Origin of the sequence: Haemophilus sp. CCUG 60358 (genome assembly GCF_001679485.1) — a bacterium.
Lineage (GTDB): Bacteria > Pseudomonadota > Gammaproteobacteria > Enterobacterales > Pasteurellaceae > Haemophilus_D.
On record NZ_LZOZ01000007.1, the window covers coordinates 1 to 57,469 of the forward strand.

Below are 57,469 nucleotides of genomic sequence, written 5' to 3' on the forward strand. Positions count from 1 at the left end.
GGCTTCCTCCTGAAGTCTGAGCTTTCTCAACTCCTTTAGGTAAGCGACCTCCGCTTCAAGCTGTAAAATTCTCAGACGTAAGCGGTCTTCTTCTGTTTTAGGTGGAGGAGGCATTCTGGCATATTTAGGTTTCATTGGCGGTCGTCCTGATGGTTTATAAGGAATAAGTCCTTTTATGCCACTTTTTTCAAAGCGTTTCAACCAGGTTCCAACTAATGTGTCAGAGGGGATATTGTAAAAACGAGCGGCCTCTCTAATGCTCATTTTCCCTTTTAGGATAGGTTGAAGAACCTGTAATTTAAATTCTGTTGTGTAGTGTTTACCCATAAAAAAATCTGCACCTCAATTGTTGGTTGTTTAGTCCAACTTTTGGGGTGCAGATCAATTTGACCGCACTTTTTTTATTACCACTTCTCTAACGCTTCTTTATCGCTCTCTCTTGCTTCAATCCAACGTTCGCCTTGATTAGTTTGTTCTTTTTTCCAGAACGGAGCTTTGGATTTTAAAAAGTCCATAATAAATTCATTAGCGTGGTAGGCATCACCTCGGTGAGCTGAACTAATTCCAACTAAAACAATTTCATCTCCAGTATGTAAAATTCCCACACGATGAATCACAGACACTCGCCGGATATCCCAACGGGCTTTCGCCTGTTCTACAATTTCACGTAAGGCTTTTTCTGTCATGGCGGGATAATGTTCTAAGTATAAGCTGGACACTTCATCACCTAAATTAAGATCGCGAACTTTACCCACGAAAATAACCGTTGCGCCAACTGAATGTTGCTCAGAAAGCCATTGGTAAACGGCATTTTGATCGAAAGGCTGTTCTTGTAGTGAAATTTGAATATCCGTCATTTAGCCTCCTGTTACCGGTGGGAAAAACGCAATTTCATCCCCATTTTTGACCGCACTTTCTAATGGCATCAAAGTTTGATTGATAGCGACTAAAAGTTTCCCTTTTTCTAACGCTAACGCCCATCTATCACCTTTTTGAGCAAGATGTTCACGCACCGCTTCCGCTGTTGCAAAATCGCCTTCAAGCTGAATAGAATCGACGCCAATTAATTCACGAGTTTGAGCAAAAAATAAAATATTTAGCATCTTATTTTTCCTCCGCAATAAAATGACCAGATTTTCCACCGCTCTTTTCTAACAGGCGAACGTGCTCAATTACCATGTCTTTTTGTACGGCTTTACACATATCGTAAATGGTTAAGGCTGCTACGCTTGCTGCCGTTAATGCTTCCATTTCTACGCCGGTTTTTCCGGTTAATTTGCAAAGAGATTGAATACGAACTTGGTTTGTTTCAGGTAACGGTTCTAAATTCACTTCTACTTTAGAAAGTAACAATGGATGGCAAAGCGGGATAAGTTCCCAAGTACGTTTTGCTGCTTGAATCCCTGCAATACGTGCTGTAGCAAATACATCGCCTTTGTGATGTTTGCCTTCCACGATCATAGCAAGGGTTTCTTTTGACATAGTAACGATGGCTTCAGCACGAGCTTCACGAACGGTCTCTGCCTTTGCAGAAATATCCACCATATTGGCTTCGCCTTGAGAATTGATATGCGTAAATGTAGTCATAATATAAAGTGCGGTTAAAATATTGAATGTTTTACATGTGTGATGAAAGCAAAATAAGTGAACAGTAAAAGTCACCTATTCTCTTTTAGCCACCGATAGAAGCTAAATGATTTCTTACGCCACTATCACCGATATGCAAATAATGATGTTCACGTTTGCCTTGCAATGCAGAAAAAATACGTGCTTGCAAAATATCTTGCTGTTCATGGGATTGCAATAAATCACGTAATTCAATGCCTTCTTCGCCGAATAAACAGAGATGAAGTTTGCCCTTCGCTGATACTCTGAGACGATTACAGCTTGCACAGAAATTCTTCTCATAAGGCATAATTAAGCCAATTTCGCCTGCATAATCAGGATGTGTGAATACTTTAGCAGGACCATCAGTATGGGATTTGTGTTGTAATTGCCAACCGTTTTGCAGCAATTTATCCGCTAATACTTGTCCTGAAAGATGGAATTTATCAAAGAAACTATCCATTTCGCCCGTTTGCATGAGTTCGATAAAGCGCATTTGAATTGGGCGATCTTTCACCCAAACAAGGAATTGCTCAAACTCTTTGTCATTCAAATTTTTCATCAAAACTGAATTGACTTTAACTTTGTTGTAGCCCACTTCAAATGCACGATCGATACCACGCATCACGTCATCAAACTTATTGATACCTGTAATTTGATGGAACATTTTAGGATCTAAGCTATCAACACTGACGTTAATAGACGTAATCCCTGCCTTCTTCCAATCAGCCACATCTTTTGCCATACGATAGCCATTTGTCGTGACGGCTAATTGACGGATTCCATCAATATTAGCAATGCTTTCAGCAATAGAAATAAAATCTTTGCGTAAAGTCGGTTCGCCCCCCGTTAAACGGATTTTCTCTGTGCCCATTTCAGCAAACGCTTGAGCAAGATGGGTAATTTCTTTTAAAGTTAAGAAACTTGGTTTGTTAGCTTCGGGTTGATAACCATCAGGTAAACAATAGGTACAACGAAAATTACACTGATCGGTAATCGACAGTCGTAGATAGTAATATTGGCGTTGGAAAGGATCGACTAAGCGAGACTCTCCTACGTTCTTGATAGGAATGGATTGCATTTTACACCTTTCTAAACATGGAGAGGATAAACCGTTTCCAGCGTATCCCTGAATAACGTACCGCGTTATTGGCTTGCCACCGTATTTCTTGTGAAACTTAGGCTAAACAAGCTCGGAGTTATGCGTTAAAAATAAATTGTGTTGGTATTGTAATAAAAGCAAGCGGTTAATAGCAATAATTTGGTAGAATAACCCGACTATATTGATAAAAATAACAGAATTAACTTATATAAAAAAATATATAACATTATTTTTTATAATTATTTATAGGTAAAAAAGGAAGAAAAATGTCTGATTTATCTCGTCACAGCCGTCATGAAAATTTAGACGAAATCAAACATATTGTTGCCATTGGTGGTGGTCATGGATTAGGGCGTGTATTATCGGCGCTGAGTTTTATGAAAGAGAGTTTAACCGGTATTGTCACCACCACAGATAACGGCGGTTCAACTGGCCGAATTCGCCAAGAACAAGGTGGTATCGCGTGGGGCGATCTACGTAATTGCTTAAACCAAATCATCATTGAGCCAAGCACGGCATCTGCATTATTTGAATACCGCTTTACTGGTGAAGGTGAACTTTCTGGGCATAATTTAGGCAATTTAATGCTCAAAGCCTTAGAAGATATGCATATTCGCCCTATTGAAGCCATTAACTTAATTCGTGAATTACTCAAAGTAAAATCTCACATTATTCCCATGTCAGAAGAACCTGTTCATCTTGCCGCGAGTTTAGGTTCAGGCTCCAGTATTGTCGGTGAAGTGAGCATTGATAATTTAACGGAATTACCTCAATCACTTTTCTTAGTGCCCATGGTTAAAGCCGCACAAGAAGCCATCCAAGCATTAGAGCAAGCGGAAGTCATTTTACTTGGTCCAGGAAGTTTCATGACGAGCATTATGCCACCATTATTATTACCTGAATTAGCGACTGCCCTGCGTAATAGCAAAGCGAAAGTGATTTTTATTGATAATTTAGGGGTAGAAATTGGCGCGGCCTCTCAGCTTTCACTGGCTGATCGTATTCAGAAAATTAATGAAATCGTCGGCGAATCCGTTATTGATGGTGCTATAACCCCTTATCGTGAACAAAGTGCAGTCGATTTGTCTACCATTTCTTCCGTTAAAATCTTAGCTAAACGCTTGAATGCAGATGATATTAGCTATCGTCATGATCGGACATTACTTGCCAAAGCTATCGATGAATTAGTGGGTGAATTAGATTACGAATAAAAAAACCGCACGTTAAAGTGCGGTCATTTTTTGCTTATTTTTTCCCGAAAACTCTCACATTCGTGAAACCATTTTCTTTTAAATAAAGCGCTTGCAGTTTACTCATCACGCCTCGTTCACAGTAAAGCACATAGTTTTTACTTTGATCTAATGAACCGAATTGTGAAGATAATTTATAAAACGGCAATTGCATTACTTGATGCTCGTCTGATTCAAATGGATTTTCATCTGTCTCTTCAGGGCTGCGAATATCTAAAATAATATCGTTTTCACCAAGTACTGAAATGGTATCCACTTCTACCACTTCTTTCTCCGTTTCTTCTGCAATTTGGCGAATATCTAAATATTGTGCATTTTCAACCGCACTTTCCAACACGCCAAAATCAAAGTGATTTTCTTCTTCAAGAATTTTTTCACGTACCGCTTTAATCGTTGGATTTTTAGAAATCACTCCACAGAATTCCGGCATTGATTTAGCAATATCATCGGTACCGATCTCTTTCGCCATTGCGATAATTTGTTCTTTATCATGAGTAATAAGTGGACGTAATACTAATGCATCTGCAGCTTCATCAATTAAACGCAAATTGGTTAAGGTTTGGCTTGAAACTTGTCCGAGTGCTTCGCCGGTAACAATGGCTTGAATATCAAAACGTTGTGCAACTTTACTTGCAGCTCGCACCATCATTCGTTTTAACACGACGCCCATTTGGCCGTTATCGACTTTCTCTAAAATCTCGCCCACTACGCCTTCAAAAGGAATGGCAATAAAACGGACTTTATGGGATGAGCTATAGCGATTCCAAATATGGTAAGCCATTTGTTTCACGCCAATTTCATGGGCTGCGCCGCCCAAATTGAAGAAACAATAATGCACACGTGAACCACGGCGAATAAGCATATAACTGGATACGCCTGAGTCAAAGCCACCTGAAATCAATGAAAGCACATCTTCTTGTGTCCCAATTGGATAACCGCCAAGACCAACATGACGAGCTCTCACCAGCATCATTTTGTCATATTCAATATCAATACGCACCGTCACATCAGGATTTTTTAAGCGTACTTTTGCACTTTCAATATGCTGATTTAAACCACCACCGATGTAACGTTCTGCTTCAATGGAACTGAAATCATGTTTCCCTTTGCGTTTTACACGTACACAAAAGGTTTTGTTTTCAAGTTGTTCAGCGACATCTGCTAAGGTCAATTCAAAGATATGATGTAAATCGGTAAACGGTTTTTCTTCCACTTCTAAAAAATGATGAATACCTGGAATGCGTTGTAAAAGCGCAATTAACTCTTCACGATTGGCTTCATTTTTTGAGCGCACTTCGATGTAATCCCAATGACGAACAACCGCTGTTTCTTCATCATATTTCTGTAAAATATTGCGGATATTAGAGGTCAAAATTTTCGCGAAACGCTTACGCACAGTTTCGCTTTTAATCATAATTTCAGGAAAAAGTTTAACGATAAATTTCATAATAATCTGTGAATAATAAAAAATGGCCGTATTGTACGCTAAATTCCAGATCCCACAAAGTTCAAATTCTCACGAAAAACTGACCGCACTTTGAAATAAGTTTTTAACATCCCTATAAAAATCAAGTACAATACGGAGCAATTTATTCATCTGAAAAGGATAATTTAATGGCGCGTAAACCAGCAAATGCTGAACCTGATTTTGAAACAACACTTGCACAGTTAGAAACTATTGTGGCAAAACTTGAAAGCGGTGAATTACCATTGGAAGATGCGCTGAAAGAATTTGAGAACGGCATTAAATTGGCTCAACTTGGTCAAGAGCGCTTGCAACAAGCAGAACAACGTATTCAAATTTTGTTACAAAAAAGCGAAACCGCCCCATTAAGTAATTATCAAGGGGACGAGTAATCCATGAGTTATCAATTCGGCACTGAACTCAAACAAGTTCAAGATTGCATTAATCAGTTTTTAGCCAATCAATTTGAAGAAATTGACTCTTATAATGCCCCTTTGCGTGATGCCATGAAATATGGCTTATTACTAGGCGGCAAACGCGTTCGCCCTTTCCTTGTCTATGCAACGGGTAAAATGCTGGGTGCAGAAACAACAGCTTTAGATTACGCGGCAGCAGCCATTGAAGCTATTCATGCTTATTCTTTAATCCATGATGATTTGCCTGCCATGGACAACGATGAACTTCGTCGTGGTCAACCAACTTGTCATATCGCTTTTGATGAAGCCACGGCCATTTTAGCTGGCGATGCGTTACAAACTTTTGCCTTTGAAATTCTCCCTGAAGCCCCTTCTCTTTCTGCAGAACAAAAATTGCAATTAGTGAAAGTCTTAGCTCAAGCATCTGGCGTACAAGGCATGTGTTTAGGGCAAAGTTTAGATTTAATTTCTGAGCATAAACAAGTTAATTTAGACGAATTAGAGCTTATTCATCGCAACAAAACGGGCGCGTTGCTAACAGCTGCATTAAAACTGGGTTTTATCTGCTCTCCTCACTTTCAAAACAAAGAATTAGAGCAACAACTAGAACGTTATTCACAAGCTATTGGTTTAGCTTTCCAAGTACAAGATGACATTTTAGATATTGAAGGTGACAGTGCTGAAATCGGTAAACCGGTGGGGTCTGATTTAGGTTTAGATAAAAGCACTTATCCAAAGCTGTTAGGGTTAGAGGGCGCGAAACAAAAAGCACAAGAACTCTATCAAACCGCCTTACATGAATTAGACAATTTGCCTTTTGATACCACTGCATTGCGTGCATTAGCTGAATTTATTGTCAATCGTAAAAGTTAATGGTGACAGCACTTATCTTGATTTCTCAAAGTGCGGTCACTTTTTTCACATTTTAGGACTAACGAATATATGAACAACTACCCTCTTTTATCCTTAATTAATTCGCCGGAAGATTTGCGTCTTTTGAACAAAGATCAGCTTCCGCAACTTTGTCAGGAGTTACGGAGTTATCTGTTGGAATCCGTTAGTCAAACCAGCGGCCATTTAGCATCTGGCCTTGGTACCGTTGAATTGACGGTTGCACTACACTACATTTACAAAACCCCTTTTGATCAATTAATTTGGGATGTGGGCCATCAAGCTTACCCACACAAAATTTTGACGGGACGTCGTGATCAAATGTCCACCATTCGCCAAAAAGGCGGCATTCATCCTTTCCCTTGGCGTGAAGAAAGTGAGTTTGATGTATTAAGTGTTGGTCACTCTTCTACTTCAATCAGTGCAGGACTAGGGATTGCAGTGGCGGCAGAACGTGAAAATGCGGGTCGTAAAACCGTTTGTGTGATTGGTGATGGTGCAATCACTGCAGGGATGGCATTTGAAGCCTTAAACCATGCAGGTTCTTTACATACTGATATGTTGGTTATTTTAAATGACAATGAAATGTCCATTTCTGAAAATGTGGGGGCATTGAATAATCACCTTGCTCGCATTTTCTCTGGTTCATTATATTCAACGGTTCGTGATGGCAGTAAGAAAATTCTAGATAAAGTGCCAACTGTTAAAAACTTTATGAAGAAAACCGAAGAGCACATGAAAGGTGTGATGTTCTCGCCAGAAAGTACGCTTTTTGAAGAGCTCGGTTTTAACTATATCGGGCCAATTGACGGGCATAATATTGATGAATTAATTGCCACCTTAAGCAATATGCGCGATCTCAAAGGGCCGCAATTCTTACACATCAAAACTAAAAAAGGAAAAGGTTACGAGCCTGCAGAAAAAGACCCGATCGGTTTCCATGGCGTACCAAAATTTGACCCAACAAGCGGCCAACTTCCTAAATCAAATACCAAACCAACTTATTCAAAAATCTTTGGTGATTGGTTATGTGAAATGGCGGAACAAGACGATAAATTAGTCGGTATTACACCTGCAATGCGTGAAGGTTCTGGCATGGTAGAGTTTTCAGAACGATTCCCACAACAATATTTTGATGTTGCCATCGCTGAGCAACATGCTGTTACCTTTGCAGCCGGTCTTGCAATTGGCGGTTATAAACCTGTTGTGGCAATTTATTCTACCTTCTTACAGCGTGCTTATGATCAGCTTATTCACGATGTTGCTATTCAAAACTTACCTGTTCTCTTTGCCATCGATCGTGCAGGTATCGTAGGTGCTGATGGTCAGACTCACCAAGGTGCGTTTGATTTAAGCTTTATGCGCTGCATTCCGAATATAATCATTATGACACCAAGTGATGAAAATGAATGCCGCCAAATGCTTTATACGGGTTATAAATGTGGTAAACCGGCTGCGGTACGTTATCCGCGTGGAAATGCAATCGGCGTAGAATTAACCCCACTTGCTGAATTAGAAATTGGTCGTTCAAAAATGGTTCGTGAGGGTGAAAAAATCGCTATTCTGAATTTTGGTACACTCTTACCAGCTGCTTTATCTGTGGCAGAAAAACTCAATGCGACTGTTGTCGATATGCGCTTTGTGAAACCAATTGATGAAGCTCGTATTCTAGAAGTGGCAAATACCCATGATGTCATTGTGACATTAGAAGAAAATGCAATTCAAGGTGGTGCAGGTTCTGCTGTTTCAGAAGTGCTAAATTCTCATAGAAAAACAACCGCACTTTTACAACTAGGTTTACCTGATATCTTTATTCCGCAAGGCACACAACAAGAAGCGCTTGCTGAAATTAAATTAGATGAAAAAGGGATTGAAGAGCAAATTATTGCCTTTATAAAGGGCTAAATTCGTTCATTTTGGTTTAATTTTGATATTTTTTAAATATTTTTTCAAAAATATCGAACTATTTCAAAAACACACAGTCTGATACATTGCTAGTGCACTGCATATTGCAGTTATCTTTTTGAAGTTTCTTATAAATTAAGACCTCCCCGCTATTCAAGTTTTGAGTAGCGGTTTTTTCTTTTTGGAAGGTAATAAAAAAGGACGCTTTTCAGCGTCCTAATTTTTTGAATCTAAACTTTAAAAAATTAAAGTGCAGATTTTGCTTTCTCAACTAATGCAGCGAACGCCACTTTGTCGAATACAGCGATATCAGCAAGGATCTTACGGTCGATTTCAACAGACGCTTTTTTCAAGCCGTTGATGAATTTGCTGTAAGATAAACCATTTTGACGAGCCGCAGCGTTGATACGTGCAATCCATAATTGACGGAATTGACGTTTACGTTGACGACGGTCACGATATGCGTATTGACCAGCTTTGATCACCGCTTGGAAAGCAACGCGATACACGCGTGAACGTGCACCATAATAACCTTTAGCAGCCTTAAGAACTTTCTTATGGCGTGCTCTTGCAATAACACCACGTTTTACACGAGCCATTATTTAATCTCCTATGTAATATTTTTAACTAATTTAACTAATCGTACGTTTTGCTTAAATAACGGCTTATGCATATGGTAAGCAAGCTACTACTAAAACTTGGTCTGCTTTCGCAACCATTGATTTATGACGTAAATGACGTTTACGTTTAGTTGTCTTTTTAGTCAAAATATGACGTAAGTGAGATTGTTTACGTTTGAAACCGCCAGAAGCTGTTTTTTTGAAACGCTTAGCAGCACCACGTACTGTTTTAATTTTAGGCATTGTTAAAATAACTCCGCATTTTAAGTTAAACACATAATTAGGCGAATCCGAAGATTACTTGTAGGCACTAATTATTCCAATATGGCAAATTGAATTGCCCTTCTCCAAAAGCAATTAGGCTGCGTAGTTTGCCCAATGTGCAGTTGTATTCTCACCGAAGTGAAAATTCGATTATCTAGATCAAATCTAAATAAAAAATTATTTTTTCTTAGGTGCTAACACCATTACTGCTTGGCGACCTTCTAATTTACCCGGTGCAGATTCCACTACTGAAATGTCAGCCAAATCATTTTTAACGCGTTCTAACACGTCTAAACCGATATCTTGGTGAGCCATTTCACGACCACGGAAACGTACAGTAATTTTCGCTTTATCGCCATCTTCTAAGAAACGGATTAAGCTACGTAATTTAACTTGGTAGTCACCTTCATCAGTACCTGGACGGAATTTAATTTCCTTCACTTGTACAACTTTTTGCTTTTTCTTCTGTTCTTTTGCAGTTTTACTCTTTTCATAGAGGAACTTGCCGTAGTTCATAATACGACAAACCGGTGGTTCGGCATTCGGACTGATCTCAACTAAATCAAGCGCTGCTTGTTCTGCCATATCTAAGGCCTGTTGAATTGATACAATCCCCGCTTGTTCACCATCTTGGTCAATCAAACGAACTTCTTTTACTCGAATTTCATCGTTAATGCGATTCGGGCGGTTAGCTGCCGGAGCTTTTTTTACGGTTTTGATAATGTTATTCCTTCTATTTATTTAAGATAAAACCCACTGCATTTAAAACAGAAGATTTCTTCAATCATTTGCTATAAAAACAAACAAAAAACGGGCAAAATTTTATAGCATTTGCCACGTTTATGCAACAAGGATTTCTATTCCTTTAAATATCAGTGGTTAAAGCACTTATTTCAGCTGAAATACTCTCTCCAAATTGAAGCAATTTTTCTAATCTTGCGGTTTCAATACATACCATTGTTCTATACCCTTCTGGTTGCATCGCACTTGGTGTTTTTTCCCAAGGATTCCATAGCACAATTGAATCTGCATGATGGTGTGTAATTTGAATATGTCGATTAAATGCATTATCCACTAAGAATGTTTTATCTTCCTCTAATGTATAAATACAATCCACACCTTGTTCTATTCTGCGTGTTGAAGGAACGTCTGTATGTTTACCTTGTAATGAGTCATAGCAACGACTTGGTAAATTTTGGACTTCAATTTGTGAAATATCACCAATATTAAAATAACTGTGTAATGCCGCTTGAGCTGGTTCTTGCCCTAAATGCGTTAAAGTCATTGTGCATTTATCGGTAAATTCCATTTTCATTTTGGCTTCAATCACACCATATTCAGAAAAGAGCGAAAATTCTAACCGCACTTTATTAGCTTGGAGATCATAATCACTTAATTGCCACAAACGTAAACGCGCTGTACCGTGTGAAGGTTGTTTAAGGCCTCCAAACCAAGGGTAACAAATCGGCACACCGCCGCGAATTGCCACACCTTGTGTGAAAGGTTCAATCTCACTTAACCAAAAAATCTCCTGCTCTTCCCCTTTAGGTTGCCAATTTAATAGCTGCGCCCCTTGTAATGCAATTCGAGCTGAACCTACGGAGTGATTTAAGATTAAAACAGGAATTTCATTGATATGTTCTAACGTTAATTCTGGTGTTAATTGTTGAATTTGAGCTGTCATATTCGTCTCCTTGTGATAAGTCTATTATATAGAAGAAAGAGAGACTTGAGTTTATTTTTATACCGTGAATATAAAAAAACCGCACATCAAAGTGCGGTCATTTTTAATTAAGATTTTAAAGAATTAATTACTCTTCACCCAATAATTTCAACTCACGTTGTCTTACTTGGGATTTTAAGATTTCAGCAAATTCTTCAATCGTGAAAGTACCTAAATCAGCACCTTTACGGGTACGTACAGCCACTTTGCCTTCTGCGATTTCTTTATCACCGCAAACAAGCATATAAGGCACGCGACGTAAGGTATGTTCGCGGATCTTGAAGCCAACTTTTTCATTACGTAAATCAGCTTTAACTCGTAATCCCGCATCAGATAGTTGTTTCACCACTTTTTGCACGTAATCAGCTTGACTATCCGTAATATTCATCACAATCGCTTGGACCGGTGCTAACCATGCAGGGAAGAAACCCGCATATTCTTCAGTAATGATACCGATGAAACGCTCAATCGAACCTAAAATCGCACGGTGAATCATAACGGGTGTGCGACGATCGTTATCTTCTGCCACATAAGACGCATTTAGACGACCTGGTAATGCGAAGTCTAATTGGATAGTACCGCATTGCCATTCACGATCTAAGCAGTCACGTAATGCAAACTCAATTTTCGGACCGTAGAATGCGCCTTCACCTTCTTGAATTTCATATTCAAGACCGTTATGTGCTAATGCTGCTGCAAGACCTGCTTCTGCACGATCCCACATATCATCTGCACCGATACGTTTTTCAGGACGAGTAGATAATTTTACCTGAATATTTTGGAAACCGAACGTGCTGTAAATGTCGTAAACCATTTTGATACAGCTGGTTACTTCACTTTCAATTTGGTCTTCAGTACAGAAAATGTGTGCATCATCTTGAGTGAAGCCACGTACACGCATTAAACCGTGTAAAGAACCCGATGGTTCGTTACGGTGACAAGAACCAAATTCCGCCATACGGATTGGTAAATCACGGTAAGATTTCAAACCTTGATTGAAGATTTGGACGTGTCCTGGGCAGTTCATTGGTTTAATCGCATATTCACGGTTTTCTGATTGTGTAGTAAACATCAAATCGCCGTAGTTTTGCCAGTGACCTGTTTTTTCCCATAACACACGGTCCATCATGAACGGACCTTTCACTTCTTGATAATCGTATTCTTTTAATTTAGTACGTACGAAGGTTTCCAATTCACGGAAAATTGTCCAACCATCGTTATGCCAGAACACCATACCCGGTGCTTCTTCTTGCATATGATATAAATCTAACGCTTTACCGATTTTACGGTGGTCACGTTTTGCCGCTTCTTCTAAGCGAGTTAAGTATTCCGCTAATTGTTTTTTATCTGCCCAAGCCGTACCGTAGATACGTTGTAACATTTTATTTTTGCTATCACCACGCCAGTACGCACCTGCAACTTTCATTAATTTGAAGTGTTGGCAGAAACGCATATTTGGCACATGTGGTCCACGACACATATCAATGTATTCTTCGTGATGATAAAGCGCAGGCGTTGCGGTACGTTCGATATTTTCATCTAAGATAGCCATTTTGTATGGCTCACCGCGTTTTTCAAAAGTATCTCTTGCTTCTTGCCAGCTTACCGGAGTTTTGATGACGTCATAATTGGTTTTCGCCAATTCAAGCATACGTTTTTCGATAGCATCAATGTCTTCTTGCGTTAAAGAACGGTCTAAATCCACGTCATAATAGAAGCCATTTTCAATCGTTGGACCGATTGCCATTTTGACATCTGGGAATAATTGTTTGATTGCGTGACCGAGCAAGTGTGCGCAAGAGTGACGAATAATTTCTAAACCGTCTTCATCTTTTGCTGTAATAATTTCAAGGTTAGCATCTTCATTGATGATGTCACAGGCATCACGACGTTCGCCGTTTACACGGCCAGCGATGGTTGCTTTGGCAAGACCGGCTCCGATATCTTGAGCCACTTCTAACACAGAAACTGGACGATCAAATTCACGTTTAGAACCGTCCGGCAAAGTAATAATAGGCATAATTTTTCCTTATACAGTGGTCGCCCATACGAAAGGCAACATGCAAATAATGATTAAAAACAAACCGCACTTTCATTCACTCCCACTATCGAGCAAACCAAGTGCGGCGGAGAATTTTAGCACTTTCCACCACACTTGTTAATATCTCGCTGAATTCTTTCCAATGAGTAAACAATGATTTTCCTGATAGCTACTTTATCTATTCAAAATTTCCGATAAAATGACCGCACTTTTGACAAACACCAATTAAAGGAAACTCTATGAACGTATTAGTATTGAAATCAAGCATCCTTGCAGATCACTCTCAAAGTAATAAATTAGCCGATTATACCATTGAAAAATTAAAAGAACACAACATTGTGGTGCGTGATTTAGCAGCGCAACCCCTTCCCCATTTTGATGCAACAGCTGCAACAGCAGTACGTGGCGAACCTAAAACAGCAGAAGAAAATGCACTTTTAGCTTTATCTGATGAGTTAGTGGCTGAATTAAAAGCAGCAGATATTATCGTAATTGGTGCGCCAATGTATAACTTAGGCATCCCAACACAACTTAAATCTTACTTTGATTTTATCGCTCGCCCTCGTGTGACTTTCCAATACACCGCAAATGGTCCTGAAGGTTTACTTCAAGGTAAAAAAGCGATTGTATTAGCGAGCTTTGGTGGTATGTATGATGAAAACAACAATGTGACAAATTATTTAAAAGCGATTTTAGGTTTTGTTGGCATTACCGATGTTCAGTTTGCTTATGCAAAAGGTATCGGATTAGGTGCTGAAGCGATTGAAAACGCACAACGTTCAGCAAGAAATAAAATTGATGAGATCGTTGCTTCTCTCTAATCACTGAATCTACTTCTTCTATTAAGCCATTTTGAGATATACCTCTAAATGGCTTTTTTCTAATCAACTTCCTCTATTTTTAATATCTTTGGTTAAAAATTAAAAAAATATTGTAAAATCACGCCAATTTTTTGATTATTTTCTTGACTTATGCACCATGTACTAGTTTAATAGTGCAAAAGTTCAGAATACAGGATTGACTATGAAAAATACCCCTTTTATTGCGGTGACCTCTCAACCGGTTCCCTATCATGCCGACACCACCGCTATTTTTAATACGCTTTGCCAACAGAACTCAAATTCTCTTCTCCTCGACTCTGCAGAAATTGGTAACAAAAATAGCTTACAAAGTCTTATTCTAATTAATGCGGCCGTTAAAATTACTTGCTTAGGCAATCAAGTGACATTTAGAGCACTAAATGCGAACGGTAAACAAATGTTAAAAGAAATTCATCCAGTGTTAAGCCAACTCGGTACTGTAAGTACGGTCAATTTTGACAATGAATTTTCTGTACAATTTGCGCCGCTCGATAATCAATTAGATGAAGACAGTAAATTACAAGCTGCCACAATTTTTGATGGACTTCGTGTCATTTCTAACCATTATCAACATAGCAGTACGCCAGTCTTTTTAGGTGGTTTATTTGCTTATGATTTGGTGGCAAATTTTATTCCAATGCAAGGTGTTGAATTAAAAGATGATGGTATTCACTGCCCGGACTACAGTTTCTATCTTGCGGAAAACTTAATCACCATCGATCACCAAAGCCAACAAGCCACCTTAAAAAGCTTTTGCTTTAGCCAAGAAGAACAAGTGGAAGTCGCAAAAACGGCACTTTCTATTGCACAAAAATTAAGAAATATTGATGGCGTACTTTCCATTAAAGCGGCAAGTGATGAGGTCAGTACCAACTTTGAAGATCCTGAATTTATCGGCATTGTAAAAGCATTAAAACATCATATTAATATTGGTGATGTGTTCCAAATTGTACCATCTCGCCGTTTTTCATTAGCTTGCCCGAATACCCTTGCGAGCTACGCACAATTAAAACTTAACAATCCAAGTCCTTACATGTTCTACATGAACGATGAGGATTTCATTTTATTCGGTGCATCACCAGAAAGTGCGTTGAAATATGCGCCGGACAATCGCCAATTAGAAATTTATCCAATTGCAGGTTCTCGTCCACGTGGGTTTGATGCCCATGGTAATATTGACCCAGAATTAGATGCACGTTTGGAATTAGAATTGCGTCTTGATCATAAAGAACAAGCTGAACATTTAATGTTGGTAGATTTAGCCCGTAATGACATTGCTCGCGTGTGCCAAAGCGGTACACGTAAAGTCGCCGAATTAATGCAAGTGGATCGCTATTCGCACATCATGCATTTGGTTTCTCGCGTGGTAGGTAAACTTCGTCCTGAACTTGATGCCTTACACGCTTATCAAGCTTGTATGAATATGGGCACTTTAACTGGTGCGCCTAAAATTAAAGCGATGCAGTTAATCTATCAATTTGAACAGCAAAAACGCCACAGCTACGGTGGTGCGGTCGGCTATCTTACATCTGATGGTCGTTTTGATACCTGTATCGTGATTCGTTCTGCTTTTGTACAAAATGGCATTGCCCATATTCAAGCCGGCTGTGGCGAAGTATTGGATTCAGATCCACAAATGGAAGCGGATGAAACTCGCCATAAAGCAGCTGCAGTGCTTAAAGCTATCAAACAAATTAATACCCAAGCAAAATAAGGACGATAAATTATGGCTAATATTCTCTTTTTAGATAATTTCGATTCATTCACTTATAACTTAGTGGATCAATTCCGTGTGCTTGGGCATAACGTAAAAATTTATCGTAATGACACCAATTTAGAACAAGTGGTACAAGAGGCATTAAATACACCGAATACGATTCTTGCGCTCTCACCAGGGCCTGGTACTCCGGCAGAAGCTGGGATCTTGCTCCCGCTCATTGAACGTTTAAAAAATGATGTGCCAATTATTGGGATTTGCTTAGGCCATCAAGCGCTTATTCAAGCCTTTGGTGGAGAGGTTGTACATGCAGGCGAAGTATTACATGGTAAAGTATCGCGCATTCAACACGATAACCAAGCCATGTTCAAAGATATTGCCAACCCAATGCCTGTGGCACGTTATCACTCTTTAATGGGTAAAAATCTGCCTGACGAATTTATTGTCAATGCCGATTACAATGGTATCGTGATGGCAATTCGTCATAAAACCTTGCCAATCTGTGCTTTCCAATTCCATCCAGAAAGCATCCTTACTGTGCAAGGTTCGAAATTATTACAACAATCTGTGGAATGGTTATTAAACAGAGATTAAGGAAGAAAAATGATTACCGTATATGGATTAAAAGAAGTGCTTGCGCCTCGTCGTCAAGATATTGCAGAAGTAATTTATAACTGTTTAAACCTTGGTTTAGACATTCCTCGTGGAAAGCATGCGATTCGTTTCTTATGTTTAGATAAAGAAGATTTTCTTTATCCTATCGATCGTAATGATGATTATACTGTTATTGAGATTAACCTCATGCAAGGTCGTATGGAAGGTACAAAAAAACGTTTAATCAAAATGCTCTTCAGCGAACTCGAATACAAAATTGGTATTAAATCTCACAACGTTGAAATTACGATTAAAGAACAACCTGCGCACTGCTGGGGCTTCCGTGGCATGACTGGCGATGAAGCGCGCGATTTAGATTACGATATTTACGTATAAGGGATGATATTATGCAAACGGCTCAATTATTAGAACAACTTTACAACGGAAAAACACTTAATAAAGAAGAGAGTGCGGTCATTTTTAACGCTATTATGCAAGGCGAACTGAATAACGAACAAATCGCTGCCATGCTGATTGCGTTAAAAGTACGTGGAGCTACTATCGATGAATTAAGTGGTGCGGTATCGGCCTCCTTGCAAAATGCCAAATCATTCCCTCGCCCTGACTACCCTTTTGCGGATATTGTAGGTACTGGTGGTGATGGTCAAAACACGATTAATATTTCTACGGCGAGTGCTATTGTTGCAGCCTCTATGGGAACCAAAGTAGCCAAACACGGTAACCGTAGCGTATCAAGTAAATCAGGTGCCAGTGATGTATTAACTGCTCTCGGGGTGAATGTCAACGTCACGCCAGAACAAGCTCGTCAAGCACTTGATGATATTGGGGTATGTTTCTTATTTGCTCAACAATATCACAGTGGGTTTAAACATGTTGCCCCTGTTCGTGCGGCATTAAAAACACGTACGCTTTTTAATATTTTAGGTCCATTAATCAATCCAGCTCGCCCAACTTATCATTTGCTTGGCGTGTATGCCCCTGAATTAGTAAAAACCTATGCAGAAACTGCTGTTGCATTAGGTCATCAACATACTTTTGTTGTGCATGGTGCAGGTCTTGATGAAGTCGCTGTACACGGTGAAACTCAAGTGGCTGAAATTAAAAACGGCAAAATTGACTACTTCACCTTAACACCTGAAGATTTTGGTTTAAAAACACAATCTTTAGAAAGTTTACGTGGTGGCGAACCGCAAGAAAATGCCCAATATCTGACCGCACTTTTGCAAGGTAAAGGTAAAGCTGAACACGCTAATGCGGTAGCGGCGAATGTGGCATTATTGTTGAAATTATTTGGTCATGATGACTTAAAACAAAATGTTCAAAATGTATTGGCTCATCTTGCATCAGGCAAAGCGTTTTATACATTACAACATTTAACAAGATATTAAGATAAAGGCTGATTTGATAAGCCACAATAAGAAGAAATATTATGATCATGCAAGATTTCACCAAACCAATTGACTCTGCGACGGTACTGCAAAAAATCGTCTTAGACAAAGCACAATGGGTTAAAGCAAAGGAAGCTGAATTTCCGCTTTCACAATTTAAAGAAAACATTCAAAAATCTGACCGCTCTTTCTATGATGCGTTGGCTAAAGGCACACATCAAAAGCCCGCTTATATTTTGGAATGTAAGAAAGCGTCCCCTTCTAAAGGATTAATTCGTAATGAATTTAATTTAGATGAAATCGCCAATGTGTATAAGCATTACGCATCAGCTGTTTCAGTGCTAACGGATGAGAAATACTTCCAAGGTAAATTTGACTATTTGCCGCAAGTACGTGACGTTGTCTCACAACCTGTATTGTGCAAAGATTTTATGATCAGCGAATATCAGGTTTATCTCGCGCGCCACTATCAAGCTGATGCTATTTTATTGATGCTTTCAGTGGTGAATGATGAAACCTATCGCATACTGGCTGATCTGGCGCATTCTCTTGGCATGGGCGTATTGACGGAAACCAGCAACGAAGAAGAGTTTGAGCGTGCCCTTGCATTAGGTGCAAAAATTATCGGAGTTAACAATCGTAATCTTCACGATCTCACTGTTGATTTAAACCGCGTAGTAGAACTTACACAAAAATATGCCGATCGTATCCCCGCTGATGCACGTATTATCAGCGAATCAGGGATTTATAATCACAGTCAAATTCGTGATTTGCAAAAAGTGGCACATGGCTTTTTAATCGGCAGCAGCCTAATGGGTAGTGCAGATTTAAATAATGCGGTACGTGAAGTTATTTTTGGCGAAAATAAAGTATGCGGTTTAACTCGCACGCAAGATGTCAAAGAGGTTTACGCAAACGGGGCATTATACGGTGGTTTAATTTTCGTCGAACATTCAAAACGCTGTGTGAGCCTACGTCAAGCCCAAGAATTAGTGACAGCATCACCACTTCGTTTTGTTGGCGTATTCCAGAATCAAGAGATTGATTTTATTGTAAAAATCGCTAAACAATTGCAGCTTTATGCTGTTCAGCTACACGGTTCAGAAACTGCTGAATTTATTACCGCACTTCGTCACCAACTGCCTGAGGAAACTCAAATTTGGAAAGCCATTTCAGTCGATACTGAGGCAGAAAGTGCGGTTGATTTTACGGATGATTTAAATATCGCACGCTATATTTTCGATAGCCAATCTGCTAATCAACAGGGTGGCACAGGAAAAACCTTTAATTGGTCACTCATTCCTGAAAACTTGAAACACAAAATTATTTTGGCTGGTGGCATTTCACCCGACAATATTGAACAAGCTATTAAGCAAGGTTGCCTAGGGGTTGATCTCAATTCTGGTGTAGAAACTGCCGCTGGCGTAAAAGATAGTGAAAAAGTGCGGTCAGTTTTTAAGACGATTTTGTCAAATTAATCTGATTGCTAAGGGGAAGCATTATGCAAAGAACAGCGTTAGTAACCGGCGCAACTGCCGGATTTGGTGCGGCTATTTGTCGCACACTCATTGAAAATGGCTATCGTGTAATTGGCACGGGGCGTCGTGTAGCTCGTTTAGAACAATTACAGCAAGAATTAGGTGAAAACTTCCACTTTCTTGCCTTTGATATTTCAGATCGCCAAGCAACAGAAGATGCTTTCCATTCCCTTCCCGCTAATTGGCAACCCATTGATTTATTGGTGAATAATGCAGGTTTAGGATTAGGCTTAGAAAGTGCAGATAAAGCGAGTTTAGACGATTGGATGCAAATGATTGATACCAATATTAAAGGACTCGTCACCATCACTCGTCTTGTATTACCACAAATGGTTGAACGCAATTCAGGTCATATTATTAATTTAGGCTCAATTGCAGGTACTTATCCTTACCCAGGTGGCAACGTATACGGTGGCACTAAAGCTTTTATTAAACAATTTAGTTTAAATCTTCGAGCCGATCTTGCTGGTACACAAATTCGCGTGTCCAATGTTGAGCCCGGTCTTTGTGGTGGAACTGAATTTTCGAATGTCCGCTTTAAAGGTGATGATGCCCGAGCTAAAAAACTCTATGAAAATGTAGAATATGTCAGTCCACAAGATATTGCTAATATTGTTCTATGGCTCAATCAACAACCTGAACATGTCAATATTAATCGCATTGAAGTGATGCCTACTGCACAAACCTTTGCACCACTTAATGTCGCAAGAATTCAAAAATAACAAGGAAATATTATGTCAGAAACCCTTTTAAATCCTTATTTTGGTGAATTTGGTGGAATGTACGTACCGGAGATTCTCGTACCGGTACTACAACAGCTAGAAAAAGCCTTTGTTGAAGCAAAAGACGATCCTGAATTCCAACGTGAATTTCAAGATTTACTTAAAAATTATGCAGGCAGACCGACCGCTCTTACCCTTTGTCGTAATTTAACCAAAGGGACAAAAGCAAAAATTTATTTAAAACGTGAAGATTTACTTCACGGTGGTGCCCATAAAACCAACCAAGTATTAGGTCAAATTTTATTGGCAAAACGCATGGGTAAAACACGCATTATCGCCGAAACCGGTGCGGGCCAACATGGTGTTGCGACAGCTCTTGCTTGTGCAATGTTAGATATGCCTTGCCGTGTTTACATGGGGGCTAAAGACGTGGAACGCCAATCACCAAACGTCTTCCGTATGCGTTTGATGGGGGCAGAAGTAATTCCTGTACAAAAAGGTTCTTGCTCATTAAAAGATGCGTGTTGTGAAGCCATGCGTGATTGGTCAGCTAATTATGAAAATACCCATTATTTATTGGGTACAGCGGCAGGCCCTCATCCATTCCCAACCATTGTACGTGAATTCCAAAAAATGATTGGTGAAGAAACCAAACGTCAAATCTTAGAAAAAGAAGGGCGCCTACCGGATGCTGTCATCGCGGCAGTTGGTGGTGGTTCCAATGCGATTGGTATGTTTACTGATTTTATTGATGAAAAAGGCGTACGCTTAATCGGTGTGGAACCTGCAGGTCATGGCATCGAAAGTGGTGAACATGGTGCACCATTAGGCCATGCAAGAGTCGGTATTTATTTCGGCATGAAATCACCTTTAATGCAAACTGAAGATGGCCAAGTAGAAGAATCCTACTCTATTTCTGCGGGATTAGACTTCCCTTCTGTAGGTCCGCAACATGCTTACTTACAAAGCATTGGTCGTGCAGAATACCCAAGTATCACTGATGATGAAGCCTTAAATGCTTTCCAAGCATTAGCAAAACATGAAGGAATTATTCCTGCATTGGAAAGCTCCCACGCATTAGCGCATGCGTTAAAAATGATTCATCAAGAACCAAATAAAGAACAAATTTTAGTGGTGAATCTTTCTGGTCGTGGTGATAAAGATATTTTCACCGTTGATAAAGTTTTAAAAGAAAAAGGAATGCAATAATGAGCCGTTTTGAAACTAAATTTGCAGAACTTGCAGCGAAAAAAGAAGGGGCTTTTGTACCTTTCGTGACATTATGCGATCCAACATTTGATCGCTCTTTTGAGATTATTTGCACGTTAGTCGAAAATGGCGCAGATGCGTTGGAATTAGGTTTTCCATTTTCTGATCCACTATTAGACGGTCCCGTTATCCAGGCAGCTAATAACCGTGCACTCAATGCTGGCCATAGCACTAAAGACAGCTTTAAATTACTCGCTAAAGTGCGGTTAAAATATCCAGAAATTCCGATTAGCTTACTCCTTTGTGCGAATTTAATTTTTGCGAAAGGATTAGATAATTTCTATCAACGTTGTGCAGAAGTCGGCGTAGATGCGGTTTTAGTGGCAGATATTCCACTATTGGCAAAAGAAGACTATGTTCAAGCTGCTAAAAAGCATGGCATTCAACCTGTCTTTATTTGCCCACCAAATGCTGATGCCAAAACGGTACAAGGTGTTGCTGAAAACAGCGAAGGCTATACCTATTTAGTTTCTCGTGCTGGTGTAACAAGTGCAGAGAATCAAGCTCATGCTGCAAACTTAGATACACTTGTAGAACAACTTAAAGCCCATAAGGCGCCACCAATTCTACAAGGTTTTGGTATTGCTCAACCTGCTCAAGTGAAAGAAGCCCTTCAGCTTGGTGCAGCAGGCGCAATTTCAGGATCCGCGACAGTAAAAATCATTGAGCGAAACTTAAATAATCAGGCTCAATGCTTATCTGAACTTGCCGAGTTTGTTCGCAATATGAAAACTGCAACCAAATAATAAATAAAAAAGTGCGGTTAAAATTAACCGCACTTTTGTTTTTCTTTTATTAATCCACAATTCGTAAATGAGATGCTGATTTCTGTGGTTTCTTTTCAGCTTTAGGTTTATCTACCGCTTCTGCAAAGCTTAATGGCTGTTCTGATGTCGGCTCACGATTGAGTTCATCGTAAATTTCTTCTGGCTCAAACATCACGCCATCACCATTTTCACGTGCATAAATAGCTAAAGCGGCACCCATCGGAATATATAACTCACGAGCCACACCTTTGAAACGTGCATTAAACTGAATAAAATCATTCGTTAATTGCAAATTCCCGGTTGCTCCCGCAGAAAGATTTAAGACGATTTGCCCATCTTTCACGTATTCTACAGGTACATTGGTACCATAATAATTAGCATCCACCACTAAATATGGGGTGAAATCGTTATCCACTAGCCAATCATAATAGGCTCTTAGTAAATAAGGGCGCTTTGGAGAAGGTGTGTGGGTCATTATTTATCATCCATTAAATTTTTAGGTGCAGCCTCACCTACAGATTGTAAGAATGAATCACGGCTAAATACACGATCCATATAGCCTTTGATTGCTTTGCTTCCTGTACCGCTAAATTCAACACCCATATTGCGTAATTTCCATAATAATGGTGCAACGTAGCAATCGACTAAGCCAAACTCTTCACTCATAAAATAAGGGGTTTGTTGGAAGACAACGGATACGGCTAGCAATTCTTCTTTCAACTGTTTTAATGCTTCTTCACGCTCAACTTCCGTGCCTTTTTCAGCAATTTCTAATGTTGGATACCAATCTTGTTCGATACGTAACATTAAAAGACGGCTTTTCGCACGAGAAACCGGATAAACTGGCATAAGTGGAGGATGTGGAAAACGCTCATCAAGATATTCCATAATGATGCGTGAGCTGAATAACACTAAATCACGATCCACCAAGGTTGGTAATGTGCCATAAGGATTTAATTCCATTAAATCTTCTGATAATGCTTGCAGATCAACTTCTTCGTTTTCGTAAGCAACACCTTTTTCAGCTAAAACAATTTTTACCTGATGGCAGTAAATGTCATTTTTATTTGAAAAAAGAGTCATTACTGAACGTTTACTTGATGCATTGGACATTTATTCCTCCGAAGATCCAAACTAACTTATATACTTCTACTAAAATGGGCGGTTATTTTAACATAACCGACAGGCAAATTGCTAACAATTTCTTATTTTTCCTTTAAAATCAATTGATTATAAGTAATCAATGAAAAATCAAAAAACGGTGATTTTTAAGTAATTTATTTTTTACAGACATAAAAAAAGCAGAGATTGCTCTCTGCTTTCTTGAAACGATAATAAAAAATTAACGTTTGGAGTATTGTGGACGACGACGTGCTTTGTGTAAACCAACTTTTTTACGTTCAACGCGACGTGCGTCACGAGTAACGAAGCCAGCTGCACGAAGAGCAGGACGTAAAGTCTCATCATATTCCATCAATGCACGAGTGATACCGTGACGGATTGCACCCGCTTGACCAGAAATACCACCACCTTTAACAGTGATGTATAGGTCTAATTTATCAGTTAATTCCACTAATTCTAACGGTTGACGTACGATCATACGAGCTGTTTCGCGACCGAAATATACGTCTAATTCACGTTGGTTGATAGTGATTTTACCACTGCCCGGTTTGATAAATACACGAGCTGAAGAGCTTTTGCGGCGACCAGTGCCGTAGTTTTGATTCTCTGCCATTTCCTAAACCTCGTGATTAAATGTCTAATACTTGTGGTTGTTGTGCTGCGTGTTGGTGTTCTGCACCTGCATACACTTTTAATTTACGGAACATTGCACGGCCTAATGGACCTTTTGGCAACATACCTTTAACCGCAATTTCAATCACCGCTTCAGGACGGCGAGCGATCATTTCTTTGAAAGTCGCTTGTTTGATACCACCTACATAGCCAGTGTGCCAGTAGTAAAGTTTATCTGTTTCTTTACGACCAGTTACTGCCACTTTGTCTGCGTTGATAACGATGATGTAATCACCAGTATCTACGTGTGGAGTGTACTCAGCCTTGTGTTTACCACGAAGACGGCGTGCTAATTCAGTAGCTAAACGACCTAAAGTTTTACCTGTCGCATCTACCACATACCAGTCACGTTTTACTGTTTCCGGTTTTGCTACAAAAGTTTTCATTAATTAATTACCAAAATATAAGTTTGATACCCAGTGTTCCATATTGTTTGAAACACAACCATTAATCTTAATCTCCACCCCTTCGAGTGTGATCTCGATAAAATAATGCACGGTGGGAATCCGTGCATTTACAGGGTCGGCACATTATACCTATTTTTAGAAAAAATGCTAACTTTTTGTGCAAATAAATTGATTTTCTTTTAAAATACAACGCACAATAAACAATCATTAATTTCATTCATTATTTTGATGAAATCATTGAAATTGACGCATATTAGTTCTTATCTTATGATAAGTGTATTCTAATAAAAAACGTAAGAAGGCATGCTATGAGCTACGCAAACGAAATTAACACATTAAATCAACATCTTGCTGATACTAACAAAAAAATTAATGTCTCCTTTGAATTCTTTCCGCCTAAAAATGAAAAAATGGAAAGCATGCTTTGGGATTCCATCCATCGCTTAAAAGTATTAAATCCTAAATTTGTTTCCGTCACCTATGGTGCAAACTCCGGCGAACGTGATCGTACGCATAGCATCGTGAAAGCCATTAAAGCAGAAACAGGCATAGAAGCTGCACCACATTTAACAGGTATTGATGCGACACCTGAAGAATTAAAAGAAATTGCAAAAGATTATTGGGATAGCGGAATTCGTCACATCGTCGCATTACGTGGTGATGAACCAAAAGGTTATGCGAAGAAACCATTCTATGCGGCTGACTTAGTTGAACTACTCCGCTCCGTGGCTGATTTTGATATTTCAGTTGCGGCATACCCTGAAGTTCACCCTGAAGCAAAATCGGCACAAGCAGATTTAATCAATTTGAAGCGTAAAATTGATGCAGGTGCGAATCATGTCATTACTCAATTCTTCTTTGATATTGACAGTTATCTTCGCTTCCGTGATCGCTGTGCATCCATTGGTATTGAGGCTGAAATTGTTCCAGGTATTCTGCCTGTTACTAATTTCAAACAACTGCAAAAAATGGCATCATTTACGAATGTAAAAATTCCAGCATGGTTGGCTAAAGCATATGAAGGATTAGATGATGATCCTACTACTCGCAATCTCGTCGCGGCGAGTGTGGCAATGGATATGGTAAAAATCCTTTCTCGTGAAGGTGTGAATGACTTCCACTTCTACACGTTAAATCGTAGCGAACTCACGTATGCGATTTGTCATACATTAGGCATTCGCCCTACAGCAAATCCATAAAAGAAAAGTGCGGTTAAAATTAACCGCACTTTTTTATTTCCACTATACTCGTCTCACTTGCCAAAAAGCTTTTTTCCAATAAGGGCTATTCATCGAAGAATAAATCACACCACCTTTGGTTGAAGCGTGTAAAAATTTATCTTCTTTCACATAAATCCCAACATGATAACCATTTGGTCCGCGTCCCGTTTTAAAGAAAATTAAATCGCCTGTTTGGATATCTTCTTTACGAACAAGTTTTCCGTAACCCGCTTGATCTTTCGTAGTTCGAGGAAGATTGATATTAAAACGATCAATAAAGGTCTGTTGCACAAAACCCGAACAATCGATACCACCACGAGATTGCCCACCTAAAACATATGGTGTACCCGCCCATTCATATTGTTGTTCACTTAACATGGCAATGGCCATAATAGGATCACCAATCTGACCTTTATAGTTCATTGCATAATCTTCACGAACACTACTTGAACAAGCAAAAAGTAAAAAACTTCCTGCGACTAAAAAAGCACATTTAATCTTATTCATGTTCAATCCTGACAAAAGTGCGGTCAAAAACGACCGCACTTTTCTTACTATTGTTTTGGCTTGGTGTTTTCCACACGAGCACGTAATTTTTGCCCTGGCTTGAATGCCACTACTCGGCGAGCAGAAACAGGAATGCTTTCACCTGTTTTTGGATTACGCCCTGGACGGGAAGCTTTATTACGAAGTTCAAAATTACCAAAACCTGATAATTTCACTTCACCACCAGATTCTAACGATAAACGAATTTCCTCAAAAAAGTCTTCCACTAATGCTTTAGCTTCAGCTTTTTGTAATTGATACTTATCTAATAAGTATTCAGTAATATCAATTTTTGTAATCGTTGCCATGTTAGTCTCCTGTTTAGTCTCTAAGCTCCGCATTAAAGCGTTGTTTAACTTCGTTTAATACAGCAGAGATTACCGCATTAATCTCATCATCTTCAAGCGTTTTTTCATTATCTTGAATGGTTAAACTGATTGCTAAGCTTTTATGTCCGCTAGCAACGCCAATGCCTTGATATACGTCGAATAAATTGACTTGTGTTAATTTTTCTCCGCCAGCTTGCTTACATGCTTCGATAATATCGCCTGCTGGCACATTATCAGCAACGACTAAAGCTAAGTCACGACGGTTTGCTGGGAATTTTGAAATATCTTTAGCTTGAACCACTCGACGATTTGCAATGGCATCCCATAAAATTTCAAAAACAACTGCTTTGCCATTTAATCCTAGTTTTTGAGCGATAAGTGGATGAATAGTTCCAATAAAACCAATTTCTTTTCCATCTAATTCAATTGAAGCAGATTGCCCTGGGTGCAATGCACTGTGTGCTTTTGCCACAAATTTAACACGACTACCTACTTCTGTGAGAGAAAGAATACTTTCTAAATCACCTTTAAGGTCAAAGAAATCAACCGTTTCTGCTTTACCTGTCCAACATTCTGATTTTGCTGTACCGGTAATCACACCTGCAAGAACAAATTCTTGGCGCACACCAAATTCTGCATTGGCATCAGGAACAAAACGTAATCCCGTTTCAAATAAACGCACACGGTTTTGTTGACGATTTTGGTTGTATAGTACTGCACCGAGTAATCCACTTAACAATGAAACGCGCATTGCTGACATTTCAACTGAAATTGGATTTGGTAATACAAGTGCTTCAATTTCTGGATGAAGTAAAGTTTGTACTTTTGGATCAACGAAGCTATAAGTAATCGCCTCTTGATAATCTGCGTCAACAAGTGCGGTCTTAATTCGGCTTAAATCTAAATCAGACTCTTTATGTTCACGCATACGAAGATGTGCTAATGGTGCATTATTTGGAATGCTGTTATAGCCATAAATACGTGCTACTTCTTCAATGAGATCTTCTTCGATTTCAATATCAAAACGCCAGCTTGCTGAGGTCACGGTCCAAACATCATTAGTATATTTCACGGCAAAACCTAAACGCTCAAAAATCTCGGTCACGGTTTCAGTTTCAATATGATGACCTAATAAGCTATCTAATTTTTCACGACGTAAAGTGACTTCATTGACTTTTGGTAAATATTGCTCGCTCACGACTTCACAAATTTCACCTGCTTCGCCACCACAAATGTCAAGTAACAATGCTGTTGCTCTTTCCATTGCGTGACGTTGTAGCGTAAAATCAACACCACGTTCAAAGCGATGTGAAGAATCGGTGTGTAAACCGTATTGTCTTGCACGTCCCGCAATCGCTAATGGTGCAAAGAATGCAGCCTCTAAAATCACATCTTTTGTTGTTTCAGCATCAACACCACTAGCTTGACCACCAAAGATACCTGCCATTGCTAATGGACCAGTTTGATCTGCAATCACTAAAGTATTCGGTTGTAATTTTGCGGTTGTACCATCTAATAAAACAAGTTCTTCACCGTTATTGGCTAAACGTACTTGAACAGGTTGAGACACTTTTGATGCATCAAAAGCATGCATTGGTTGACCTAATTCAAGTAAAACATAGTTGGTAATATCTACAATTGGATCGATAGAACGAATACCGCAACGACGTAATTTTTCTTGTAACCAAATTGGTGATTGCGCTTTAACATTCACATTTTTCACCACGCGCAATAAATAACGTGGACATGCTTCTGTCGCGTTTAATTCAATTTGAACTTTATCTGAAATCATTGCTGGTACAGCATCAAAGTGCGGTTGATTAACAACTTGTTTATTAACCACGCCAACTTCACGTGCAACACCTGCAATGCTTAAACAATCTGCACGGTTTGGCGTTAAACTAATTTCAATGGCTTTATCATCTAAATCTAAATATTCACGTAGATTTGTGCCTACTGGTGCATCTAACGGTAATTCAATAATACCATCTGCATCCACATCAATGCCTAATTCAGAGAATGAGCAAAGCATCCCTTCTGAAGGTTGACCACGTAATTTAGTCTTCTTAATTTTAAAATCACCAGGTAATACAGCGCCTTCAGTTGCACATGCTACTTTTAAACCTTGACGGCAATTTGGTGCACCACAAACGATATCTAATAAACGGTCGCCACCAACATTTACTTTAGTGACACGTAATTTGTCTGCATCTGGGTGTTGCGCACATTCAACAACTTCACCCACAACAACACCTGTAAAGTCGCCAGCTACTTTTTCAACACCATCAACTTCTAAACCAAGCATCGTGATTTGATCACATAACTGCTCTGTTGAAATTGATGGATTAACCCATTCTCTCACCCAATTTTCGCTAAATTTCATTATCTCTGTATCCTTTATTGATGAACGTGTTACGTTCTAAATTAATCATTATCGTCAATTTAACCCAACGGTTAATTACTTAAATTGTTTTAAAAAACGTAAGTCGTTTTCAAAGAATGAACGTAAATCTGTGACGTTGTAGCGTAACATGGTTAAACGCTCAACCCCCATACCTACTGCAAATCCAGAATATTCATTTGGATCAATACCTACGTTACGTAACACATTAGGATGCACCATACCACAACCTAATACTTCTAACCATTTACCATTTTTACCCATTACATCGACTTCTGCTGAAGGCTCGGTAAATGGGAAATAAGAAGGACGGAAACGAACTTGTAAATCCTCTTCAAAAAATGCACGTAAGAAATCGTGTAATAAGCCTTTTAACTCGGTAAAGTTTGCTTTTTTATCTACATAAAGCAATTCAATTTGATGGAACATTGGTGTGTGTGTTTGATCGTAGTCGTTACGATATACACGACCAGGTGCCATAATACGAATAGGCGGTTGCATTTTTTCCATGGTACGAATTTGCACACCTGAGGTTTGTGTACGGAGTAATAATTCAGGATTAAACCAAAAAGTATCATGATCAGCACGTGCTGGGTGATGTTTAGGGATATTTAATGCATCGAAATTATAATAATCACTTTCAATTTCGGGACCGGTTTCCACAGAAAAACCTAACTCTGAAAAGAATTTTGTTACGCGATTGATGGTAATGGTCACTGGGTGTAAACCACCCGTTTCTGTTTTACGACCAGGAAGGCTTACATCAATACGTTCTTTTTCTAATTTTGCATTGAGTTCGGCTTGTTCCCACTCTGCTTTTTTAGCATTTAAAAAATCTAATGCCGCTTGTTTGGCCTCATTGATTTTAGCTCCCATTGCTGGACGCTCTTCTACCGCAACATTACGCAATTCCTGCATAAGTTGGGTGAAATGCCCTTTTTTACCAAAATATTCCACACGAATTTCATCTAATGTGGCTAAACTTTTATTTTCGATTTGTTCAATCGCTGATTTTGCTTTCTCAACAAGATCTTTCAGATGTTGCATAGTTTCCCCTGATTATCTTTTCTAACTAAAAATACACTTAATGATAATACTAACTCATTAAAAAATCACGCGTTTATTAGTGAATTGATGTTTCAGATGAAAAATGACAAAGATTTTTGCTATTTTTTGAGATATATCACAGTAATTTTTAACATTTTGGATAGAATGAGGATGAATCGAGCATGTCTAGGAGGCGTATTATGTGGAAATCAATTTCTCAAGTCTTAGCTGATCAATTTGGTGCTTACTATAACATCAAAGAAAAAAACAAAGTACCAGGAGGCGAAGTAAATGAAACTTGGCTTATTACGGATGGAATCCAACCCGTCTTTGTTAAAGTGAATGAACGGTCTTATCGTTCAATGTTTCGTGCTGAGGCTGATCAATTAAACCTACTAGACAAAACCAATACAATCAGACTTCCACAAGTGTATGGAGTAGGCTGTTCTCAAAATCATAGTTTCTTATTGTTAGAAGCGCTTACTATTACTCAACAAACTGATGCCACCGCACATTTTGGCGAAGAATTAGCAAAACTTCATCAAGTATCCGGTACTAAAAACTATGGTTTAGATTTTGATACTTGGCTTGGTCCTGAGTATCAACCTAACAAATGGAATGGGATCTGGGCGAAATTCTTTGCAGAACAACGCATTGGATGGCAATTACAGCTTTGCAAAGATAAAGGATTGGATTTTGGCGATCTTGATTTAATAACTGAGAAAGTAAAACAAAAGCTTGCAAAACATAATCCGAAGCCCTCTTTGTTACATGGTAACTTATGGATTGAAAATACTGCTGTTGTAGGTAACCAAACCTTTACTTATGACCCTGCTTGCTACTGGGGGGATAGAGAATGTGATTTAGCATTCAGTGAACTATTCCAACCTTTCTCGCCTGAATTCTATGAAATTTATGACCGCACTTTCCCGCTTGATAAAGAAGGTTTTGAAGAAAGAAAACACCTTTACCAGCTCTATTATTTACTCAATTTCAGCCATCGTTTTAATGGAAGTTATATCAACTTAACCACTAAATTGATTGAAGAACTTTTACTTGAATAATTTCTTAACATAAAATAAAAAAGAGCGTAATTTTTATTACGCTCTTTTTGTCTTCTCTATCTAATTATTTTTGATAAAGAGGTGCTGGACCTTGAGTTCCACCGTTAGTTTGACCACCTTCTTGTAATTTTAATACAGAACCAGAAGCAGTGATTTCTACACGACGGTTTGGACGTAAACAGTCTTTCTCAGCTTTACTTGCGTGTTTATAACCGTTACAAGCTTTAACTTGTGGCACTTTACCGTAACCAACAGCTGTAATTTCAGATGTTACACCATCTTCAATTAAACGAGCTTTAACACGGTTTGCACGACGTTGAGAAAGATCTAAGTTGTAAGCATCAGAACCTAAACGGTCAGTGTAACCTGCAACTTTAACTTCTTTAGCACCAGTTTCTTTTAATTGTGCTGCAACGTTATCAACAACTTCTTTACCATGTGGAGTTAAAGTATCTTTATCGAAGTCGAATAAGAAGTCACCACTTAAAGTAAATGCTGAGTTGCCGTTACAACCATTTGGATACCAGAAGAAGCTTTGAGCATTGTGGTTTTTGTCAAATAATACTTTGTATTGACAAATTTTGTGAACACCATTTTCACGATAGTTGAACACATAATCCCACTCTTCAACACCATATAAACCTTCAGAGAAGTGTGGACGACCGATTAGGTTATATAATTGGTCTTTGTTCATACCACGTTCGATCATACGAACGTTATCCCAGTTTGGCCATGAACCAAATTGGCTACCATCATGGTTGAAACCAGCTTTATCAATCTTAGGCCATACGAGTTGTGGTACTTGTTGACCATCAACTTCTTTATATTCTGGAGTACCAGCTTCTGTAACTTTGCTTAAGTTACCACAAGCAGCAACTGTCGCTACTGCTACTGCAGATAATAAAATACGAGATAATTTCATTTCTTTACCTTTTTACTGTTAAGGTGCAATCCTTGCAAGAAGAACCTACACAACTAAACTTTATAAATTTTACAAATAAAACTATAAAAAGTTTCATGACGTATGGTAGTCATAATTCTTTAACTTGTAAATAAAAAAACATTAAAAAATGATTTTTTATGGAACTTTTTTGTAAAGTTGTGTAAAGAGTTGTCAAATAAGTAAATTTTTTTCTTATTGAATAAAATTCTGCCCATTTTTTGTTAAATTTCGATGGATAATTCCCTCGATACTCTCTTCAGCTTGCTTACCTATTTTTTGTAAAAGTGGCTTTTTCACTTTATATTTCACTGAGATCACAGACTTATCTTTCATTTTTTCAAGAATAATATCATCACTGGTTGCTAACTCATCAACTAGCTGAAGCTCTAGCGCTTGCTGACCGAACCAATGCTCACCAGTTGCGACTTTATCCACATCTAAGTGCGGTCGATTTTGAGCCACAAATTGCTTAAATAATTGATGGGTTTCTTCAAGTTCGGCTTGGAATTTCTGTTTTCCTTTTTCAGTATTTTCACCTAATACTGTAACGGTGCGTTTAAATTCTCCGGCTGTCATCACATCAACATCGACATCATGTTTTTTTAATAAACGATGAATATTCGGAATTTGCGCAACCACACCAATAGAACCTATAATCGCAAAAGGTGCGGAAACAATTTTATCTGCCACACAAGCCATCATATACCCACCACTTGCAGCGACCTTATCTACTGCAACAGTTAATTTAATCCCTTTTTGTTTTAAACGAGCTAACTGTGAAGCAGCTAAGCCATAACCATGAACAACACCACCTGGGCTTTCTAGGCGTAGTAAGACCTCATCATCAACTTTTGCTACATTAATAATTGCCGAAATTTCCTCTCGAAGTGCGGTTGTTTCTGATGCCGAAATATCACCTTTAAAATCGAGCACATAAACACAAGGTTTAGGTGTTTCTTTCTCACCATTTTTTAATTTCGCTTTTAACGCCTTTGCTTCTTGCTTTTTCGCTTTTTTCTCCGCTTTTTCTGCTTGTTTAAGTTCTTCTTCTGAAAGCTGGAAATCGCGTAAGTGCTTTACTGTTTCCTTAAATTCTTCTGAAAGATCTGTCACGACCAACTCACCATGATGTGTTGCATTACGCTGTTTTGCCGAAATAATCATTGCTACAATAGCAACAATCACAAGCAAAATCGTTAAAATCTCCAAAATAAAAATGCCATAGCCGATCAAAATATCAGACCACATAGTTTTCTCCTAAAATAAAGTGAAGGCATTATTTTACTGTGCAAGCCTGATTTACACTAACTTTTTATGGAAAATTTTGCGATTTAAGGTAAACTAACACGGTTTTATTGCCTAATTTATAATGAATTACAGAGGTTTATATGTCTAAAGTTGCATCTATTGTTGATGTGTTACAAGGTAAAATCGCTATTGGCGAAAAAGTTACCGTACGCGGCTGGGTTCGTACCCGTCGTGATTCTAAAGCTGGTCTTTCTTTCCTCGCTGTTTATGACGGCTCTTGCTTTAATCCTGTTCAAGTCATCGTTAATAACGATATTGAAAATTATGAAAGTGAAGTATTGCGCTTAACAACGGGGTGCTCTGTGATCGTAACAGGTACCATTGTTGAGTCACCTGCTGAAGGTCAAGCTGTTGAACTTCAAGCTGAAAAAGTAGAAGTGACAGGGTTTGTAGAAGATCCTGATACTTATCCAATGGCTGCAAAACGTCACTCAATTGAGTACTTACGTGAAGTGGCACACTTACGTCCACGTACCAATATTATCGGTGCTGTGGCGCGTGTTCGTCACTGCTTAGCACAAGCAATTCATCGTTTCTTCCATGAACAAGGTTTTTACTGGGTCGCTACCCCATTAATTACCGCTTCAGACACTGAAGGTGCGGGTGAAATGTTCCGTGTTTCAACCCTTGATTTAGAAAACCTTCCTCGTGGTGAAGATGGTAAAGTCGATTTCAGCCAAGACTTCTTCGGGAAAGAATCATTTTTAACGGTTTCTGGCCAATTAAACGGTGAGACTTACGCGTGTGCATTAAGCAAAATCTATACTTTCGGTCCAACATTTCGTGCTGAAAATTCAAATACAACTCGTCACCTTGCAGAATTCTGGATGGTTGAACCTGAAGTTGCATTTGCAACACTTGCTGATAATGCGAAATTAGCAGAAGACATGTTGAAATACGTTTTCCGCGCCGTGCTTGCTGAACGTAAAGATGACTTGAAATTCTTTGAAAAACATGTAGATAAAGATGTTATTACTCGTTTAGAAAACTTTGTAAACTCTGATTTTGCTCAAATCGACTATACCGATGCGATCGACGTGTTATTAAAATCAGGTAAGAAATTCGAATTCCCTGTTTCTTGGGGGATCGATTTATCTTCTGAACATGAACGTTTCTTAGCAGAAGAATATTTCAAATCACCTGTTGTCGTGAAAAACTATCCGAAAGATATCAAAGCCTTCTATATGCGTTTAAATGACGATGGCAAAACTGTAGCGGCAATGGATGTTCTCGCACCTGGAATTGGTGAAATTATCGGTGGTTCACAACGTGAAGAACGTTTAGACGTATTAGATAAACGTATGGAAGAAATGGGCCTAAATCCTGAAGATTACTGGTGGTATCGTGATCTTCGTAAATATGGTACTGTACCACATTCAGGTTTCGGTCTTGGTTTTGAACGCTTAATTGTTTATGTAACTGGCGTACAAAATATTCGCGATGTGATTCCATTCCCTCGTGCACCAAGAAATGCAAATTTCTAAAAATATTGTTTAAATTGACCGCACTTTCTTTAAAGTGCGGTCATCATTTTAGGGGATAAATTTATCCCCTATTTTATTTATTGTGTTTGAATCAATCTTTCAAATACATCATATTAAGGAAAGTAGAAATGGACAAAATTAAACAACTCTTTGCAAACAACTATAGCTGGGCGCAAAGAATGAAAGAAGAAAATTCCACTTATTTTAAAGAACTTGCCGATCACCAAACACCTCATTATCTTTGGATTGGCTGCTCTGATAGCCGTGTTCCTGCTGAAAAACTCACAAATCTTGAACCGGGCGAATTATTTGTTCATCGTAATGTTGCTAACCAAGTTATTCATACGGATTTTAACTGCCTTTCAGTTGTACAATATGCCGTTGATGTACTCAAAATTGAACATATTATTATTTGCGGTCATACAAATTGTGGTGGTATTAAAGCAGCGATGCAAGATCACGATCTAGGGTTAATCAATAACTGGTTGCTCCATATTCGTGATATTTGGTTTAAACACGGGCATCTATTAGGCAATCTTTCAGCAGAAAAACGTTCAGATATGCTCACTAAATTAAATGTTGCAGAGCAAGTTTATAACCTAGGACGCACATCTATCGTAAAAAGCGCTTGGGAACGTGGACAAAAACTCTCCCTACATGGCTGGGTATATGATGTAAATGATGGATTCTTAGTAGATCAAGGTGTTATTGCAACCAGTCGGGAAACTCTTGAAATATCTTACCGTAATGCGATTGCTCGCCTATCTAGCCTCGCAGAAGAAGATATCCTGAAAAAAGAACTTCCAGAAAACGAAGAATAAAAAAAGTGCGGTTAAATCTAATGAAATTTAACCGCACTTTTTATTTCAAACTTACTATTTAACTAACTCTGTTTGCATATACATCAAACGATCAATATTCGTTAAATAATGTCCTAGCTCTTGGGATTCTGGTTTATGAATATAAGGGATCTTACCTAGCAAAGGCGCATCAATCTGAGCCTCTAAAATATCTACCACCTCTTTATAATGCCCTAAACAAGGATTAATTCGATTTGCAATCCAGCCTAATAAAGGAACACCAAGCTGTTTAATCACTTGAGCTGTCAGCAATGCATGATTAATACAGCCTTCTTTAATACCTACAACCAACACAACTGGCATTTTATGCTCAACAACCCAATCAGCAAAACTCTTACCTTCTGCCATTGGTGTGAGTAACCCAAATGAACCTTCCACGACAACAGATTGATATTTTTGAACTAATATCGTTAAGGCTTGATTAATCTTGCTTAATTTAATGCGTGATTTATCTCGAGTCAGCATCGGCAAGGAATGAGCAAAAGTATAGCTATTTACTTCTTGATAAGATACGGACTCATTCGTTGCATCCATTAAAGCTAACACGTCTGAATTATTTTCAGCATCATAATCTGTTTGGGATTCATTAGACTGATTTTCGACAGGATAAATCCCCTCTTCACAGCTACAAGCAATCGGCTTATAACCCACAATTCGCACGCCCTTTGCTTGTAATGCCTGAATAATGGCACGGCAGGCGGTGGTCTTGCCCACGTCGGTATCTGTACCTGCCACAAAGAAACTACTCATTTTCATTCTCCTTTTAAAAGTGCGGTGAATTTTAAATGAGTTTTTTGAAGAAAATATTGAGGTAAAGCAAGATTTGAAGATTTTTACGAAAAAATAATAAGGTTATTTGATCTCACTCAAACTATTAAATAACCCATCATCCTGTTTTGGTATCTGAAGGTAAAATCCCTGCTGAGTAATTTTCTCCATAATCTCATCTTTATCTGAATGAACAAGCGACTTACTCCCCTTCAAATTGAAAGGCATAAGAAACTGAGGCTTGCCAAAACTCTGCATTAATATATCTGGTACAGCTGAAAAATCATCTCGTTTGGAAATATAAAGATAGCAGCCTGGTTTACGTTTACTTTTATAAATTGCACATAACATTTCATATTGCTCCAAAAAGAAAAAACCTACCAGATAATCTCTGATAGGTTTTTATTTTACGAAAGTTTAATTATTTAGTCACAGCTTCTTTTACTTCAGCTGCTTTATCTGCCGCTGCATCTTTTGCTTTAGCCGCTTTATCAGCTGCCGCATCTTTTGTTTCTGAAGCTGAGTTTTTTACTGCTTCCATTTTAGAAGACATCGCATCTTTTGCTTCAGCCATTTTATTTGCTGCAGCATCTTTCATTTCAACTGCTTTATCTACTGCTGCATCTTTTGCTTCAGAAGCTGCATTTTTTACTTCTTCCATTTTAGAAGACACTGCATCTTTTGCCTCAGCCATTTTATTTGCAGCAGCATCTTTCATTTCAGAAGCTTTATCAGCTACTGCTTCTTTTGTTTCAGCCATTTTATTTGCAGCTGAATCTTTTGCGTCAATTGCCGCATTTTTAACATCAGTTGCAACTTCTTTTGCTGCATCTTTAATTTGTGTTGCTGCATTTGCTGTTGCATCTTTTGCTGCTTCAACTTTTTGAGCTGTTTCTTGTTTATCGAAACAACCTGTTACGGCTAAAGATGCACCTAATACTAATACGGCTAATACTGATTTTTTCATTTTCATTGTCATTCTCCATTTTATAATTAAGAATCAATCCAAAGCTATCTGCTTTGTGTGAGCTAGTTTACGTAAAAAAAACTTAAAATAAAACATCTTCCAAAAAAATTTACATTTCTAAAGATATAGTTTTTTTATAATATCCCTCTAAAACAACTATAGCCATATGATTTTAAAAGACTTGTAAAAAAGTTCATTATAAAAATTTTATTTTTGTAAAGATAAAAAATTACTTTTTTGTGTCTTTTTTGAACAACCCAACTCAGTTAATTTGAATAATCCTTAACCATTGCTTTTGCTTTTCAGTTACTTTTTTACTGCTGCAGATTGATCTTTTGTTTCAGAATCTACATTTTTTACTTCCTCTGCTTTAGAGCACACAGCATCTTTTGCAGCTTCAACTTTAGAAGACATTACATCTTTTGCCTCTGAAAGCGAATCTTTTACTTCAGCAACTTTATCTTCGACAGCTTCTTTTGCTTTTACAGCTTTATCTTCAGCTGCATCTTTTAGCTCAGATGCTTTATCTGCAGCTTCATCTTTTGCTTCTGAAACTGATTTTTTCACTTCTGATGCTTTATCTTCCACCGCATTTTTTGCTTCTGATGCTTTATCTTCAGCTTCATCTTTTAACTCAGCTGCTTTATCTGCTGCTTCATCTTTTGCTTCAAAAACTGCATTTTTTACTTCTGCAACTTTATCTGCAACTGTATCTTTTAATTTAACTACTTTGTCTACAAGTGTATCTTTTGCTTCAGAAACTGCTTCTTTTGCTTCTGATACTTTGTCTTCAGCCACATCTTTCACTTCAGCAACTTTGTCTTCAGCTGCATCTTTTAGCTCTGCTGCTTTATCTGCCGCTTCATCTGTAGCTTCTGAAACTGCTTTTTTCACTTCTGATGCTTTATCTTCGAGGGCTCTTTTTACTTCAAAAAATTTGTCATCGATTGCTTTTTTCATTTCAGTAGCTTTATCATCGATTGCTTCTTTTGCTTCAGAAACTGCTTTTCTTACTTCAGATACTTTATCTTCAGTTACATCTTTCACTTCAGTAGCTTTGTCTTCGACCACTTCTTTTGCCTCAGACGCTTTATGTGTCACTGCATCTTTAATGTAGTTAGCCGCTGCAAATAATGCATCTTTAACTTGTGTTGCTGCATTCACTGTCGTATCTTTTACTTCAGTTACTTTATCTTCAATGTTATTTTTCATAACTACTCTCCTTGTATCATTATAATGGCTAATTTAAGCTATTCAGTTATAGCTCACTTTTAGTCTATCAAAAAAATTTTAGAAAAACACCCAGAAATACATATTTCTAGGTATTTGTTATTTAGCGACTTTTGGAGTCAACTATAGTTATAGTTCAAAAAAGTAAATCACATCAAACTTTATTTTCATATTATCTTCAATCAACTTTAACCATTTTCTTTGGGATAATGGAAAGCTTCAATGGTGCCTTTTTCATCATTCCAGTCAATTTGAACTATCGTTGAAGGATAAAAACTAATTGGATTTCGCTTACCATAAAGCTCTGAAACAATACTGCCTACTAAAGGTAAATGAGAAACGAGTAAAACACTTTCAATACCTTCTTCTTGCAAGACAGATAGATAATCAGCTACCAATGTAGCATTACCGTAAGGTGTAATCCCACTCCAAATTTCAATATCATTAAGCGTGTTACCTAAGGCTAAATTTACAAGCTCAAACGTTTCTTGTGCTCTTACATAAGGACTGACAATCACTTTCTGAACTGAAAGTGCGGTTGAATTTAGATGGGTTTTAAGCCATTGACCTTGTGATATTGATTGTTTGCGTCCGTAGTCGTTTAAATGTCTCGACTCATCTGATGAAGCAATAACTTCTGCTTCTCCATGACGCATAATAAAAATTTTCATGTATTGGCTTTCCTAAAAATAATAAAAAATAAATTTTATGGATTAAAAATGGGGGCAAGCCCCCACTCAATTAATTTGCTTTCACTGCTTCTGCAATTTCTTCTGCACATTGTTTTGCAAGTACACCGTCTTCACATTCGACCATGACGCGAATAAGAGGCTCAGTACCAGACTTACGCAGTAAAATTCGACCTTTGCCTTCTAAACGTTTTTCCACATCTGTAGCTACCGCTTTTACCGTTTCACTTTCTAATGGATTATCACCACCAGCAAAACGAACGTTAATCAATACTTGAGGGAATAATTTCACCGCACTTGCAAGCTCGTTTAAAGATAAACGGTATTGAACCATTGCACTTAATACGGCTAATGAGGCAATAATACCATCACCTGTCGTGTTTTTATCAGCAATAATGATATGACCTGAGTTTTCTCCACCTAACGTCCAGTTATGTTCTACCATTTTTTCTAGCACATAACGGTCGCCAACGTTAGCTCGCACAAAAGGTACACCTAACATTTTTAACGCAATCTCTAAGCTCATATTACTCATTAATGTGCCTACTACGCCACCTTTTAGCTGACCTGAACGTAAAGCTTCACGAGCAATAATGAAAAGGATTTGGTCACCATCTACTTTATTACCTAAGTGATCCACCATCATAATACGGTCACCATCACCATCATAAGCGAGACCAACATCTGCTTTAGTTTCAAGCACTTTTTCCTGTAACGCTTTTACATCGGTTGCACCACATTTTTCATTGATATTGATTCCGTTTGGATCAGTACCAATTTCAATCACTTCCGCACCTAACTCACGTAATACATTTGGCGCAATATGATAGGTCGCACCATTTGCGCAATCTACCACAATTTTATAACCATCTAAACCTAAATGAGCAGGGAAAGTGCTTTTACAAAATTCAATATAACGTCCTGCGGCATCACTGATACGGCTTGCTTTACCTAAATCAGCAGACTCCACACAATCCATTGGCTGATCAAGCATGGTTTCAATCGCTTCTTCAATATCATCTGGTAATTTTGTGCCTTGTGAAGAGAAGAATTTAATCCCGTTATCATAATAAGGGTTATGTGATGCCGAAATGACAATTCCCGCTTCTAAACGGAAAGTGCGGGTTAAATACGCCACGGCAGGTGTTGGCATTGGACCGGTAAATGCAGCAGTTAAGCCCGCTGCTGCTAAGCCGGCTTCAAGTGCTGACTCCAACATATAACCAGAAATACGAGTATCTTTCCCAATTAATACCGTACGAGAACCTTGAGAGGCTAAAACCTTACCTGCTGCCCAACCTAATTTCAATGCGAAATCAGGTGTGATTGGATATGTACCTACTTTTCCACGTACACCATCAGTACCAAAATATTTACGATTTGCCATGTTTATTCCTTATTAAATTTGAATAATGATGTTGCAGAAATCATTAGTTCTACAACATATAAAATCTGTTAGTTTTTTACGCTTGTTGCGTTGCCTGCCATACCTTCAAGGCATCTGCCGTTGCAGCTACATCATGTACACGCAAAATTGTCGCACCATTTTGAGCCGCAATTAATGCCCCAGCTACACTTCCTACAACACGTTCAGTCACGGGCTTATCTAATACAGCACCAATCATCGATTTACGTGAAAGCCCTGCTAAAACAGGATATCCGCTTTCACAGAAGTGAGCCAACTGTTGTAAAAGCTTGTAGTTATGCTGTACTGTTTTACCAAAACCAAACCCCATATCCCAAATAATATTTTCTTTGGCAATGCCTGCTGTTAAACAAGCTTGAGTTCTATCAGTTAAAAACTGATAAACATCTTGAACCACATCATCGTAATGTGGATTAGTTTGCATTGTACGAGGTTGTCCTTGCATGTGCATAATACAAGTGGGTAAATTCAACTGTCCTGCTATTTCGAGTGCGCCAGGTTCACGTAGAGCACGAATATCATTGATTAAATCCATGCCGACCTTCGCCGCTTCTTGCATTACCACAGCTTTAGAAGTATCAACTGAAATCCAACAATCAAAACGCTTTTTTACCGCTTCAACTAAAGGTACCACTCGTTGCAATTCTTCAGCTTCAGACACTTCATCTGCCATCGGACGAGTCGATTCACCTCCGATATCAATAATCGTTGCACCTTCTTTCAGCATTTTTTCAACTTGAAATAATGCCTTGTCTAGACTGAAAAACTGCCCGCTATCAGAAAACGAATCAGGTGTGAAATTCAAAATCCCCATAATTTGAGGGAATGATAAATCTAGACATTTGTTATTAGCATAAAGTTTCATAAAGTGCGGTCAATTTTTAAATCAAATTTGAAAGGTTAGATTATAACGGAATATAGTAATGAAAAGAATGAAATAATAAATAAAAAGCCTTCCAAATTAGGAAGACTTTAATTTTATGCTTCAGGATCTTCTGAATGATTAACCGCACTTTCAGTGGTTTCTTCTTGCGGCTTAACTTTCGGGCTCGTGTCTTTGTTATCTTCCCAACCAGATGGCGGGGTAACAGGTTCACGATTCATTAGCTGCTTGATTTGTTCTTCTTCAATGGTTTCATATTTCACTAACGCATCTTTCATAGCATGAAGAATATCCATATTGTCGATCAAAATCTGTCTAGCTCTCGCATAGTTACGATTTACAATCGCACGAACTTCTTCATCAATCGCATGCGCCGTTTCGTCAGACATATGTTTTGCTTTCGCCATTGAGCGACCTAAGAACACTTCGCCTTCATCTTCGGTATAAAGAATCGGACCGAGTTTATCTGAGAAGCCCCATTGGGTCACCATATTACGTGCAATATTGGTTGCCACTTTAATATCGTTAGATGCACCGGTAGAAATATTTTCCTCACCGTAAATCAAATCTTCTGCTAAACGCCCTGCATAAAGTGTTGAAAGCTTACTTTCTAATTGTTTTTGGCTGATACTAATTTGATCACCTTCAGGCAAGAAGAAAGTCACACCTAATGCGCGGCCACGAGGGATAATCGTGACTTTATGTACAGGATCATGCTCAGGCACTAAGTAACCCACAATGGCGTGACCTGCTTCATGGTACGCTGTTGATTCTTTTTGTTTATCCGTCATGATCATGGTACGACGTTCTGGTCCCATATTGATCTTATCTTTTGCTTTTTCAAACTCAAGCATCGATACAGTGCGTTTATTGCTACGAGCAGCAAATAATGCCGCTTCATTAACCAAGTTCGCTAAATCCGCACCTGAATAACCTGGTGTACCTCGAGCAAGTGTCATCGCATCAACATCATCAGCCACAGGGACTTTACGCATGTGAACTTTTAAAATTTGCTCACGACCTTTCACATCAGGTAAACCCACAACAACTTGACGGTCAAAACGGCCTGGACGAGTTAATGCTGGGTCAAGTACATCTGGACGGTTCGTTGCTGCAATAACGATTACACCTTCGTTACCACCGAAACCATCCATTTCAACTAACATTTGGTTAAGGGTTTGTTCACGCTCATCGTGCCCACCACCTAAGCCTGCACCACGTTGGCGACCTACCGCATCAATTTCATCAATAAAGATTAAGCATGGTGCATTTTTCTTTGCTTGCTCGAACATATCACGTACACGAGAAGCACCAACACCCACAAACATCTCCACAAAGTCAGAACCTGAAATGGTAAAGAAAGGTACTTTTGCTTCACCTGCAATAGCCTTAGCTAATAAAGTTTTACCTGTACCTGGAGGACCAACCATCAAAATCCCTTTTGGAATTTTACCGCCAAGGTTTTGGAATTTTTTCGGTTCACGCAAGAAATCGACCACTTCACCCACTTCTTCTTTTGCTTCATCACAACCTGCGACATCTGCAAAAGTGACTTTGATTTGGTCTTGGTTCAGCATTTTAGCGCGGCTTTTACCAAAGCTCATGGCTTTGCCGCCACCACCTTGCATTTGGCGCATGAAGAAAACCCATACCCCAACAAGGAATAGCATCGGGAACCACGAAATCAAAATTTGTGATAGTAAACTACGTTTTTCAAAAGGCGTACCTTCGATTTTGACTTTTTTATTTAATAAGTCATCTAAGAGTTTTTTATCTTCCAACGGTGGCATAACGGTCATATATTTAGAACCGTCATTTTTGGTCACAGTGATTTCATTCGCATCAAAACGCGCTTCTTTCACTTGACTATTACTCACATCATACACAAAGGTTGTGTAATCTGTTGAGTCACTCACGCCATTGGAGTTAAAACTTTGGTAAGCCGTCATCATGACAACTGCAACCACAACCCATAGAACTAGATTTTTGACCATATCGTTCAAGGTTTAACCTGCCTTTCTTAAGTTAATTAAAATAAAAAGAGATACTATCTCATCCGTGACACAATGAAAAGCTATCAAAGCAATTATTCGCCTTTATAACCACTTGCTACAATATAAACTTCTCGCGAACGCCCACGAGAGGCTTCCGGCTTACGTACTTTTACCACACTAAAGAGTGAACGAATTTCACGTAAATATTCATCAAAGCCTTCCCCCTGGAATACTTTGACCACAAAACTGCCTTTTTTTGCCAAAACTTGCTTACACATATCTAAGGCTAGCTCTACCAAATACATTGCGCGAGGAATATCAACCGATGGCATACCGCTAAAATTGGGCGCCATATCAGACATGACTACATCAACTTTAGCTTCCCCAACACGTTCTAATAATGCATTTAGCACATTTTCATCACGGAAATCGCCTTGTAAAAAATCAACGCCGACAATTGGATTCATATCCAGAATATCACAAGCAATGACTCTTCCCTTTCCGCCGATTTGACTCACGACATATTGTGACCAGCCACCAGGCGCCGCACCGAGATCCACTACGGTCATTCCTGGTTTAAATAATTTATCCGTTTGTTGAATCTCATCTAATTTAAAGTAAGCACGAGAACGTAATTTTTGCTTATGTGCTTTCTGAACAAACGGATCTTTAAAATGTTCGTTTAACCAACGAGATGAACTCGCCGAACGTTTTTTCTTTCCCATAATCTCTATCTTTTGTACTATTTTTTGTAGTAGTTTCGTCTATATTTGGGTACAATCTGCCAAATTCAAGGCTAGACTTACCCAAAAGTGCTGAAAAACCACATTTTTCTGACCGCTCTTTTGGGTGATTCATTTTTATTTAAAGGATTCTTATGACAACCTTATCAACAAAACAAAAACAATTTTTAAAAGGGCTTGCTCATCACCTGAGCCCAGTCGTGATGCTTGGCGGTAACGGCTTAACTGAAGGTGTATTAGCTGAAATCGATAACGCATTAAATCATCACGAACTCATTAAAGTGAAAATTGCTGGCGCAGATCGCGAAACCAAACAACTGATCATTGATGCTATCGTGCGCGAAACCAAATCATCTAACGTTCAAACTATCGGTCATATTTTAGTTCTTTATCGACCAAGCGAAGAAGGCAAAATTCAGCTTCCTCGTAAATAATTATTATCCCCTCCATTGAGGGGATATTTTTTAGATGTAATTCACTTCAATAATTTCAAATTCAACCGTTCCACCTGGTGTAGTAATGTTCACGGTATCATCTAACTCTTTACCTATCAAACCACGGGCAATCGGTGAGTTCACAGAGATCAAACCTGATTTAATATCTGCTTCATCATCACCTACGATTTGGTAAGTCACTTCTTCATCGGTATTGGTATTCACTAATACAACTGTGGCACCAAAAATAACTTTACCGTTATTAGGTAATTTAGTGACATCAATAATCTGACAATTTGCAAGTTTGCCTTCAATTTCTTGAATACGTCCCTCGCAAAAACCTTGTTGCTCACGTGCAGCGTGATATTCTGCATTTTCTTTTAAATCGCCATGTTCACGTGCTTCAGCAATCGCCTTAATAATTTCAGGGCGACGCTCATTTTTTAAGAAATCTAATTCTTCTCGCAATAGCTCTGCACCGCGCACGGTCATTGGAATTTGTTTCATTCTTTTTCCTTGAAATTTGGTAAAAACAAAACCACAACAACGTCTTGCAACCTTGCCGCAGTCAATGAAAAATAAAAAATGATTTACTCTATTGAGTTCGGAGCTTATTATTATTCGTCTTGAGAAAAATAGCAACCATAACAGAACTAAAAATGACTAAAAAATCTTCTATTTCGACCGCACTTAAAGCGGCATTTATCACACTCGGCTTTTCTTTTTCCTCTATGGCTGAAGTTAATGTGGCTTCTATCACCCAATACTTACCGGAAGGTGCCTCTGCCAGTATCATTGCCAAAAACCTCAATAAAGATCAAATTATCGCCGATTACAATGGTTCAACCTTTATGTTGCCAGCCAGTACGCAAAAAGTCTTTACCGCTGTAGCGGCTAAATTGGTATTGGGCGATGCTTTCCAGTTTGAGACTTCACTTTTAAGTAACGGAAAAATTCAGAATAATACCTTAGAAGGCGATCTTGTTGTGCAATTTACTGGCGACCCCGATCTCACCAGTGGACAACTTTATACCCTACTCGCTAATTTAAAAAATCAAGGTATTCAGAAGATTAATGGCGATCTCGTGTTAGATACCTCTGTCTTTGCAAGCCATGACCGAGGATTGGGTTGGATTTGGAACGATCTCACTATGTGCTTTAACTCTCCTCCTGCAGCGGCAAATATCGATAATAACTGTTTCTATGCAGAGCTGGATGCAAATCAGCCAGTGGGTGAAACCGTAAAAATTAACGTTCCTGCACAATTCCCGATTCAAGTTTTCGGACAAGTATATATTGCAGATCAACAAGAAGCCGGTTATTGCCAGTTAGATGTGGTGGTTCATGACAATAATCGCTATCAAGTTAAAGGCTGTATTGCTCGTCAAACAAAACCTTTTGGTCTCAGTTTTGCAGTACAAGATCCAGATGCCTATGCGGCTGCTATTATTCAACGTCAACTAAAACGTCTTGGCATCGAATTTACAGGTAAAGTGAAACAGCCTCAAAAACCACAGCAAGGGCAAAAACTTGCACAACATTTATCTAAACCACTGCCTGAGTTATTGAAAAAAATGATGAAAAAATCAGATAACCAAATTGCAGATGCTTTATTTAGAGCGGTAGCCTACAATTACTATAAACGCCCGGCTTCATTCCAATTAGGTACATTGGCGGTTAAATCAGTATTACAAAAACAAGGCATTAAATTTGGCAACAGCATTTTAGCAGATGGTTCTGGCCTTTCTCGTCACAATTTAGTTGCGCCAAAAACTATGCTTTCTGTTTTAGAGTACATCGCTAAAAATGAAGATACACTGCATTTAATGGAAACTTTCCCGATTGCAGGTGTAGATGGAACCATCAGCGGACGCGGTGGCTTAATTAATCCACCATTGGTTAAAAATGTCATTGCGAAAACAGGCTCATTAAAAGGGGTTTATAACCTTGCCGGTTTTATGACCAATGCGCGAGGTGAAAAAGTGGCTTTTGTTCAATTTATCAATGGTTACTCCACTGGTGATTTAGAAAGTAAAACGAAACGCGCTCCACTTGTGCAGTTTGAAAGTACACTTTATAACGATTTTTATAAAGACTAAAACACATAAAAAAATAACCGCACTTCAAATATACTAAGTGCGGTTATTTTTTTCTTCATTTTAAATTAAAAAGAAAAAGCACCAAACTCTTCATCGAATTTGGCGCTTTATACTTTTAGACTGTTTTATCCTTCATTATGGATTTCGAGATTACTCGCATCTTTTTCACGTTTTTTCTTTGCTGAATCGTTACGTTGAGAAGCGATGTTATCGAGATATTCTGGCGTGATATCGCCTGTAATATATTCCCCAGTAAATACTGAGCAATCAAAACCTTTAATCGCAGGGTTTTCTTGACGAACGGATTCTGTTAACGCTTCAAGATCTTGGAAGATCAATTTGTCCACACCAATTAATTCTGCAATTTCTTCGACACTACGACCGCAGGCAATAAGCTCTTGTTTTGTTGGCATATCAATGCCATACACATTCGGATAACGAATTTCTGGTGCAGCTGACGCAAAGTAAATTTTCTTTGCGCCCGCAGCGCGAGCCATACATACAATTTGTTCTGATGTTGTTCCACGAACAATGGAATCATCAACCAACAATACATTTTTATCTTTAAATTCAGCTTTAATCGTATTGAGCTTACGGCGAACTGAGCTAATACGTTGTGCTTGCCCAGGCATAATAAACGTACGGCCAACATAGCGGTTTTTAACAAAGCCTTGACGATAAGGTTTGTCTAAAATTTTTGCAATCTGTAACGCTATATCCGTTGAAGTTTCAGGTACAGGAATCACTACATCAATGTTGTCTACTTCATCAGCCCATTCTTTTGCAATTTTTTTACCTAAATATTCGCCCATGTGAACACGTGCCGCATAAACAGACACACCATCTATCGTCGAATCTGGGCGAGCAAAATACACATATTCAAAAATACACGGATTTAAGACCGCACTTTCAGCACATTGCTCGGCATAGAGCTTGCCATCAAAGGTCACATAAATAGCTTCACCAGGCGCAACATCTCGTACAAATTCAAAACCAGCTACGTCTAACGCGACACTTTCAGAAGCAAACATATATTCCACAGAACCATTTTCTTCTCGTTTACCTAACACGAGTGGACGAATACCAAACGGATCGCGAAATGCTACCATGCCATGTCCAATAATCATGGCTAAGCATGCGTAAGCACCACGAATATCTTTGTGTGTCGCACGAATTGCATTAAAAATATCTTGCGGATCGAGGTGGTATTTATTCACTCTATCCAAATGATTAGCAAGAATATTGAGAAGAAGTTCTGAATCCGAATTGGTATTTATATGACGACGCGCTTCTTTAAATAATTTATCTTTTAATTCGGTTGAGTTGGTTAAGTTGCCATTGTGAACGAGGGTTAAACCACAAGGTGAGTTAACATAGAAAGGCTGAGCTTCAGATACACTTGAACTGCCGGCTGTTGGATAACGTACATGTCCGAGGCCTGCATGACCTTGTAAACGTAACATATGTTCTTGTCTGAATACATCGCTTACAAGACCATTAGCCTTACGCAAACGAAAGCGGTTTTCATCATCTATTGTGACAATCCCCGCCGCATCTTGACCTCGATGCTGTAATAACGTTAATGCTGCATAAATGGATTCATTAACCGGATTTTGGCTAACGATACCGACAATTCCACACATACTGATTGACTACCTTATTGTTTAAAAGTTGAGTTTAAAAAACTAGAACTTGCTTGTAGTTGTTGGAAGAACCATTCAATAATGAAGCCGAAATGAGGAATTAATTTTGATTCTTTCCACCAATCGGTTTGTTCAAAGTTAGTGAAGGTATCCAAGAAAAATAAGATCGCAGCAACGATTAACGCGCCACGAATTAAGCCAAATGCCGCACCGAGAACACGATCTGTTCCGGTAAGTCCTGTTTTATCCACTAATTGGCTAATCACATAATTAACAATGCCACCTACGATTAAGGTTAAAACAAATAAAATGCCGATTGCGGTGCCGTTACGCACGTAGTCAGATTCGATTTGAGTGAGATAAGTGGCAAGATAAGGATAAAATTGGCTAGCGACAATAAATGCAACGACCCAACTTGCAAGGGACATCACCTCTCGCACAAACCCACGTAATAAACTCACGATAATCGAAAATGCGATGATGCCAATGATAATATAATCAATCATTAAATAGTCTCTCAATTAAAAAGGGTCGCCATTGCGACCGCAATATTTTACATAAAAAAACATAAAAGGAAAACGTTTGCGTCAATTAAATTTGAAGCAATTTGCTAGATTTCTTGCCAAAATGCTTTATCTAATTTTTGCTGTGCCTTTCGTAATACTTCTGCCAAGTGCTGATATGTCGGTTTATCTTGCACAGTTGGCAAACTTTCATGTTGTTTTCTCAAACGTTCACTAATCTCATAAAACCACTGAGAACTTTGCGGTTCTAAGGGTGATTTTGCTCGTTTCCCCAACCAATATAAACCTTGAAATGGCATCGCTAACGCACAAAGTGCGGTCAAAATAGCAAGCGAAAATGCAGTAAGATCTGCTTTGGCATAAAGTTGCTGCCAAACCACCGCAAATACTGCCATAAAAGGCATAAATTTTTGTGCAAATTTTGTGGCTTTAATAATGCGATTTTCGGGAAAAATCATGCCGAGCTTCGCTTCTAATGGCCACGTTTGCAAATAAACTTGCCCTTGTTTTAAGGTTGAAAAAAATGATGACATGAAAACATCCTTGAAAATAACTGCGCTTATAATACTCTAGTTTAGGTTTAATTGTCATCCCTGACTAGAAATTGTTGAAATTTTCAACTTTTCTAATAAAAGATCGTATTTTTACCCTCCAGTTAATTTATTTTATACGCTAAAAGGTGTATTCTATATATAAGATTTATACTCCGTTCTTTTGAATGGATTTTTATTAACCTCAATCAAAAATAGGGTTCCTATGTCAAAACTTGTTCTCATCCTTAACTGTGGTAGTTCTTCATTAAAATTTGCAATCCTTGATCCTGCAACAGGTGAAGAAAAATTATCAGGCTTAGCAGAAGCATTTTATCTTCCTGAAGCTCGTATTAAATGGAAACTTAACGGTGAAAAAGGTAGCGCAGATTTAGGTGCTGGTGCAGCGCACACTGAAGCACTTAACTTCATCGCATCAAACATTATGACTGATGAGCTTAAAAACTCTATCACCTCGATTGGTCACCGTATCGTTCACGGTGGTGAGAAATACACCCAATCTGTTGTTGTAACAGATGAAGTGGTTAAAGGTATTGAAGATGCGGCACAATTTGCACCACTTCACAACCCTGCTCACTTAATCGGTATCCGTGAAGCATTTAAAACATTCCCACACTTAAAAGATAAGAACGTTGTAGTATTTGATACAGCATTCCACCAAACCATGCCAGAAGAAGCATATCTATATGCACTTCCATACTCACTTTACAAAGAACATGGCGTACGTCGCTACGGTGCACACGGTACCAGCCACTACTTCGTTTCTCGTGAAGTCGCTGAATACGTAGGCAAACCCGCAGACCAAGTAAATGCAATCATCTGTCACTTAGGTAACGGTGGTTCTGTTTCTGTTGTTCGTAACGGTAAATGTATCGACACATCTATGGGTTTAACCCCGTTAGAAGGTTTAGTCATGGGTACACGTTGTGGTGACATCGACCCTGCGATCGTTTTCTACCTATATAAAAACTTAGGTATGTCAATGGATCAAATCGAAGAAACTTTAGTGAAAAAATCAGGTCTTTTAGGTTTAACTGAAGTAACGAGCGACTGTCGTTATGCAGAAGATAACTACGACGACACATCTAAACCAGAAGCAAAACGTGCATTAGATGTTTACAGCTACCGTTTAGCAAAATACATCGGTGCATACATGGCCGTTTTAGGTGATGATCACTTAGATGCGATCGCATTTACGGGTGGTATTGGTGAAAACTCAGCTCACGTTCGTGAATTAGCATTAGGCCACTTAAAATTATTTGGTATCAAATTAGACCAAGAACGTAACCTTGCTGCTCGCTTTGGCAAATCAGGCGTAATCACTGCTGATGACTCTGCATTCAAAGCAATCGTTCTTCCAACTAACGAAGAATTAGTAATTGCACAAGATACAGCACGTTTAGCGGGCTAATCAACTTTCTTCAAACCTGCTGAGAAATCAGCAGGTTTTTTCATTCATTAAAAGGTATATCAAAATGACTAAAGCAGTTATTCTTATTCCAACTAGCGCAGAAGCAAATTTAGCGGCAGCATTAGACGCAGCTAAAACAACAGGCGCTGTCATATTCAATGCAGTCGAAGATGTAAAAGCCGCTCAAGCATTAATCGCAAATAATCAAAAAGACGTGTTATTAGAAAAAATCGTTGCTGATTTCCAAGCATTAAATGCAAATTTAGTGGTTGTTAAAGGTGTTCAACCTTCAGTTCAAGCGCCTTTTGCAAATAGCTTAAACTTCGCGATTGCACAAACCTTAGATGCACAAATTATCTTAGTGGCAAACAATGAAGAAGGCACATTAGTAGAAGCCGTTGCTTCAGAATTTGGCGGAGTGAACAACTCTGAAATCTTAGGTGTATTTGGTGCACAAGCAGGCAAAATAAAAACCTTAGATGCTCAAGCATTAGCGAATGCAATCTCTGCACCACTTGCTCGTGAAGCACGTATTTCTCCAGCGGCATTCCGTTTCAAATTAACTGATTTAGCACGCAAAGCAGGTAAAACCATCGTATTACCAGAAGGTGATGAACCTCGTACTGTTAAAGCGGCAGCAATCTGTGCTGAACGTGGTATCGCAAAATCTGTATTATTAGCGGATCCTGAATCAGTGAAAAAAGTTGCTGCAGAACAAAGCGTGACTTTAGGTGCTGATGTAACGATCATCAATCCAGCTGACGTACGAGAAAACTACGTTGCTCGTTTAGTTGAATTACGCAAATCTAAAGGTTTAACGGAAGAACAAGCGCGTGCGCAATTAGAAGACACCGTTGTATTAGGAACTATGATGTTAGAAGCGGGTGAAGTAGATGGTTTAGTCTCTGGTGCCGTTCACACCACTGCAAATACCATTCGTCCACCGATGCAAATCATCAAAACAGCACCAGGTAGCTCAATTATCTCGTCTGTATTCTTCATGTTACTACCAGACCAAGTATTAGTGTATGGTGACTGTGCAGTAAACCCAGAACCAACCGCTGAACAACTAGCTGAAATCGCAATTCAATCTGCTGAATCGGCAAAAGCATTTGGTTTAAATCCGAAAGTCGCAATGCTTTCTTACTCAACCGGTACTTCTGGCTCAGGCCAATCTGTAGAGAAAGTGAAAGATGCAACGCGTATTGCACAAGAAAAACGTCCTGATTTATTAATCGACGGTCCATTACAATACGATGCAGCTGTAATGAAAGATGTGGCTGCTTCTAAAGCGCCAAACTCTAAAGTGGCAGGTCAAGCAAACGTATTTGTATTCCCTGATATCAACGCAGGTAACATCGGCTATAAAGCGGTACAACGTTCTGCAGATTTAGTCGCTGTAGGTCCAATGCTTCAAGGTATGCGTAAACCGGTTAATGACTTATCTCGTGGTGCATTAGTGGATGATATCATCTACACCATCGCATTAACTGCGATCCAAGCAACACAAGCTTAATCAAAGCCTTTGTTGTAAAACACTAAAGAAAATAACCGCACTTTTGATGATTCAAAGTGCGGTTATTTTTAGGCTTTTTTTAATAACTACTCTACAGATTTTAAGTATTCAACTAGCTTCAATCCAATTTCTCTTCTCCATCCTAAAAGCAGATCAGGTTGTTTTCCCGCATCTTCATTTTTTAACCAAACCCATTTAATGAGATCTTCTAAATTTCGTTTACTTGCCAGAACATCGTGGGTTAATCCTTTTGGGGTCAGTTCATAAGCTTTTTCTTGTAACAATCGAATTGCCTTTTTATAACGAGGATCGTCCACAATACGAACTAAACGCTTAGGGTAATCATAAGGTGAAATTCGGCGGCTTTGTGCTAGCAATTGAAGCATTTTTTTGCCACGCACACGGACTTCATTTTCAGATAAGCCAAGCGCTAACATTTCTGATGTATTGCGAGGATTGTTTTTTGCCACTTTCCAAAGGTTGTCTGATTTAACCACATAAGAAAGGGCTAAATTTCGTGCCATTGCAGTTTCTTGTCGCCATTTGGCTAATAGCTGTAAACGCGCTAATTCGAGCGGATTCAATTTCCAAACATTCGGAATCTCTAAATAGGCTTTGTTTGGATCGCGATCGTCTAATTTACTGGTTTTAGAGATCGCAAGCTGGCAATCATCAATTACCGCTTGGAGCCAAGGTGATTGTGCTAATTCTATTTGCATTTTTTGATAGACTGGCAATAAATACCATACATCCCCTACGGCATATTGTAGCTGTACAGGGGAAAGTGGACGTTTTAGCCAGTTTGTACGTGTTGCCCCTTTATCCATTTCAACGCCCAAATAATGTAACACCAATTTGGCTAGGCCCGCTGAATTAGCAAAACCTAGAAAACGTGCCATAATTTGCGTATCCATCATAGGTTGTGGAAGTGCATCAAACTCTTGCAAAAAAACCAATAAATCTTCATTACAAGCATGCAAAATTTTTGTCACCTGCTGATCGCGTAATAATTCCACAAAAGGTGAAAAATCAGTAATGGATAAAGGATCGATCAATGAAACACGATCACCATCATAAAGTTGAATTAATCCTAATTTAGGATAATAGGTCGATACCCGCATAAATTCGGTATCTAAAGCGACCGCACTTTGCTGACGCGCTAACTGACAAACCTGAGCAAGCTCTTCATTATTTTGAATTAATGTAAAGTGCGGTTGATTTTGGCATTCTTTTATCATTGTAATAGGATGTATTTTCAAATAGAGGTACAGACTAAACAGGGATATGAACACATATCCCTGATTTAATTAATGTTGCGCGTGTTTTGCTATTTCTTCATCACGCAGTATGCGTCGTAAAATTTTGCCTACATTACTTTTCGGTAATTCATCCCGAAACTCAATATTTTTCGGGACTTTATAACCCGTGAGATGTTGTCTGCAATGTTGGCGTAATTCATCACGCGTGAGGCTATCATCTTTCTTCACGACGAAGATTTTGATGGTTTCTCCCGATACTTCATGTGGCACACCAATAGCGACCACTTCAGCAACTTTATAATTTAGCATCACCACATCTTCGATTTCATTTGGATAAACGTTGAAGCCTGAAACTAAGATCATGTCTTTTTTGCGATCAACAATACGGAGGCTATAGCTCTCGTCCATAATGACGATATCACCCGTTGCCATCCAACCATCTTGAAGCACTTCAGCAGTCGCTTCAGGACGTTGCCAATAGCCACGCATAACTTGTTCACCTTTAACCCAAAGCTCTCCAGCTTCACCAAGTTGTGCTTCCGAGCCATCATCTTTGATAATTTTAATATCGGTATTTGGCACTGGTACACCGATTGTACCATTGTGTTTCACCACATTAATCGGACAAGCGGCAATTAGCGGTGAACATTCTGTCATGCCATAACCCTCAATGATGTTACAGCCAGTTAAACCATGCCAACGCGTTGCGACTGATTGTTGGATCGCCATACCGCCACCAACAGAAAGTTTTAATCGTGAAAAATCTACTTCTTTGAAATTTTCATTATTAAGTAGCGCATTAAACAAGGTATTCACCCCAGTAATCGCTTCAAAACGGTATTTTTTGAGCTCTTTAACAAAGCCATCAATATCACGTGGGTTCGTAATTAAGAGCGCTGTCACGCCAAGCTCTAAGAAAAGTAAACAGTTTACCGTTAAGGCAAAAACATGATAAAGCGGTAAAGCCAGTACGGCAACGCGTTGCTTAGCATGATCGCCAATAAATGGCTCTGCAATCCACTTCGCTTGGAAAATATTGGTAATAATATTGCCATGTGTCAGCATTGCGCCCTTAGCAACACCGGTCGTTCCACCTGTATATTGTAAGAAGGCTAGATCTTCACGATCCACTTGTGGACGAACATATTGACGAAATTTACCAATACTCAATACTTCACGGAAAGTGACAGCATTCGGTAATTTATATTTTGGCACTAACTTTTTGACGTATTTCACGACAAAATTGACCAAATTACGCTTACCAAAAGAAAGCTGATCACCCATTCTTGTCAAAATTACATGTTTTACTTTAGTATTAAACACGATTTTTTCCAAGGTTGAAGCGAAGTTTGAAACAACAACAATCGCCGTTGCACCGCTATCTTGTAACTGATGTTCTAATTCTCGAGGGGTATAAAGTGGATTCACGTTTACCACAACTAAGCCCGCACGTAAGATACCGAAAAGCGCAATAGGATATTGCAATAAATTCGGCATCATGAGAGCAACACGATCACCTCGTTTTAATTTCAATTCATTTTGTAAATATGCAGCAAATGCACGGCTTCGCTCTTCTAATTTACGAAAAGTTAGCACTTGTCCCATATTGATATAAGCAGGACGGTCTGGATGCTCACGAATTGCTTTATCTAAAATATCGAGAATCGAATCATATTTTGAGGTATCCAGCGTGGTGGGTGAACCTTCTGGATAATTTTGAAACCAAACTTTTTCCATTTTTTATCCTTATTCTTTGGGAAATTTTCTTAATTTTATCATTTAGTTAATAGAGATAATAGCGAATTTCAGGCTCGCCATACCAATAATATGGTCGTCGCCCCCAAAAGCCCCAATCATCCCACATATCGTCTGGATAATAATAGCTTTGAGAAAGCTTCCAGACACGATAATGATTGGTTTGAATTACAGGGTAAGTGTAGCTTGCCTGATCAACCTTGCCTTGTTCTGTTTTCAGTAAGGTGCCGCCAATTGTAATAAATTGATCTTTTAAACTTTCAGGCTCAACAAAACCATCAAGATAAGTAATGAAACGTCCATTAGGTTGTTCATCAATCATGGGTTTTGCAGAGGTTGAGTAAACTGGATAGCTTAAGACTTCAATTTTAGTTTTATTCGGCTGGGCTTGTGCTGTTAATACTTTTCCGCCTAAACGAATTGATTTGCACTGACAGCTATAATCATTCTGCTGAATTGAAGATAATGATTTTAAAGTAAACTGCTCTTTTTCCAGCCCTTTTGGTGCATTAACACATCCCACTAATGTGGTCGAAAGTGCGGTCAAAACTAAGATCGTTTTTTTATTCATCTTCAACTCCTTTTTGAAAATTATTCACGCCCAGGTAATTTTTTCCAAGTTACTTCATTACGCAAATAAACCGGTTCAATTTCTAAGGCGGATATGATTTTATTATGCGCATAATCTGTTAAAGCAAGATCAAGTATATATTGTGCAGAAGGTAAAATAATATCACCTCCTTCTAAACCGTTTTCTTTAAATTGAGGATACGCGGCCCAACCTGTTCCGACTCGATAGGCGGTTAAATCTGAAAGCTGTTCAAGCACTTTTTCAGGTTGGCAAACTTGTTCTTCTATAACAGGATTCCATTGGAAAAACTCACCCAATTCTGAGCACACTTTTTCTCGTTTTACTTGAGAAAAATAAACTTCATTCATTCTCGCATCAATGGCAGCTGCCACATTTTCAGCTTGATGTAATTCAAATGCAGCCTGAGCCATTGCTGTTAAATTTGATACCGCAATAACAGGTAAATCAGCACCAAATGCAAGCCCTTGAGTAATCCCTGCACCGACACGAACACCAGTAAAACTACCAGGACCGCGTCCAAATGCTAACGCATCTACTTGCTTCAAATTAATACCTGAATTGACAAGCAACTCATCAATCATTGGAAGAATACGTTTTGTGTGTGTACGTTGTGCTAATTCATCTAAATATGTTTTTTCGCCTTTATGCCAAAGTGCAACTGAACAGGCTTCTGTTGAAGTATCAAGTGCTAATAAGGTGATATTTTTCATTATTAATCCATTTTCTCATTTTGTAAGAATTGTACCACTTTGTTGAGATCTCGGGTACGGGTTGAATTAGGTAAACTTTTTAGAAAGGTTTCACCGTAATTTCGCATAACAAGACGATTATCACAAATAATTATCGCACCACGATCAGTCATATCTCGAATTAGGCGTCCTACACCTTGTTTCAGCGTAATAACCGCTTCAGGGATCTGTATATCATTAAATGGATCGCCACCTTGTAATCGACAATCTTCAATACGTGCTTTTAGCAAAGGCTCATCTGGTGCAGTAAAAGGCAATTTATCAATAATGACTAAGGAAAGTGCATCACCACGGACATCCACACCTTCCCAAAAGCTCGAGGTTGCAACCAGTACACTATGGGTTTCATGAATAAATTGTTCGAGTAATTTTGCTTTAGGCATTTCACCTTGTAATAAGATAGAAAGCTCACTCTTTTCTCTAAAATACTCTGCCAAGCCTCTCATCATTAAATAAGAAGTACAAAGCACAAAGCATCGCCCTTTATTCGCTTCAATGATAGGCAATAACATTTCACCAAGAGCTTGTAACGTATTATTTTGATTCGTTGCTGGTAAATAACGTGGTACGCAAAGTATCGATTGATTAGGATAATCAAAAGGACTGTGAAGAATTTTTTGTTCTGCCTCCTCAATTCCAAGTCGCTGACAGAAATGATTAAAAGTGCCACCGACT

59 protein-coding genes, 2 pseudogenes and 1 riboswitch (1 of these 62 cut by a window edge) are annotated in these 57,469 nt (G+C 38.7%); of the genes and pseudogenes, 21 read left to right on the forward strand and 40 right to left on the reverse strand.

All coding sequences use genetic code 11. The annotated features are described in order from the left end of the window. The 6 genes and pseudogenes from A9500_RS10975 to moaA all read right to left on the reverse strand — a co-directional run. A pseudogene (locus A9500_RS10975) lies at positions 1–204 on the reverse strand (IS3 family transposase); the annotation flags it as partial. Further along, positions 199–327, reverse strand: a pseudogene (locus A9500_RS10980) (transposase); the annotation flags it as partial. The pseudogenes A9500_RS10975 and A9500_RS10980, both read right to left, overlap by 6 nt. A 77-nt stretch (positions 328–404) precedes the next feature. Beyond that, on the reverse strand, positions 405–857 hold the full coding sequence (moaE, locus tag A9500_RS02245; protein WP_065243741.1) for a molybdopterin synthase catalytic subunit MoaE: 453 nt from the start codon (positions 855–857) through the stop codon (positions 405–407). Beyond that, a complete protein-coding gene (gene moaD, locus A9500_RS02250; protein ID WP_065243742.1) occupies positions 858–1,103 on the reverse strand; it encodes a molybdopterin synthase sulfur carrier subunit in 246 nt (81 codons plus the stop codon). Position 1,104: 1 nt separating this feature from the next. After that, on the reverse strand, positions 1,105–1,587 hold the full coding sequence (gene moaC, locus A9500_RS02255; protein ID WP_065243781.1) for a cyclic pyranopterin monophosphate synthase MoaC: 483 nt from the start codon (positions 1,585–1,587) through the stop codon (positions 1,105–1,107). An 85-nt stretch (positions 1,588–1,672) separates the two neighbouring features. After that, the gene (gene moaA, locus A9500_RS02260) at positions 1,673–2,686 is read right to left on the reverse strand and encodes a GTP 3',8-cyclase MoaA (RefSeq protein ID WP_049355725.1); all 1,014 of its coding nucleotides are present in this window, start codon (positions 2,684–2,686) and stop codon (positions 1,673–1,675) included. Next, positions 2,675–2,816: riboswitch (molybdenum cofactor riboswitch) on the reverse strand. (Overlaps the previous gene by 12 nt.) Before the next feature lie 157 nt (positions 2,817–2,973). On the opposite strand from moaA, the gene yvcK reads away from it, so the two are divergent. Continuing rightward, positions 2,974–3,918 carry a uridine diphosphate-N-acetylglucosamine-binding protein YvcK gene (yvcK, locus tag A9500_RS02265; RefSeq protein WP_065243743.1) on the forward strand — a complete coding sequence of 315 codons (945 nt, stop codon included), beginning with the start codon at positions 2,974–2,976 and terminating at the stop codon, positions 3,916–3,918. A 34-nt stretch (positions 3,919–3,952) separates the two neighbouring features. On the opposite strand, the gene thiI is transcribed toward yvcK, so the two are convergent. Then, positions 3,953–5,404 (reverse strand): tRNA uracil 4-sulfurtransferase ThiI, encoded by a 1,452-nt coding sequence (gene thiI / locus A9500_RS02270; RefSeq protein WP_065243744.1) that lies wholly within the window; start codon positions 5,402–5,404, stop codon positions 3,953–3,955. A 167-nt stretch (positions 5,405–5,571) separates the two neighbouring features. Here thiI and xseB point away from each other — a divergent pair, with 167 nt between their 5' ends. The 3 genes from xseB to dxs all read left to right on the forward strand — a co-directional run bounded on the left by xseB (position 5,572) and on the right by dxs (position 8,634). After that, positions 5,572–5,814, forward strand: coding sequence for an exodeoxyribonuclease VII small subunit (gene xseB, locus A9500_RS02275; RefSeq protein ID WP_065243745.1), 243 nt, complete (start codon positions 5,572–5,574; stop codon positions 5,812–5,814). Between the two features lie 3 nt (positions 5,815–5,817). After that, positions 5,818–6,711 carry a (2E,6E)-farnesyl diphosphate synthase gene (gene ispA, locus A9500_RS02280; RefSeq protein ID WP_065243746.1) on the forward strand — a complete coding sequence of 298 codons (894 nt, stop codon included), beginning with the start codon at positions 5,818–5,820 and terminating at the stop codon, positions 6,709–6,711. Positions 6,712–6,780: 69 nt separating this feature from the next. Then, the gene (gene dxs / locus A9500_RS02285; protein WP_065243747.1) at positions 6,781–8,634 is read left to right on the forward strand and encodes a 1-deoxy-D-xylulose-5-phosphate synthase; all 1,854 of its coding nucleotides are present in this window, start codon (positions 6,781–6,783) and stop codon (positions 8,632–8,634) included. 245 nt (positions 8,635–8,879) lie between these two features. Here dxs and rplT read toward each other — a convergent pair whose 3' ends face one another. From rplT to thrS, 5 genes are all read right to left on the reverse strand, one after another. Continuing rightward, a complete protein-coding gene (rplT, locus tag A9500_RS02290) occupies positions 8,880–9,233 on the reverse strand; it encodes a 50S ribosomal protein L20 (protein ID WP_005596075.1) in 354 nt (117 codons plus the stop codon). Between the two features lie 66 nt (positions 9,234–9,299). Then, on the reverse strand, positions 9,300–9,497 hold the full coding sequence (gene rpmI, locus A9500_RS02295; RefSeq protein ID WP_005596065.1) for a 50S ribosomal protein L35: 198 nt from the start codon (positions 9,495–9,497) through the stop codon (positions 9,300–9,302). Between the two features lie 198 nt (positions 9,498–9,695). Continuing rightward, complete coding sequence (gene infC / locus A9500_RS02300) at positions 9,696–10,238, reverse strand: translation initiation factor IF-3 (protein WP_080351268.1); 543 nt, start codon at positions 10,236–10,238, stop codon at positions 9,696–9,698. A 145-nt stretch (positions 10,239–10,383) separates the two neighbouring features. After that, positions 10,384–11,202, reverse strand: coding sequence for a D-hexose-6-phosphate mutarotase (locus A9500_RS02305; protein WP_065243748.1), 819 nt, complete (start codon positions 11,200–11,202; stop codon positions 10,384–10,386). A gap of 127 nt (positions 11,203–11,329) precedes the next feature. Beyond that, a complete protein-coding gene (gene thrS, locus A9500_RS02310) occupies positions 11,330–13,261 on the reverse strand; it encodes a threonine--tRNA ligase (RefSeq protein WP_049373418.1) in 1,932 nt (643 codons plus the stop codon). Between the two features lie 260 nt (positions 13,262–13,521). On the opposite strand from thrS, the gene A9500_RS02315 reads away from it, so the two are divergent. The 9 genes from A9500_RS02315 to trpA all read left to right on the forward strand — a co-directional run bounded on the left by A9500_RS02315 (position 13,522) and on the right by trpA (position 22,137). Then, on the forward strand, positions 13,522–14,103 hold the full coding sequence (locus tag A9500_RS02315) for an FMN-dependent NADH-azoreductase (protein WP_065243749.1): 582 nt from the start codon (positions 13,522–13,524) through the stop codon (positions 14,101–14,103). Positions 14,104–14,305: 202 nt separating this feature from the next. Then, a complete protein-coding gene (trpE, locus tag A9500_RS02320; RefSeq protein WP_065243750.1) occupies positions 14,306–15,856 on the forward strand; it encodes an anthranilate synthase component I in 1,551 nt (516 codons plus the stop codon). 12 nt (positions 15,857–15,868) lie between these two features. Beyond that, positions 15,869–16,453 (forward strand): aminodeoxychorismate/anthranilate synthase component II, encoded by a 585-nt coding sequence (locus A9500_RS02325; RefSeq protein WP_065243751.1) that lies wholly within the window; start codon positions 15,869–15,871, stop codon positions 16,451–16,453. Positions 16,454–16,462: 9 nt separating this feature from the next. After that, positions 16,463–16,849, forward strand: coding sequence for a tautomerase family protein (locus tag A9500_RS02330; RefSeq protein ID WP_005629316.1), 387 nt, complete (start codon positions 16,463–16,465; stop codon positions 16,847–16,849). A gap of 11 nt (positions 16,850–16,860) precedes the next feature. Continuing rightward, positions 16,861–17,862, forward strand: a complete 1,002-nt coding sequence (gene trpD, locus A9500_RS02335) for an anthranilate phosphoribosyltransferase (RefSeq protein WP_065243752.1) — start codon at positions 16,861–16,863, stop codon at positions 17,860–17,862. 41 nt (positions 17,863–17,903) lie between these two features. Further along, positions 17,904–19,340 carry a bifunctional indole-3-glycerol-phosphate synthase TrpC/phosphoribosylanthranilate isomerase TrpF gene (gene trpCF, locus A9500_RS02340; RefSeq protein WP_065243753.1) on the forward strand — a complete coding sequence of 479 codons (1,437 nt, stop codon included), beginning with the start codon at positions 17,904–17,906 and terminating at the stop codon, positions 19,338–19,340. A 23-nt stretch (positions 19,341–19,363) separates the two neighbouring features. Further along, complete coding sequence (locus A9500_RS02345; protein WP_065243754.1) at positions 19,364–20,122, forward strand: SDR family oxidoreductase; 759 nt, start codon at positions 19,364–19,366, stop codon at positions 20,120–20,122. 12 nt (positions 20,123–20,134) lie between these two features. Next, positions 20,135–21,331, forward strand: a complete 1,197-nt coding sequence (gene trpB, locus A9500_RS02350; RefSeq protein WP_065243755.1) for a tryptophan synthase subunit beta — start codon at positions 20,135–20,137, stop codon at positions 21,329–21,331. Then, positions 21,331–22,137, forward strand: coding sequence for a tryptophan synthase subunit alpha (trpA, locus tag A9500_RS02355; protein ID WP_065243756.1), 807 nt, complete (start codon positions 21,331–21,333; stop codon positions 22,135–22,137). Before trpB ends, trpA begins: the two co-directional genes overlap by 1 nt. 49 nt (positions 22,138–22,186) lie before the next feature. Here the strand turns inward: trpA and A9500_RS02360 are convergent, their stop codons facing one another. The 4 genes from A9500_RS02360 to rplM all read right to left on the reverse strand — a co-directional run bounded on the left by A9500_RS02360 (position 22,187) and on the right by rplM (position 24,338). Continuing rightward, on the reverse strand, positions 22,187–22,633 hold the full coding sequence (locus A9500_RS02360; RefSeq protein ID WP_049366607.1) for a ClpXP protease specificity-enhancing factor: 447 nt from the start codon (positions 22,631–22,633) through the stop codon (positions 22,187–22,189). After that, positions 22,633–23,271: a stringent starvation protein SspA gene (gene sspA, locus A9500_RS02365; RefSeq protein WP_065243757.1), complete on the reverse strand. Its 639-nt coding sequence runs from the start codon at positions 23,269–23,271 to the stop codon at positions 22,633–22,635. The genes A9500_RS02360 and sspA overlap by 1 nt, the downstream gene beginning before the upstream one ends. 229 nt (positions 23,272–23,500) lie before the next feature. Beyond that, positions 23,501–23,893: a 30S ribosomal protein S9 gene (gene rpsI / locus A9500_RS02370; RefSeq protein ID WP_005696173.1), complete on the reverse strand. Its 393-nt coding sequence runs from the start codon at positions 23,891–23,893 to the stop codon at positions 23,501–23,503. Between the two features lie 16 nt (positions 23,894–23,909). Beyond that, a complete protein-coding gene (gene rplM, locus A9500_RS02375; protein ID WP_005628896.1) occupies positions 23,910–24,338 on the reverse strand; it encodes a 50S ribosomal protein L13 in 429 nt (142 codons plus the stop codon). A gap of 329 nt (positions 24,339–24,667) precedes the next feature. Between rplM and metF the strand changes: the two genes are divergently transcribed. Further along, positions 24,668–25,558 carry a methylenetetrahydrofolate reductase gene (gene metF, locus A9500_RS02380; RefSeq protein WP_049366608.1) on the forward strand — a complete coding sequence of 297 codons (891 nt, stop codon included), beginning with the start codon at positions 24,668–24,670 and terminating at the stop codon, positions 25,556–25,558. Positions 25,559–25,600: 42 nt separating this feature from the next. Here metF and A9500_RS02385 read toward each other — a convergent pair whose 3' ends face one another. The 4 genes from A9500_RS02385 to pheS form a co-directional block, all read right to left on the reverse strand. Next, the gene (locus A9500_RS02385; protein ID WP_065243758.1) at positions 25,601–26,086 is read right to left on the reverse strand and encodes a C40 family peptidase; all 486 of its coding nucleotides are present in this window, start codon (positions 26,084–26,086) and stop codon (positions 25,601–25,603) included. Positions 26,087–26,133: 47 nt separating this feature from the next. Further along, positions 26,134–26,433: an integration host factor subunit alpha gene (locus tag A9500_RS02390; protein WP_005697518.1), complete on the reverse strand. Its 300-nt coding sequence runs from the start codon at positions 26,431–26,433 to the stop codon at positions 26,134–26,136. Positions 26,434–26,446: 13 nt separating this feature from the next. Continuing rightward, entirely contained in the window at positions 26,447–28,837 is a 2,391-nt protein-coding gene (gene pheT / locus A9500_RS02395) for a phenylalanine--tRNA ligase subunit beta (protein ID WP_065243759.1), read from the reverse strand. A gap of 75 nt (positions 28,838–28,912) precedes the next feature. Further along, a complete protein-coding gene (pheS, locus tag A9500_RS02400; RefSeq protein ID WP_065243760.1) occupies positions 28,913–29,902 on the reverse strand; it encodes a phenylalanine--tRNA ligase subunit alpha in 990 nt (329 codons plus the stop codon). A gap of 200 nt (positions 29,903–30,102) precedes the next feature. On the opposite strand from pheS, the gene A9500_RS02405 reads away from it, so the two are divergent. Then, on the forward strand, positions 30,103–30,966 hold the full coding sequence (locus A9500_RS02405; RefSeq protein WP_065243761.1) for a fructosamine kinase family protein: 864 nt from the start codon (positions 30,103–30,105) through the stop codon (positions 30,964–30,966). 64 nt (positions 30,967–31,030) lie between these two features. Here A9500_RS02405 and A9500_RS02410 read toward each other — a convergent pair whose 3' ends face one another. Together A9500_RS02410 and sohB are read right to left on the reverse strand one after the other, a co-directional pair. After that, positions 31,031–31,888, reverse strand: a complete 858-nt coding sequence (locus A9500_RS02410) for an OmpA family protein (protein WP_065243762.1) — start codon at positions 31,886–31,888, stop codon at positions 31,031–31,033. Positions 31,889–32,101: 213 nt separating this feature from the next. Further along, positions 32,102–33,157: a protease SohB gene (gene sohB, locus A9500_RS02415; RefSeq protein WP_065243763.1), complete on the reverse strand. Its 1,056-nt coding sequence runs from the start codon at positions 33,155–33,157 to the stop codon at positions 32,102–32,104. A gap of 140 nt (positions 33,158–33,297) precedes the next feature. Here sohB and asnS point away from each other — a divergent pair, with 140 nt between their 5' ends. After that, a complete protein-coding gene (gene asnS, locus A9500_RS02420; RefSeq protein WP_065243764.1) occupies positions 33,298–34,701 on the forward strand; it encodes an asparagine--tRNA ligase in 1,404 nt (467 codons plus the stop codon). 128 nt (positions 34,702–34,829) lie between these two features. After that, entirely contained in the window at positions 34,830–35,522 is a 693-nt protein-coding gene (gene can, locus A9500_RS02425; protein ID WP_049366615.1) for a carbonate dehydratase, read from the forward strand. A 54-nt stretch (positions 35,523–35,576) separates the two neighbouring features. Here the strand turns inward: can and bioD are convergent, their stop codons facing one another. From bioD to rlmE, 9 genes are all read right to left on the reverse strand, one after another. Beyond that, positions 35,577–36,311: a dethiobiotin synthase gene (bioD, locus tag A9500_RS02430; protein WP_049366616.1), complete on the reverse strand. Its 735-nt coding sequence runs from the start codon at positions 36,309–36,311 to the stop codon at positions 35,577–35,579. 102 nt (positions 36,312–36,413) lie between these two features. Further along, positions 36,414–36,680 (reverse strand): YcgL domain-containing protein, encoded by a 267-nt coding sequence (locus A9500_RS02435; protein WP_065243765.1) that lies wholly within the window; start codon positions 36,678–36,680, stop codon positions 36,414–36,416. Positions 36,681–36,750: 70 nt separating this feature from the next. Further along, positions 36,751–37,296, reverse strand: a complete 546-nt coding sequence (locus A9500_RS02440; protein WP_065243782.1) for a histone — start codon at positions 37,294–37,296, stop codon at positions 36,751–36,753. A 306-nt stretch (positions 37,297–37,602) separates the two neighbouring features. After that, a complete protein-coding gene (locus tag A9500_RS02445; RefSeq protein ID WP_065243766.1) occupies positions 37,603–38,508 on the reverse strand; it encodes a hypothetical protein in 906 nt (301 codons plus the stop codon). 206 nt (positions 38,509–38,714) lie between these two features. After that, positions 38,715–39,197 (reverse strand): phosphohistidine phosphatase SixA, encoded by a 483-nt coding sequence (sixA, locus tag A9500_RS02450; RefSeq protein WP_065243767.1) that lies wholly within the window; start codon positions 39,195–39,197, stop codon positions 38,715–38,717. A 70-nt stretch (positions 39,198–39,267) separates the two neighbouring features. Then, positions 39,268–40,602: a phosphoglucosamine mutase gene (gene glmM / locus A9500_RS02455; RefSeq protein WP_065243768.1), complete on the reverse strand. Its 1,335-nt coding sequence runs from the start codon at positions 40,600–40,602 to the stop codon at positions 39,268–39,270. Between the two features lie 76 nt (positions 40,603–40,678). After that, on the reverse strand, positions 40,679–41,506 hold the full coding sequence (gene folP, locus A9500_RS02460; RefSeq protein ID WP_065243769.1) for a dihydropteroate synthase: 828 nt from the start codon (positions 41,504–41,506) through the stop codon (positions 40,679–40,681). Positions 41,507–41,619: 113 nt separating this feature from the next. Beyond that, the gene (gene ftsH / locus A9500_RS02465; protein WP_065243770.1) at positions 41,620–43,518 is read right to left on the reverse strand and encodes an ATP-dependent zinc metalloprotease FtsH; all 1,899 of its coding nucleotides are present in this window, start codon (positions 43,516–43,518) and stop codon (positions 41,620–41,622) included. A 92-nt stretch (positions 43,519–43,610) separates the two neighbouring features. Next, positions 43,611–44,243 carry a 23S rRNA (uridine(2552)-2'-O)-methyltransferase RlmE gene (gene rlmE / locus A9500_RS02470; protein ID WP_005697532.1) on the reverse strand — a complete coding sequence of 211 codons (633 nt, stop codon included), beginning with the start codon at positions 44,241–44,243 and terminating at the stop codon, positions 43,611–43,613. Positions 44,244–44,395: 152 nt separating this feature from the next. On the opposite strand from rlmE, the gene yhbY reads away from it, so the two are divergent. After that, on the forward strand, positions 44,396–44,695 hold the full coding sequence (gene yhbY / locus A9500_RS02475) for a ribosome assembly RNA-binding protein YhbY (RefSeq protein WP_065243771.1): 300 nt from the start codon (positions 44,396–44,398) through the stop codon (positions 44,693–44,695). 30 nt (positions 44,696–44,725) lie between these two features. Here the strand turns inward: yhbY and greA are convergent, their stop codons facing one another. Continuing rightward, positions 44,726–45,202: a transcription elongation factor GreA gene (greA, locus tag A9500_RS02480; protein ID WP_065243772.1), complete on the reverse strand. Its 477-nt coding sequence runs from the start codon at positions 45,200–45,202 to the stop codon at positions 44,726–44,728. A gap of 152 nt (positions 45,203–45,354) precedes the next feature. Here greA and dacB point away from each other — a divergent pair, with 152 nt between their 5' ends. Next, entirely contained in the window at positions 45,355–46,794 is a 1,440-nt protein-coding gene (gene dacB / locus A9500_RS02485) for a serine-type D-Ala-D-Ala carboxypeptidase (RefSeq protein ID WP_065243773.1), read from the forward strand. Positions 46,795–46,919: 125 nt separating this feature from the next. On the opposite strand, the gene purF is transcribed toward dacB, so the two are convergent. The 3 genes from purF to yfbV all read right to left on the reverse strand — a co-directional run bounded on the left by purF (position 46,920) and on the right by yfbV (position 49,494). Then, positions 46,920–48,437, reverse strand: a complete 1,518-nt coding sequence (gene purF, locus A9500_RS02490; RefSeq protein ID WP_065243774.1) for an amidophosphoribosyltransferase — start codon at positions 48,435–48,437, stop codon at positions 46,920–46,922. A 14-nt stretch (positions 48,438–48,451) separates the two neighbouring features. Beyond that, positions 48,452–48,943 (reverse strand): CvpA family protein, encoded by a 492-nt coding sequence (locus A9500_RS02495; RefSeq protein WP_005696203.1) that lies wholly within the window; start codon positions 48,941–48,943, stop codon positions 48,452–48,454. 104 nt (positions 48,944–49,047) lie between these two features. Further along, positions 49,048–49,494, reverse strand: a complete 447-nt coding sequence (yfbV, locus tag A9500_RS02500) for a terminus macrodomain insulation protein YfbV (protein ID WP_054420379.1) — start codon at positions 49,492–49,494, stop codon at positions 49,048–49,050. Positions 49,495–49,717: 223 nt separating this feature from the next. Here yfbV and A9500_RS02505 point away from each other — a divergent pair, with 223 nt between their 5' ends. Both A9500_RS02505 and pta read left to right on the forward strand, forming a co-directional pair. Continuing rightward, on the forward strand, positions 49,718–50,923 hold the full coding sequence (locus A9500_RS02505) for an acetate kinase (RefSeq protein ID WP_054420380.1): 1,206 nt from the start codon (positions 49,718–49,720) through the stop codon (positions 50,921–50,923). A gap of 64 nt (positions 50,924–50,987) precedes the next feature. After that, entirely contained in the window at positions 50,988–52,439 is a 1,452-nt protein-coding gene (gene pta / locus A9500_RS02510; protein WP_065243775.1) for a phosphate acetyltransferase, read from the forward strand. A gap of 86 nt (positions 52,440–52,525) precedes the next feature. On the opposite strand, the gene rnd is transcribed toward pta, so the two are convergent. From rnd to A9500_RS02535, 5 genes are all read right to left on the reverse strand, one after another. Continuing rightward, a complete protein-coding gene (gene rnd / locus A9500_RS02515) occupies positions 52,526–53,677 on the reverse strand; it encodes a ribonuclease D (RefSeq protein ID WP_065243776.1) in 1,152 nt (383 codons plus the stop codon). A gap of 69 nt (positions 53,678–53,746) precedes the next feature. Next, positions 53,747–55,435 carry a long-chain-fatty-acid--CoA ligase FadD gene (gene fadD / locus A9500_RS02520; RefSeq protein WP_065243777.1) on the reverse strand — a complete coding sequence of 563 codons (1,689 nt, stop codon included), beginning with the start codon at positions 55,433–55,435 and terminating at the stop codon, positions 53,747–53,749. A gap of 46 nt (positions 55,436–55,481) precedes the next feature. Continuing rightward, complete coding sequence (locus tag A9500_RS02525) at positions 55,482–56,024, reverse strand: Slp family lipoprotein (RefSeq protein WP_065243778.1); 543 nt, start codon at positions 56,022–56,024, stop codon at positions 55,482–55,484. A 20-nt stretch (positions 56,025–56,044) separates the two neighbouring features. Next, positions 56,045–56,755, reverse strand: a complete 711-nt coding sequence (tsaB, locus tag A9500_RS02530; RefSeq protein ID WP_065243779.1) for a tRNA (adenosine(37)-N6)-threonylcarbamoyltransferase complex dimerization subunit type 1 TsaB — start codon at positions 56,753–56,755, stop codon at positions 56,045–56,047. A 2-nt stretch (positions 56,756–56,757) separates the two neighbouring features. Further along, positions 56,758–57,469, reverse strand: the 3' end of a protein-coding gene (locus A9500_RS02535) for an ATP-dependent DNA helicase (protein ID WP_065243780.1). Its footprint extends 1,211 nt past the window's final position; 712 of the gene's 1,923 nt are visible here — the last part of the coding sequence; its start codon lies off the right edge, out of view; it ends in the stop codon at positions 56,758–56,760.

Bases quoted from the DNA above. Each gene is read 5' to 3' on its own strand.
- A9500_RS02305 (WP_065243748.1), bottom strand. From the start codon at position 11,202: ATGACAGCTCAAATTCAACAATTAACACCAGAATTAACGTTAGAACAT.
- sohB (WP_065243763.1), bottom strand. From the start codon at position 33,157: ATGTGGTCTGATATTTTGATCGGCTATGGCATTTTTATTTTGGAGATT.
- tsaB (WP_065243779.1), bottom strand. From the start codon at position 56,755: ATGAAAAATATCACCTTATTAGCACTTGATACTTCAACAGAAGCCTGT.
- A9500_RS02360 (WP_049366607.1), bottom strand. From the start codon at position 22,633: ATGACCCACACACCTTCTCCAAAGCGCCCTTATTTACTAAGAGCCTAT.
- A9500_RS02385 (WP_065243758.1), bottom strand. From the start codon at position 26,086: ATGAATAAGATTAAATGTGCTTTTTTAGTCGCAGGAAGTTTTTTACTT.
- A9500_RS02390 (WP_005697518.1), bottom strand. From the start codon at position 26,433: ATGGCAACGATTACAAAAATTGATATTACTGAATACTTATTAGATAAG.
- sixA (WP_065243767.1), bottom strand. From the start codon at position 39,197: ATGAAAATTTTTATTATGCGTCATGGAGAAGCAGAAGTTATTGCTTCA.
- rpmI (WP_005596065.1), bottom strand. From the start codon at position 9,497: ATGCCTAAAATTAAAACAGTACGTGGTGCTGCTAAGCGTTTCAAAAAA.
- pheT (WP_065243759.1), bottom strand. From the start codon at position 28,837: ATGAAATTTAGCGAAAATTGGGTGAGAGAATGGGTTAATCCATCAATT.
- rnd (WP_065243776.1), bottom strand. From the start codon at position 53,677: ATGATAAAAGAATGCCAAAATCAACCGCACTTTACATTAATTCAAAAT.
- moaA (WP_049355725.1), bottom strand. From the start codon at position 2,686: ATGCAATCCATTCCTATCAAGAACGTAGGAGAGTCTCGCTTAGTCGAT.
- A9500_RS02330 (WP_005629316.1), top strand. From the start codon at position 16,463: ATGATTACCGTATATGGATTAAAAGAAGTGCTTGCGCCTCGTCGTCAA.
- A9500_RS02325 (WP_065243751.1), top strand. From the start codon at position 15,869: ATGGCTAATATTCTCTTTTTAGATAATTTCGATTCATTCACTTATAAC.
- pheS (WP_065243760.1), bottom strand. From the start codon at position 29,902: ATGCAACATCTGAAAGATCTTGTTGAGAAAGCAAAATCAGCGATTGAA.
- rlmE (WP_005697532.1), bottom strand. From the start codon at position 44,243: ATGGGAAAGAAAAAACGTTCGGCGAGTTCATCTCGTTGGTTAAACGAA.
- dacB (WP_065243773.1), top strand. From the start codon at position 45,355: ATGACTAAAAAATCTTCTATTTCGACCGCACTTAAAGCGGCATTTATC.
- trpB (WP_065243755.1), top strand. From the start codon at position 20,135: ATGTCAGAAACCCTTTTAAATCCTTATTTTGGTGAATTTGGTGGAATG.
- sspA (WP_065243757.1), bottom strand. From the start codon at position 23,271: ATGTCCAATGCATCAAGTAAACGTTCAGTAATGACTCTTTTTTCAAAT.
- can (WP_049366615.1), top strand. From the start codon at position 34,830: ATGGACAAAATTAAACAACTCTTTGCAAACAACTATAGCTGGGCGCAA.
- asnS (WP_065243764.1), top strand. From the start codon at position 33,298: ATGTCTAAAGTTGCATCTATTGTTGATGTGTTACAAGGTAAAATCGCT.
- moaE (WP_065243741.1), bottom strand. From the start codon at position 857: ATGACGGATATTCAAATTTCACTACAAGAACAGCCTTTCGATCAAAAT.
- xseB (WP_065243745.1), top strand. From the start codon at position 5,572: ATGGCGCGTAAACCAGCAAATGCTGAACCTGATTTTGAAACAACACTT.
- A9500_RS02525 (WP_065243778.1), bottom strand. From the start codon at position 56,024: ATGAATAAAAAAACGATCTTAGTTTTGACCGCACTTTCGACCACATTA.
- A9500_RS02445 (WP_065243766.1), bottom strand. From the start codon at position 38,508: ATGAAAAATAACATTGAAGATAAAGTAACTGAAGTAAAAGATACGACA.
- ispA (WP_065243746.1), top strand. From the start codon at position 5,818: ATGAGTTATCAATTCGGCACTGAACTCAAACAAGTTCAAGATTGCATT.
- A9500_RS02495 (WP_005696203.1), bottom strand. From the start codon at position 48,943: ATGATTGATTATATTATCATTGGCATCATCGCATTTTCGATTATCGTG.
- A9500_RS02405 (WP_065243761.1), top strand. From the start codon at position 30,103: ATGTGGAAATCAATTTCTCAAGTCTTAGCTGATCAATTTGGTGCTTAC.
- A9500_RS02410 (WP_065243762.1), bottom strand. From the start codon at position 31,888: ATGAAATTATCTCGTATTTTATTATCTGCAGTAGCAGTAGCGACAGTT.
- purF (WP_065243774.1), bottom strand. From the start codon at position 48,437: ATGTGTGGAATTGTCGGTATCGTTAGCCAAAATCCGGTTAATGAATCC.
- metF (WP_049366608.1), top strand. From the start codon at position 24,668: ATGAGCTACGCAAACGAAATTAACACATTAAATCAACATCTTGCTGAT.
- bioD (WP_049366616.1), bottom strand. From the start codon at position 36,311: ATGAGTAGTTTCTTTGTGGCAGGTACAGATACCGACGTGGGCAAGACC.
- glmM (WP_065243768.1), bottom strand. From the start codon at position 40,602: ATGGCAAATCGTAAATATTTTGGTACTGATGGTGTACGTGGAAAAGTA.
- rplM (WP_005628896.1), bottom strand. From the start codon at position 24,338: ATGAAAACTTTTGTAGCAAAACCGGAAACAGTAAAACGTGACTGGTAT.
- rplT (WP_005596075.1), bottom strand. From the start codon at position 9,233: ATGGCTCGTGTAAAACGTGGTGTTATTGCAAGAGCACGCCATAAGAAA.
- ftsH (WP_065243770.1), bottom strand. From the start codon at position 43,518: ATGGTCAAAAATCTAGTTCTATGGGTTGTGGTTGCAGTTGTCATGATG.
- A9500_RS02505 (WP_054420380.1), top strand. From the start codon at position 49,718: ATGTCAAAACTTGTTCTCATCCTTAACTGTGGTAGTTCTTCATTAAAA.
- trpE (WP_065243750.1), top strand. From the start codon at position 14,306: ATGAAAAATACCCCTTTTATTGCGGTGACCTCTCAACCGGTTCCCTAT.
- yvcK (WP_065243743.1), top strand. From the start codon at position 2,974: ATGTCTGATTTATCTCGTCACAGCCGTCATGAAAATTTAGACGAAATC.
- trpCF (WP_065243753.1), top strand. From the start codon at position 17,904: ATGATCATGCAAGATTTCACCAAACCAATTGACTCTGCGACGGTACTG.
- folP (WP_065243769.1), bottom strand. From the start codon at position 41,506: ATGAAACTTTATGCTAATAACAAATGTCTAGATTTATCATTCCCTCAA.
- rpsI (WP_005696173.1), bottom strand. From the start codon at position 23,893: ATGGCAGAGAATCAAAACTACGGCACTGGTCGCCGCAAAAGCTCTTCA.
- A9500_RS02435 (WP_065243765.1), bottom strand. From the start codon at position 36,680: ATGTTATGTGCAATTTATAAAAGTAAACGTAAACCAGGCTGCTATCTT.
- greA (WP_065243772.1), bottom strand. From the start codon at position 45,202: ATGAAACAAATTCCAATGACCGTGCGCGGTGCAGAGCTATTGCGAGAA.
- A9500_RS02315 (WP_065243749.1), top strand. From the start codon at position 13,522: ATGAACGTATTAGTATTGAAATCAAGCATCCTTGCAGATCACTCTCAA.
- pta (WP_065243775.1), top strand. From the start codon at position 50,988: ATGACTAAAGCAGTTATTCTTATTCCAACTAGCGCAGAAGCAAATTTA.
- fadD (WP_065243777.1), bottom strand. From the start codon at position 55,435: ATGGAAAAAGTTTGGTTTCAAAATTATCCAGAAGGTTCACCCACCACG.
- A9500_RS02345 (WP_065243754.1), top strand. From the start codon at position 19,364: ATGCAAAGAACAGCGTTAGTAACCGGCGCAACTGCCGGATTTGGTGCG.
- dxs (WP_065243747.1), top strand. From the start codon at position 6,781: ATGAACAACTACCCTCTTTTATCCTTAATTAATTCGCCGGAAGATTTG.
- yfbV (WP_054420379.1), bottom strand. From the start codon at position 49,494: ATGTCATCATTTTTTTCAACCTTAAAACAAGGGCAAGTTTATTTGCAA.
- moaC (WP_065243781.1), bottom strand. From the start codon at position 1,587: ATGACTACATTTACGCATATCAATTCTCAAGGCGAAGCCAATATGGTG.
- A9500_RS02440 (WP_065243782.1), bottom strand. From the start codon at position 37,296: ATGAAAAAATCAGTATTAGCCGTATTAGTATTAGGTGCATCTTTAGCC.
- yhbY (WP_065243771.1), top strand. From the start codon at position 44,396: ATGACAACCTTATCAACAAAACAAAAACAATTTTTAAAAGGGCTTGCT.
- trpD (WP_065243752.1), top strand. From the start codon at position 16,861: ATGCAAACGGCTCAATTATTAGAACAACTTTACAACGGAAAAACACTT.
- thiI (WP_065243744.1), bottom strand. From the start codon at position 5,404: ATGAAATTTATCGTTAAACTTTTTCCTGAAATTATGATTAAAAGCGAA.
- trpA (WP_065243756.1), top strand. From the start codon at position 21,331: ATGAGCCGTTTTGAAACTAAATTTGCAGAACTTGCAGCGAAAAAAGAA.
- moaD (WP_065243742.1), bottom strand. From the start codon at position 1,103: ATGCTAAATATTTTATTTTTTGCTCAAACTCGTGAATTAATTGGCGTC.
- thrS (WP_049373418.1), bottom strand. From the start codon at position 13,261: ATGCCTATTATTACTTTGCCGGACGGTTCTAAACGTGAATTTGATCGT.